Annotated in this window: 42 protein-coding genes and 1 tRNA gene (1 of these 43 cut by a window edge); 19 read left to right on the top strand and 24 right to left on the bottom strand. The window is 44.1% G+C overall.

What is annotated here, in order from left to right; translation table 11 throughout:
* Positions 1-345: 345 nt before the first annotated feature.
* Both DYD21_RS13330 and DYD21_RS13325 read right to left on the bottom strand, forming a co-directional pair.
* Positions 346-419, bottom strand: a tRNA-Pro gene (locus tag DYD21_RS13330).
* A gap of 198 nt (positions 420-617) precedes the next feature.
* Positions 618-1,574 carry a glycosyltransferase family 2 protein gene (locus DYD21_RS13325; RefSeq protein ID WP_116037483.1) on the bottom strand — a complete coding sequence of 319 codons (957 nt, stop codon included), beginning with the start codon at positions 1,572-1,574 and terminating at the stop codon, positions 618-620.
* Positions 1,575-1,642: 68 nt separating this feature from the next.
* Here DYD21_RS13325 and DYD21_RS13320 point away from each other — a divergent pair, with 68 nt between their 5' ends.
* Positions 1,643-2,761, top strand: coding sequence for a hypothetical protein (locus DYD21_RS13320; protein ID WP_116037482.1), 1,119 nt, complete (start codon positions 1,643-1,645; stop codon positions 2,759-2,761).
* A gap of 118 nt (positions 2,762-2,879) precedes the next feature.
* Here the strand turns inward: DYD21_RS13320 and DYD21_RS13315 are convergent, their stop codons facing one another.
* From DYD21_RS13315 to rpsT, 3 genes are all read right to left on the bottom strand, one after another.
* Positions 2,880-5,483 carry an ATP-dependent Clp protease ATP-binding subunit gene (locus DYD21_RS13315; RefSeq protein ID WP_116037481.1) on the bottom strand — a complete coding sequence of 868 codons (2,604 nt, stop codon included), beginning with the start codon at positions 5,481-5,483 and terminating at the stop codon, positions 2,880-2,882.
* 161 nt (positions 5,484-5,644) lie between these two features.
* Positions 5,645-7,168, bottom strand: a complete 1,524-nt coding sequence (gene gpmI / locus DYD21_RS13310) for a 2,3-bisphosphoglycerate-independent phosphoglycerate mutase (protein WP_116037480.1) — start codon at positions 7,166-7,168, stop codon at positions 5,645-5,647.
* 4 nt (positions 7,169-7,172) lie between these two features.
* Positions 7,173-7,424, bottom strand: coding sequence for a 30S ribosomal protein S20 (gene rpsT, locus DYD21_RS13305; protein WP_116037479.1), 252 nt, complete (start codon positions 7,422-7,424; stop codon positions 7,173-7,175).
* 125 nt (positions 7,425-7,549) lie between these two features.
* Here rpsT and cmk point away from each other — a divergent pair, with 125 nt between their 5' ends.
* Together cmk and rpsA are read left to right on the top strand one after the other, a co-directional pair.
* On the top strand, positions 7,550-8,215 hold the full coding sequence (gene cmk / locus DYD21_RS13300; RefSeq protein WP_116037478.1) for a (d)CMP kinase: 666 nt from the start codon (positions 7,550-7,552) through the stop codon (positions 8,213-8,215).
* Positions 8,216-8,268: 53 nt separating this feature from the next.
* Positions 8,269-10,206 carry a 30S ribosomal protein S1 gene (gene rpsA, locus DYD21_RS13295; RefSeq protein ID WP_116037477.1) on the top strand — a complete coding sequence of 646 codons (1,938 nt, stop codon included), beginning with the start codon at positions 8,269-8,271 and terminating at the stop codon, positions 10,204-10,206.
* A 161-nt stretch (positions 10,207-10,367) separates the two neighbouring features.
* Here the strand turns inward: rpsA and DYD21_RS13290 are convergent, their stop codons facing one another.
* The gene (locus tag DYD21_RS13290) at positions 10,368-10,619 is read right to left on the bottom strand and encodes a hypothetical protein (RefSeq protein WP_116037476.1); all 252 of its coding nucleotides are present in this window, start codon (positions 10,617-10,619) and stop codon (positions 10,368-10,370) included.
* A 254-nt stretch (positions 10,620-10,873) separates the two neighbouring features.
* Between DYD21_RS13290 and DYD21_RS13285 the strand changes: the two genes are divergently transcribed.
* On the top strand, positions 10,874-12,229 hold the full coding sequence (locus tag DYD21_RS13285) for a replication-associated recombination protein A (RefSeq protein WP_233505546.1): 1,356 nt from the start codon (positions 10,874-10,876) through the stop codon (positions 12,227-12,229).
* Between the two features lie 323 nt (positions 12,230-12,552).
* Positions 12,553-13,095 (top strand): NADPH-dependent FMN reductase, encoded by a 543-nt coding sequence (locus DYD21_RS13280; protein ID WP_116037475.1) that lies wholly within the window; start codon positions 12,553-12,555, stop codon positions 13,093-13,095.
* 3 nt (positions 13,096-13,098) lie between these two features.
* Here the strand turns inward: DYD21_RS13280 and DYD21_RS13275 are convergent, their stop codons facing one another.
* The 10 genes from DYD21_RS13275 to DYD21_RS13230 form a co-directional block, all read right to left on the bottom strand.
* On the bottom strand, positions 13,099-13,797 hold the full coding sequence (locus DYD21_RS13275) for a response regulator transcription factor (protein WP_116037474.1): 699 nt from the start codon (positions 13,795-13,797) through the stop codon (positions 13,099-13,101).
* On the bottom strand, positions 13,787-15,514 hold the full coding sequence (locus DYD21_RS13270) for a cell wall metabolism sensor histidine kinase WalK (RefSeq protein WP_116037473.1): 1,728 nt from the start codon (positions 15,512-15,514) through the stop codon (positions 13,787-13,789). Before DYD21_RS13270 ends, DYD21_RS13275 begins: the two co-directional genes overlap by 11 nt.
* 408 nt (positions 15,515-15,922) lie before the next feature.
* Positions 15,923-17,923 carry a M1 family metallopeptidase gene (locus DYD21_RS13265; RefSeq protein WP_116037472.1) on the bottom strand — a complete coding sequence of 667 codons (2,001 nt, stop codon included), beginning with the start codon at positions 17,921-17,923 and terminating at the stop codon, positions 15,923-15,925.
* Positions 17,924-17,971: 48 nt separating this feature from the next.
* Positions 17,972-18,346: a response regulator gene (locus tag DYD21_RS13260; protein ID WP_233505545.1), complete on the bottom strand. Its 375-nt coding sequence runs from the start codon at positions 18,344-18,346 to the stop codon at positions 17,972-17,974.
* Positions 18,347-18,468: 122 nt separating this feature from the next.
* Positions 18,469-19,068, bottom strand: a complete 600-nt coding sequence (locus tag DYD21_RS13255) for a hypothetical protein (RefSeq protein ID WP_116037471.1) — start codon at positions 19,066-19,068, stop codon at positions 18,469-18,471.
* Complete coding sequence (locus DYD21_RS13250; RefSeq protein WP_116037470.1) at positions 19,049-19,666, bottom strand: YceI family protein; 618 nt, start codon at positions 19,664-19,666, stop codon at positions 19,049-19,051. The genes DYD21_RS13255 and DYD21_RS13250 overlap by 20 nt, the downstream gene beginning before the upstream one ends.
* 19 nt (positions 19,667-19,685) lie before the next feature.
* Positions 19,686-20,288, bottom strand: coding sequence for a YceI family protein (locus DYD21_RS13245; protein WP_116037469.1), 603 nt, complete (start codon positions 20,286-20,288; stop codon positions 19,686-19,688).
* 82 nt (positions 20,289-20,370) lie between these two features.
* Positions 20,371-21,642, bottom strand: coding sequence for a hypothetical protein (locus DYD21_RS13240; protein WP_199535541.1), 1,272 nt, complete (start codon positions 21,640-21,642; stop codon positions 20,371-20,373).
* A gap of 218 nt (positions 21,643-21,860) precedes the next feature.
* On the bottom strand, positions 21,861-22,514 hold the full coding sequence (locus tag DYD21_RS13235) for a response regulator transcription factor (RefSeq protein WP_116037468.1): 654 nt from the start codon (positions 22,512-22,514) through the stop codon (positions 21,861-21,863).
* An 18-nt stretch (positions 22,515-22,532) separates the two neighbouring features.
* Positions 22,533-23,942, bottom strand: a complete 1,410-nt coding sequence (locus DYD21_RS13230) for a PAS domain S-box protein (protein WP_116037467.1) — start codon at positions 23,940-23,942, stop codon at positions 22,533-22,535.
* 208 nt (positions 23,943-24,150) lie between these two features.
* Between DYD21_RS13230 and argB the strand changes: the two genes are divergently transcribed.
* Genes argB through argJ form a run of 3 tightly spaced genes read left to right on the top strand, consistent with a single transcriptional unit; the run spans position 24,151 to position 27,433 of the window.
* Positions 24,151-25,104: an acetylglutamate kinase gene (gene argB, locus DYD21_RS13225; RefSeq protein WP_116037466.1), complete on the top strand. Its 954-nt coding sequence runs from the start codon at positions 24,151-24,153 to the stop codon at positions 25,102-25,104.
* Positions 25,101-26,180 carry an N-acetyl-gamma-glutamyl-phosphate reductase gene (argC, locus tag DYD21_RS13220; RefSeq protein ID WP_116037465.1) on the top strand — a complete coding sequence of 360 codons (1,080 nt, stop codon included), beginning with the start codon at positions 25,101-25,103 and terminating at the stop codon, positions 26,178-26,180. Before argB ends, argC begins: the two co-directional genes overlap by 4 nt.
* Before the next feature lie 47 nt (positions 26,181-26,227).
* Positions 26,228-27,433, top strand: coding sequence for a bifunctional glutamate N-acetyltransferase/amino-acid acetyltransferase ArgJ (gene argJ, locus DYD21_RS13215; RefSeq protein ID WP_116037464.1), 1,206 nt, complete (start codon positions 26,228-26,230; stop codon positions 27,431-27,433).
* Between the two features lie 103 nt (positions 27,434-27,536).
* Here the strand turns inward: argJ and ade are convergent, their stop codons facing one another.
* Positions 27,537-29,165: an adenine deaminase gene (gene ade, locus DYD21_RS13210; protein WP_116037463.1), complete on the bottom strand. Its 1,629-nt coding sequence runs from the start codon at positions 29,163-29,165 to the stop codon at positions 27,537-27,539.
* 707 nt (positions 29,166-29,872) lie between these two features.
* On the opposite strand from ade, the gene DYD21_RS13205 reads away from it, so the two are divergent.
* From DYD21_RS13205 to DYD21_RS13185, 4 genes are all read left to right on the top strand, one after another.
* Positions 29,873-30,373: a hypothetical protein gene (locus DYD21_RS13205; RefSeq protein WP_116037462.1), complete on the top strand. Its 501-nt coding sequence runs from the start codon at positions 29,873-29,875 to the stop codon at positions 30,371-30,373.
* Positions 30,374-30,456: 83 nt separating this feature from the next.
* Positions 30,457-30,999, top strand: a complete 543-nt coding sequence (locus DYD21_RS13200; protein ID WP_116037461.1) for a hypothetical protein — start codon at positions 30,457-30,459, stop codon at positions 30,997-30,999.
* 1,092 nt (positions 31,000-32,091) lie between these two features.
* A complete protein-coding gene (locus tag DYD21_RS13190) occupies positions 32,092-32,532 on the top strand; it encodes a hypothetical protein (protein WP_116037459.1) in 441 nt (146 codons plus the stop codon).
* Positions 32,533-32,732: 200 nt separating this feature from the next.
* On the top strand, positions 32,733-33,110 hold the full coding sequence (locus tag DYD21_RS13185; protein ID WP_116037458.1) for a GxxExxY protein: 378 nt from the start codon (positions 32,733-32,735) through the stop codon (positions 33,108-33,110).
* Between the two features lie 168 nt (positions 33,111-33,278).
* Here DYD21_RS13185 and DYD21_RS13180 read toward each other — a convergent pair whose 3' ends face one another.
* On the bottom strand, positions 33,279-34,700 hold the full coding sequence (locus DYD21_RS13180; protein WP_116037457.1) for a carboxypeptidase regulatory-like domain-containing protein: 1,422 nt from the start codon (positions 34,698-34,700) through the stop codon (positions 33,279-33,281).
* A 292-nt stretch (positions 34,701-34,992) separates the two neighbouring features.
* Positions 34,993-35,982, bottom strand: coding sequence for a tRNA dihydrouridine synthase DusB (gene dusB, locus DYD21_RS13175; RefSeq protein ID WP_116037456.1), 990 nt, complete (start codon positions 35,980-35,982; stop codon positions 34,993-34,995).
* A 364-nt stretch (positions 35,983-36,346) separates the two neighbouring features.
* Here dusB and DYD21_RS13170 point away from each other — a divergent pair, with 364 nt between their 5' ends.
* From DYD21_RS13170 to radA, 3 genes are all read left to right on the top strand, one after another.
* Entirely contained in the window at positions 36,347-37,423 is a 1,077-nt protein-coding gene (locus DYD21_RS13170) for a class I fructose-bisphosphate aldolase (RefSeq protein ID WP_116037455.1), read from the top strand.
* 229 nt (positions 37,424-37,652) lie between these two features.
* A complete protein-coding gene (locus tag DYD21_RS13165; RefSeq protein WP_233505544.1) occupies positions 37,653-38,732 on the top strand; it encodes a lysylphosphatidylglycerol synthase transmembrane domain-containing protein in 1,080 nt (359 codons plus the stop codon).
* The gene (gene radA / locus DYD21_RS13160; protein ID WP_116037454.1) at positions 38,733-40,079 is read left to right on the top strand and encodes a DNA repair protein RadA; all 1,347 of its coding nucleotides are present in this window, start codon (positions 38,733-38,735) and stop codon (positions 40,077-40,079) included.
* A 9-nt stretch (positions 40,080-40,088) separates the two neighbouring features.
* Here the strand turns inward: radA and rpsU are convergent, their stop codons facing one another.
* On the bottom strand, positions 40,089-40,283 hold the full coding sequence (gene rpsU / locus DYD21_RS13155) for a 30S ribosomal protein S21 (RefSeq protein WP_116037453.1): 195 nt from the start codon (positions 40,281-40,283) through the stop codon (positions 40,089-40,091).
* A gap of 184 nt (positions 40,284-40,467) precedes the next feature.
* On the opposite strand from rpsU, the gene DYD21_RS13150 reads away from it, so the two are divergent.
* Positions 40,468-41,136, top strand: a complete 669-nt coding sequence (locus DYD21_RS13150) for a DUF3667 domain-containing protein (protein ID WP_158607287.1) — start codon at positions 40,468-40,470, stop codon at positions 41,134-41,136.
* Between the two features lie 4 nt (positions 41,137-41,140).
* Here DYD21_RS13150 and DYD21_RS13145 read toward each other — a convergent pair whose 3' ends face one another.
* The 4 genes from DYD21_RS13145 to DYD21_RS13130 are packed head-to-tail and all read right to left on the bottom strand — an operon-like array spanning position 41,141 to position 45,625.
* On the bottom strand, positions 41,141-41,980 hold the full coding sequence (locus DYD21_RS13145; RefSeq protein WP_116037451.1) for a TIGR02757 family protein: 840 nt from the start codon (positions 41,978-41,980) through the stop codon (positions 41,141-41,143).
* Complete coding sequence (gene mutY, locus DYD21_RS13140) at positions 41,977-43,074, bottom strand: A/G-specific adenine glycosylase (protein WP_233505543.1); 1,098 nt, start codon at positions 43,072-43,074, stop codon at positions 41,977-41,979. Before mutY ends, DYD21_RS13145 begins: the two co-directional genes overlap by 4 nt.
* On the bottom strand, positions 43,071-44,648 hold the full coding sequence (locus DYD21_RS13135) for a putative Ig domain-containing protein (protein WP_116037450.1): 1,578 nt from the start codon (positions 44,646-44,648) through the stop codon (positions 43,071-43,073). Before DYD21_RS13135 ends, mutY begins: the two co-directional genes overlap by 4 nt.
* A 5-nt stretch (positions 44,649-44,653) precedes the next feature.
* Positions 44,654-45,625 carry an NAD(P)-dependent oxidoreductase gene (locus tag DYD21_RS13130; RefSeq protein ID WP_116037449.1) on the bottom strand — a complete coding sequence of 324 codons (972 nt, stop codon included), beginning with the start codon at positions 45,623-45,625 and terminating at the stop codon, positions 44,654-44,656.
* 85 nt (positions 45,626-45,710) lie between these two features.
* Here DYD21_RS13130 and DYD21_RS13125 point away from each other — a divergent pair, with 85 nt between their 5' ends.
* From DYD21_RS13125 to DYD21_RS13115, 3 genes are all read left to right on the top strand, one after another.
* Positions 45,711-46,862, top strand: a complete 1,152-nt coding sequence (locus tag DYD21_RS13125; protein ID WP_116037448.1) for a glycosyltransferase family 1 protein — start codon at positions 45,711-45,713, stop codon at positions 46,860-46,862.
* Positions 46,859-47,974, top strand: a complete 1,116-nt coding sequence (locus DYD21_RS13120) for a glycosyltransferase family 4 protein (protein WP_233505542.1) — start codon at positions 46,859-46,861, stop codon at positions 47,972-47,974. Before DYD21_RS13125 ends, DYD21_RS13120 begins: the two co-directional genes overlap by 4 nt.
* Positions 47,975-48,057: 83 nt before the next feature.
* Positions 48,058-48,904, top strand: partial view of an aminotransferase class I/II-fold pyridoxal phosphate-dependent enzyme gene (locus DYD21_RS13115; protein ID WP_116037447.1) — the 5' portion only. 401 nt of this gene lie beyond the right edge of the window; 847 of the gene's 1,248 nt are visible here — the first part of the coding sequence; it begins with the start codon at positions 48,058-48,060; its stop codon lies off the right edge, out of view.

Here is a 48,904-nt window from a genome sequence, read left to right as displayed (position 1 = left end):
TGTAACCTACTGCTTAGAAGGCAGTTGCTCTATCCAGTTGAGCTACGGGCGCTTAACTGGATTATTCATTTTTGAATTACTCACGGTTGATATGACAGAACATTATATGATCAAAAAACCGATTGAAAAAATTCAAAGACTGAATAACCACTGTCGGGCTTATCCACACAATGTATGAATACCCAAAAAGGGGACACGCACTGCGTGACATCCTTTAAAATTAATGTCGGGGAGACAGGATTTGAACCGCGGAAGCACTGCTTTCGCAACTCAACAGAAGTTTTTAAGCTTTTGCCTGTCTGATCCTTTGTAATAATTATTCACCCTGCACTAATATGTCAAATGTCGGGGAGACAGGATTTGAACCTGCGACCCTTCGCTCCCAAAGCGAATGCGCTACCGGACTGCGCTACTCCCCGCAAAGTGTATCATTTCAATACTTCAAATAAGAATACAAGTTCTGAATTTGCATTCGTTTTTGTACCTGATGCGTAATGTCACTGCATCAAATACATTCTGTAGAGATGAATTAATAATTCGTTTCTCAAACAGAATCCAAAGATAAAAGTTTTCGATTCTGAATGCAATCATTTCATCAGAAAATATTTTTTAATTTTCTATTTGCGGCTTTTGAATAACTCACCGGCAAAACCAAACCCATACCCGGTAAGCTGAATAAATCCGGCAATGACCGAATAGAGCGATATAACGGGATTCTTTTCCTCAATGTATGAATCGGCCGCCAGTAATAATGCATATAATAAATATCCGATAATAAGATATTTAAAAACCGGAATGGACAGCAGGACAGAGGTAAGCGCAACAATGAATCCAACTGTAAAAAGCAGAGGAAATGTATGCATAAGTTTAATCTGTTCTGGATGAAATCGCCCGATATTAACTCTTGCCCTGCCAAAAAAGTGTAGTTGTTTAAAAAATTGAATAAAGGTAGATCGTCGTTTATGGTACACATACGCATCTTTTATAAGCACAGTCCGAAACCCTGCCTTTGAAATCCGTATGCTTAATTCCAGATCTTCACCCATTCGTGTGATTTTATATCCGCCAGTCGCTTCGAAAACTTCCCTCGATATACCCATATTGAAACTTCTGGGATAAAATTGTTCAAATTTTTCACTTTTACCGCGGATGCCGCCGGTAGTGAATATTGACGTCATCGAATAGTTAATTGCTTTTTGCACAGGAGTGAATGAATCATGAGCACGATCCGGTCCCCCCCAGCAATCAATATTTTTTTCATTGATGACTTGGTTTACCGTCTCGAAGTAGTGTGAAGGAATCAGGCAGTCAGAATCAAATACTACGAAATATTCTCCGGCAGCTTTTTGGAAACCGAAATTTCGTGAAAAACCTTGCCCGCTGTTTTCTTTGTAGTAGTAGCGAATATTCAAAGATTCACTAAAATTTTCCGTAATTTCGCGGCATGTTATGTCTGAACCATCTTCTACAATAATTATCTCGAAACTTTTGAAGCTCTGTTCTGTTAAACTTTGCAGAAGTTCTCTAACCTCCCGGGGGCGGTTGTAGACAGGTACGATCACAGAAAATCTCATAGACGAATTTAATGGGCTTTTTTATTCCTTAAGGGTGACAAAAATAATAACACAATTTAATCATACAAATGAAGCTGCTTTTTTCTGCTTTCCTTTTTTTTGCTATTTCACTTTCCGCACAGTCTCAAAGCCTTCAACTCGGGTTTGCTGCCGATCATCAGAATCACTCAATATCTGAATTTCCGCTTACGCAGGGTGTGTTATCCGTTTCGCAGGGTATCTATTCATTCGGAGTGGACGGGAACAGGGTAGAATTAACAACTCCAATTGCTTTTAATCTCTCAGGAAATAAAAACAGAATATCAGCAGTCAGTTTTAATACAGAGCTTGTGAATTCTGTGTACCAGGCAAATGGAGTGAAGTTATCAGAGTCGTCGCTTGATTTTTTTGATCCATCAGATGAGACGATAGAAACGTATGCACTGAATGACGGGACGTCTATCTTGCGGGATAACGTAGCAAATTTCACTTTTTTTGATGCTGCCGGTAACAGAGGCTTCTCATTTTCCAATACCACACAAGCAGCCGGAGGGGAGCAGCCCTCAGGTGTTGCCTATTCAGAGTCAGGCGACTTAATTGTAACATACAATCCTGTAGTTCAATATAATGGAAGCAGAGGCTCCAGGGCGTCTGTAGTTTTAGGAGAAAGAGATTCGATCGAACTATTTAGTTCCAGGGAACGGGTGATTGAGAATGTAAAGATTAATAAGGGCGGGAGCTTTATTGCAATAACAACATCATCCGGTAATGGAAATACAAGACTCCATCTTTTTGACAGATATGGAAATAATTTGATTCAGCGTGATACAGAGATGGAACTGTCCGGTTTCGATATTACCGATGATGGCCGATACCTGACGCTTTATTCAGCCAACCGGGTGCAGGTATACCGAACGCATGACTGGGAACGGCTCGGCAGCTCAACATCACGATCAACGGTGATTCATGCAAGCTACGATCCGGCGGAAGATGTGATTATTTCTCTTGGTGGTCAGTTACAGAATAACAGAATTGGGAATATCGAAATTACTGCAATTGATCTGGCAGGCCGCCAGCTTGTAAGGGAACAGCTCAGCGGTTCCGTTTCGATATTGAATCGCGAAAAAATTGATATCCAGAAAGAGGACCGAAATTCATACAGCATCAGTGGAATAAACCGGCCGATTGATATTTCGGTACAATTTTAACTTGAGTTCATTCGACTAATTTTATTCAATTCTTCAGTCCGAACTCAGGGTTTTTTTAAATAAAAAAAGGCGATGCAGTTAGAACTGCACCGCCTTTCAAGACTCTTGCTATTCGAGTTTACCTCGCTTTCGCTTCTTCCTCCTCGGATTCGGATGCTGAATCTGAATCAGCAGAGGACCCAGAGCTATTGCTCTTTTTCTTTTCATCTTTTTCGGCTTCAGTCCAATCGAACTCAAGTCCGTCTCGGGATTTATTCATCTTAATTTTGATGACTGATCCCTCAGCATGTTCAACACCAAGGATCTCCTCAGCGAGTGGATCTTCAATGTATTTCTGGATTGCCCGTTTCAAAGGCCTTGCTCCGTATTTTTGATCGAAGCCCTGTTCGGTAATGAAATCTTTGGCTCCTTTAGTGATTTCAAGAACAAAACCGAGATTCTCAACCCGGTTGAAGAGATCTTCAGCCAGAATGTCGATTATCTTAAAGATATCTTCTTTCTCGAGTGGCTTGAACGTGAGAACGTCATCAATCCGATTCAGAAATTCGGGATTAAACACTTTCTTGAGTGCATCCTGAATGGTGGATTTCATCTTTGCGTAATCGAACGCGTCATCTGATGCAGAAAACCCAATTCCTTTACCCATATTGCGAATATCACGCGCACCAATATTGGATGTCATGATAATAATGGTGTTTCGGAAATCAACTTTTCGGCCGAGGCTGTCGGTTAAGATTCCATCATCCAGAACCTGGAGCAAAATATTAAACACATCCGGGTGAGCTTTCTCAATCTCATCCAGAAGAACAACACTGTACGGTTTGCGTCTTACTTTTTCAGTAAGAATTCCACCTTCCTCATATCCTACATAACCCGGAGGTGCACCTACCAGCCGTGATACACTGAATTTCTCCATGTATTCACTCATATCAATCCGGATTAGCGCTTCTTCCTTATCAAACAGATATTTTGCCAGAACCTTGGCCATTTCTGTTTTACCGACACCTGTAGGTCCAAGGAATATAAATGAACCGATGGGTCTCGCCGGATCTTTCAGGCCGGCACGGGTACGTTTAATCGCTTTGGTAAGCTTTGTGATCGCCTCATCCTGCCCAACAACTTTGCTTGCAAGAGCCTCTTTCATCTTCATGAGTTTTTGGCCCTCTCTCTGGCTGATCTTGTTGACCGGTACACCACTCATCATAGCGACAACAGAGGCAACATCATCTTCTTCAACATCGTAAAGGATGTGTTCTGATTCCTTCTCCCATTTTTTCTGGGCTTCATCCAGTTCTTCGATCAGCCTCTTTTCTGAGTCTCTGAGGCGGGCCGCTTCTTCAAATCGCTGTTTTTTAACCATCGCATTTTTCTCGCGGCTGGTGGTCTCAATCTCTTCTTCAAGATCAAGAATATGCTGCGGCACCGTGATATTTGAGAGGTGGACTCGTGCGCCAACCTCATCCAGTGCGTCAATAGCTTTATCCGGCAAAAAGTGGTCGGTTACATATCGGTCGGTAAGTTTCACGCATGCGTCGAGCGCATCTTCAGTATATTTTACACTGTGGTGTTTCTCATACTTGCCTTTAATCTGGTTAAGTATCTCCAGGGTTTCTTCCACACTGGTCGGATCCACCATAATCTTCTGGAAGCGTCTTTCCAACGCACCATCTTTTTCAATAAACTGGCGATATTCATTCAGTGTTGTTGCACCGATTGCCTGAACTTCCCCTCGGGCAAGTGCCGGTTTGAGCATGTTGGATGCATCCAGAGAACCGCTTGCTCCCCCGGCTCCTACGATAGTGTGCAGCTCGTCGATAAAGAGAATGACGTTTTCTGTTTTTTCGAGCTCAGTCATCACAGCTTTCATTCGCTCTTCAAACTGTCCGCGGTATTTGGTTCCGGCAACAAGTGAGGCGAGGTCGAGCGCAATTACACGTTTATTATAGAGAACCCTGGATACTTTTCTCTCAATAATTCTTGAGGCAAGACCCTCGGCTATTGCTGTTTTACCAACGCCGGGCTCTCCGATTAAAACCGGATTATTCTTTTTACGCCGGCTGAGAACCTGGGCTACACGTTCAATTTCTTTTTCCCGACCAATAATTGGATCGAGTTTACCGTCTTCGGCAAGTTGTGTTAAATCCCTGCCGAAATTGTCAAGTACAGGTGTTTTCGATTTTTCCATTTTCTTTTCCCGTGAACTTCCGGATGATTGTGAACCTTTAGAGGATGAAGGTACGCTCGCGCTTGTTGATCGTGCACCGCCCTGATCTGTATCGCGGGCATTACCCGAAATAATCATATCCAATTCCTCACGAACTGCGTCATAGGATACACTGAACTGCTGTAAAATTTGTGCGGCAATGTTCTCCTCGTCACGCAGAAGTGATAACAGGAGGTGCTCTGTTCCTATTGTATCACTTTTGTACAATTTCGCTTCGAGATACGTGATACGCAGAACTTTTTCTGCTTGCTTGGTCAGCGGAATATTTCCAACGGTAACCGTACCGCCGGTGCCGCGAACCGTATCTTCAATTGTTTTCTTTAGTTTGAATAGGTCGCAATCGAGATTTTTGAGTATCCGAATCGCCACACCGTCGCCAAGTCTGACGATGCCCAAAATCAGATGCTCTGTGCCAATATAATCGTGTCCCAGCCTTAGCGCTTCTTCACGACTAAACTGAATTACATCTCGAACTTTACTTGAAAAATTACCCTCCATATCGGGACCTGCTGATTTTACGTATTACGTATTAGTTTTTCTATGTAGCGTAACGAGTGAAGCTTTTCATTAGTTCATGCTTATCGAAAGTAGTACAGCATGCGCGCAAAAGCAAACCCGCCGGGTTCTGATAGTAAGTTGTAATATACGCAGAAATTTGCCTAAAAAAGAGGGCTGCCGGTCATCTCTTCGGGAGCGTTGAGATCCATAAGTTTCAGCAAAGTCGGGGCAACATCAGCTAAAATTCCATTATTCAGCTTTTTTATGGCCAGATCACTTATGAGAATTACGGGAACTTCAGCTGTTGTGTGTGCAGTATGAGCAGATCCGTCAGGTTGTTTCATGCGGTCTGCATTACCATGATCTGCGATAATTACAATGTTGTAATTATTTTTCTGAGCGGTTTCAACCACTTTTTTTAGCTGGCGATCTACAAATTCAATTGCCTGTATTGTGGCATCCATATCACCGGTATGGCCAACCATATCAGGGTTTGCAAAATTAACAACTGCAAGCTGATAAATGGATTTCTCTAACGCCACAGAAAGTTTATCTGCGACCTCTTCAGCGCTCATTTCCGGTTTAAGATCGTAAGTTGCCACTTTAGGGCTTGGAACAAGAATTCTCTCCTCGTTTTTATTCGGAGTCTCTTCACCGCCGTTGAAAAAATAGGTTACATGCGGATATTTTTCCGTCTCTGCGATTCGCAACTGGGCTGCTCCTGTAGAACCAATGTACTCCCCGATCGTATTGGGCAGGCGGGTGGGCGGAAAGGCTACATGTACATGATCGTTAAAAGTTTCATCGTATGCCGTAAATGTAACGTAGTGCAGGTTTTTCAGGCCGGACTGAACAGGTACGTTATCCAGGTTCAGAAGAGCTTTTGTAATTTGTCGTGCACGATCACCGCGGATGTTAAAAAATACAACAACATCATCGTCCTGGATTCTGCTGTTAGGTGCGGAAGCAATTGTGCAGGGTTCAATGAATTCATCGGTTGTGCCCCCGGCATAACTCGACTCAAATACTTCCTTATAAGACGGTGTATTCACACCTTCATTTTTAGTAAGAAGACTTACAGCTTTGTTGGTCCGCTCCCAGCGATTATCACGATCCATGGCAAAATAACGGCCAATAACGGATGCAATCTGGCCTTTTCCAATCTCGTTCATCTTATCCTGCAGCTCGCGGCAATACTCTTTTCCGCCGTGGGGGGAGGTATCCCGCCCATCTGTGAACGCGTGAACAAATGCATTCTCTACACCCGTTTGGGCCGCCATCTCAAGCAGCGCATAGAGGTGCTGATTATGGCTGTGAACTCCGCCATCAGAGAGCAGTCCTAAAAAATGGATTCTGCCTCTTTTTTTTGCTTTTTCAAAAGCATCTGTTAACACAGGGTTCGAAAAGAAGTCTCTCTCCCGGATCGATTTATTAACCCTTGTAAGTTCCTGCCATACGATTCTTCCGGCACCAATATTGAGGTGACCAACTTCCGAATTGCCAAACTGACCTTCAGGAAGCCCTACATCTTCACCGCTTGCTGATAGCCTTGCATTGGGATATTGTTGCAGAAGTGAATCGTAAAAGGGTTTATTGGCCTTGTCTACAGCGCTGACGGCCGGGTCGTCTGAAATCCCAAATCCGTCAAGAATAATCAGAAGAGCTTTCTTGTCTGGATTTGTCAATGGATCAAAGGTTATTTACGTAGGTGGTAAGCTTTGATTTTTTTCTGGCAGCAGTATTTTTGTGAAGAATACCTTTCGTGCTGAGTCTGTCAATCAGGCTAACAGCTTTCTTTAGTTCTTCCTGTGCCTTTTCTTTGTCACCGGCATCCATTACCTGTTTGATCTGTTTTCGGAGAACAGTTCGACGCCCTTTGTTATGCTGAGCGCGTTTTTTATCCTGACGCACACGTTTGATTGCTGATTTATGCTGTGGCATAATTAAATATATATTACGGTTAAATACTCATTATCTTTGAAGCTTTAGAAATTAAGGCTTCTAAAATTAAGGTACAAGAAAGGATTGAATCTTTGAAGTAAAAAATTTAATTTAACAGGTCTATAATGATTATAGTTATTGATGGTCCTGCGGGGTCTGGGAAAAGTTCCACAGCTAAAGCGTTATCGAATCGTCTGAATCTTCATTTTTTAGATTCCGGCGCCCTTTATCGCGCTGTAACCTATTTTTGGATCTCCGAGGGAAAGCCGTCAACCGAATCGTTCTTTAAAATGTTGCCCGGAGTGGATTTAAAAGCTGATGTCAGCGACGGATCATTTCTTGTCATGCTCAATGAAACCGATATTTCAAATGAGATCAGGAAATCTGAAGTGGCGGACAACGTAAGCAATATCGCTTCTTTGCCGGAAGTGAGGCAGTTTGTGAATTCCATAATGAGAGATCTTGTGTCGAATGGCGAATTTATTGCAGACGGCAGAGATCTTGGTACCGCTGTTTTTCCCGATGCAGACCTGAAATTTTATATGGATGCATCCATTGAAGAACGCGCAAGACGCAGATATAAAGAACTCAGCTCGAAACAGGACAATATTTCATTTGAAGATGTTGTAAATAACCTGAAGAGCAGAGATCAAAAAGATCGCAGCAGAAAAGCAGATCCGCTTAAAAAAGCAGATGATGCGATTGTGATTAATACCACCGGGAAAACGTTTGAGGAACAGGTTGACCTGATGGCAGCCATCATACACGAAAATCTAAAATTAAACCATTAACTCTAATCCCATTTCGAAAGTCGAAATGCGGTTAAACATTAACAGGATATTGAATGTCAGAAGAACAAAAAAACATAACAGAAAAAGAAGTTGAAGAAACTTCACCCGACGAGAACCAGGAAACTGTAGACGTCGCTGAAGCAACTGAAACGACAGAGAGCTCAGAATCAGCAGAAAAAAAATCAGAATCTGCTGTTGAAACCGAAACTGCAGTGCTTCCAGATTATTCAGGAGATGTGGAAGGCGAAACATTTACGTTTGATCAGCTTGAGGCCGCTTCAGAAGATTATTCTGATGAGGAATTTCATGAACTCGCCGGAATGTATGAAAATACACTCAGCGAAATTGAAGAGAAGGAAATTGTAACCGGTATAGTCGTCTCTGTTGACGAAAAATATGTAATTGTTGATATCGGTTTTAAATCGGAAGGTATTGTTCCGGTAAACGAATTTAGCAACAAAGTTCTTGAAAACCTTCAGCCGGGTGACGAAGTTGAAGTATTTTTAGACAGGGTTGAAGATCGTGAAGGCCAGCTTATTCTTTCCCGCCGAAAAGCAGATATTCTGCAGGCCTGGGAAAACCTCGAAGAAGCATACGAGACAGGCGAAGTTATCGAAGGTCATATTAAACGACGTATTAAAGGTGGTATGGTTGTGGATGTGTTTGGAATTGATGCATTCCTTCCCGGCTCACAAATTGATGTGCGTCCGGTTCGTGACTTTGATGCCTATGTTGACCGAACCATGGAATTCCAGGTTGTAAAACTCAACATGCAGGCTGAAAATGTTGTGATCTCGCACAGAGCTCTCATCGAGTCTGACCTCGAAGAGCAGCGTGAAGAAATTCTCGAAACCATCGAAGCCGGACAGGTACTTGAAGGTATTGTTAAAAATATCACCGACTTCGGGGTATTTATTGACCTTGGTGGTGTTGACGGACTTCTGCACATTACCGACCTCTCATGGGGCCGCGTAGATCATCCGGAAGAGATTGTAAGTCTCGACCAGAAGATGAACGTTGCAGTTATCGATTTTGATGAAGATTCCAAACGGGTATCTCTTGGACTGAAGCAGCTTCAGCCGCACCCATGGAACGATATCGACATTAAATATCCTGACAATCTCCGAGTTCAGGGCCGCGTGGTTTCTATTGCAGACTACGGTGCCTTTATTGAACTTGAGAAAGGTGTTGAAGGGCTGATCCACATTAGTGAAATGTCGTGGACACAGCACATCAAGCATCCGTCACAACTGGTTCAGAAAGACGATATCATCGAATGTGTGGTTCTGAATATCAACGAAGAAGAGAAGAAGATTTCTCTCGGTGTGAAGCAATTGGAACAGGATCCGTGGGAAGATCTTCTCGAAAGATATCCTGTTGGTTCAAAGCATACCGGCGAAGTGCGTAACCTCACAAACTTTGGTGTATTTGTTGAACTTGAGCCCGGAATCGACGGCCTTGTTCACGTATCGGACCTTAGCTGGACTGAGAACATCGAACATCCGAACCAGGCTGTAGACAAAGGAGAAGAGCTGGAAGTAGTTATTCTTGCTGTTGACTTTGACAACCGCCGCATTACACTCGGCCACAAGCAGGTTGAAGATAACCCTTGGGAAAAATATGCTGAGGAGTACGGTCTTGGATCTAAAGTTGAAGGCAAAGTTTCAAAAATCACCGATAAAGGTGTATTCGTAGAACTTCCGCTTGGTGCTGAGGCATTCCTTCCGGTTAAGAAAATGGAAGGCGATGTTGAAGATCTCGAAGAAGCATTCAGCGAAGGCGACTCCGTTGAAGCATTCGTTGTTGAGTTTGATGAGTCAAGCAAAAGTATTGAGCTAACACAGCTTGAAAACGAATCGAAAAAACAAGCGTCCAAACCTAAGAAGAGTAAACCGGCTGACGATAAAGTCGAAACCGGTACTCCAACTCTTGGTGAAGTTTCCGGGCTGGCAGAGAAGCTTGCAGGAAAAAAAGACGACGATAAAGAGTAGATCTCAGGTTAGATAAAGAGATAAAAAAAGGGCTGCCGGTTTAAAATCCGTGCAGCCCTTTTTAGTTTAAGTGCCATGTGACTTTTACACGAAATCAGGTTGTTAACCGGACCTTAATATCTCTCGCGTGTAATACAAAGAATAAAATATTTTACGATACTTTATTTCTCTACATAGAAGTAGATAATATTTTTCGACATATCAGCACTGCTTCTCACATTACTGTCTGTCTCTCTATTATAAGTATAGATCACGTTACGGAGTGAAATCAACTCCTTCTCATCAGCAAATTTCACCTGGATGGCATCGCCACCAGGTTTCAGGTCGGCTATAGCATCCTTTAGCGGACGGTATTTCGACTTACTTTTTCTTGATATTTTTATATCAGATCTGTCAACAAATCTTATTTTCATTTTATTTACCTAAAGCTTTGATTAAAAACGTAGTTTGATCAATGAAATATCTTGAGCATTAACATGCAAAATATTTTCATAAAAAGAATTTTATCTCAGGGTATATTAATCATAATTAAAAAAATTTAATTAAATGGTGATAAACCCAACACAATATATCATAAAAAATATAGCACGTTACATTATGTCTTTCTCATCCTAAGGGTTAATGTTTAGCTATGGATATCAATACAACGAAAATGTATAACTGATTAATGATGGATCTTTTTAACGATGACAAAGATGATCAGGCGGGAAGTATTAAAGGGCAGGATCAACCGCTTGCAACCCGTATGCGTCCGGAGTCGCTTGATGAGTTTGTCGGGCAGAGCGAACTGGTTGGTGAAGGAAAAATGATCCGCAGAATGATTGAAAGCGGAATGATTGGTTCACTGATATTTTACGGTCCTCCAAGTTCAGGAAAAACGACGCTCGCCCACGTTATTTCCAGGGAAATTGATGCCCATTTTGATATCATTAATGCCGTCCTTGATGGGATTAAAGATCTGCGAAAAGTGGTTGCACAAGCCAAACAGCGAAAAAAAGCCGGTGGCAGAAAAACTATACTTTTTGTAGACGAGATCCACCGCTGGAATAAAGCCCAGCAGGATGCACTTCTTCCACACCTGGAGTCGGGAGTGATAAAGCTGGTAGGAGCTACCACTGAAAATCCGTTTTACTCGCTGGTAAACCCGCTTTTGTCGCGCTGTCAGCTGTTCGAGCTAAAGCCTCTGCTGAAACAGGACGTTTTGGTTATGATCGACAGGGCATTGAAAGATGAAGAGCGAGGGCTGGGGTATATGCAGATAGAACTGACCGACGATGCGAGGGAATATTTTGCCGAGTATGCCGGCGGGGATATTCGAAATGCATTGAATGCACTTGAGATGGCCGCACTTACGACTCCGAAAAGAGAGGATGGAGTGGTGGAGATCAGTCACGAAATTGCTCGTGAATCAATCCAAAAAAGGAGTGTACGCTACGATCGCACCGGAGATGAGCACTACCATTACGCATCAGCACTCATCAAGTCTCTGAGGGGATCTGACGTGGACGCCTCTCTCTACTGGATGACTGCGATGCTTGAAGCCGGTGAAGATCCAAATTTTATCTTTCGAAGGTTTTTGATTTTTGCCTCCGAAGATGTGGGGATGGCTGATCCGTATGCGCTCACTGTGGTTAATGCAGCTCATGAATCGTTTCTGAAAACCGGAATGCCGGAAGGATTCTATTTCTTGTCGCATTGCGCAATATTTCTGGCTTTATCCGCGAAAAGCAATAGTACAAAAGCGGTTTTTAATGTTCATCAAAAAATTAAGAAAAGCGGAATTGGAGATGTACCCCCTCATTTAAAAGATAAAACTGCGAATTTACTAAGTGCTTCGTATCTGGGAGTAGAAAATTCATCAGACGACTATAAATATCCGCATCAATATCCCGGGAACTGGGTAGATCAACAGTATCTGCCGGATAAAAATCAAAATGAGTCATGGTACGAGCCTGGTGATGAAGGAAGGGAGAGGCGGCTGTGGGAACGCCTTGAGCAGATAAGAAAAAGCGGAAGGGAGTAAAAAGAATTCTCGCCTGAAAGTATCCGTTTCAGGCGAGATTATTGGAGCTATTTCTCGATGTCTACCATAACACGAGATCGTTCTATCGATTAAAAAAATATGTCATAATCGATTAATTACAAAATAAAATATGGTTAAAGACCTATAATCATTTAATAATATCTATTATTCAGAAAAGCGCTTTTATCTTGAAGTTTTATGTAACGGTTGTTTTATCATGGAATGTTTTATGGTTGAAATACCTTCAGTTTGTGCGACTTTACTTCTCCTGAATGTAAAGCTGCGAACTTGAATTATTAACTACGAGACCGAGATAACGAACAATGAATAAAATTCACTTGCTATCATCAACAGACAGACCCGATTCAAATGCCTTAAAAGTGACGAATTATGTAAACGGTTATTTGTCAGAAAAAACAGATACCAAGGTCTTTTCACTTGAGGATTATCCATTTGAAGATATAGTAGGAGGGAGGTATGGGGACGAAATTGAGAGCGTTAAGAAGTTTAACGATCGGTTTCTTGATACAGATGGAATTCTGTTCATTGTTCCGGAATATAATGGCGGATTTCCGGGAGTATTGAAATTTTTTATCGATTACCTGCCGTTTCCTGATGCGATGTATAAAATGCCTGTGAGTTTTATCGGGGAGGCTGCCGGTACTTTTGGTGCACTACGGCCAGTGGAACATCTGCAGCAAATACTCGCCTATCGAAAAGCGCTCATCTATACAGAACGGATGTTCATTAGCCGGGTGAATGATACCTTCGATACGGAAGATGGGCTGGAATCTGACTTTCTGCAGGGACTTCTCGAAGATCAGCTGGACGGATTCATTGAGTTTGTAGGACAAATCAAATCATAAAAATCAATTGATCTTGAGCATATACCCCACGCCGTGAAGTGTGACGAGGTGCCGCGGATCATCCGGAAATTCTTCGATTTTAGCACGTAATTTTGAGATGTGGACATCCACAGTACGTGTATTGGTGCTATACTCATAGCGCCAGACCTGTTCCAGAAGTTCATCTCTTGAAACCGGCTGGTTCGCTCTTTCTACAAGATAATTGATCATCTCAACTTCACGTGTAGAGAGTGGATGGGATACCCCGCCCGGCTTAATTACCTCCGATTCTTTCAAATCGATTTTTACGTTGCCCAGCTTGAGTACTTCGAGAGGGCCGGATTTAGAGTAAGAACTGGCTCTGCGTAATCTTGCCTGAATTCGTGCCAGCAGTTCTTTTACGCCGAACGGTTTGGTGATATAATCATCAGCCCCGATATTCAATCCGGCCACTTTATCCACTTCCTGATCTCTTGCCGTGAGCATAATGATCGGGAAAGTATACTTCAGGGAGCGTACCTGTTTACATATTTCATATCCACTCATTCCCGGGAGCATCAGGTCGAGAAGCATCAGGTCTGGTTTGAATTGTTTCGTTTTCTCAATTGCTTTTTCACCATCTGAGACTACCTCTACACTATAACCCTCACTTTCTAACGTATCCTGAAGAGTAAACACCAGGCTTGGTTCGTCTTCAACAATCAATATTTTTTTACTGGACATATGTGTCTGCTTTCTCTGTTTTTAAACGATCTGTTTTCGTCTGATTTGTTATGATATCATCATCACTATAATCTGATTTCATCAATGTCGGGAATTTTACGGTAAATACAGAACCTTTACCGTATTGACTTTTAACATCAATTGTTCCTCCATTGATCTCCACCATATTTTTTACGATGGAAAGCCCCAGACCGTGTCCTTTGGTTTTGGCGGTGAGCGTGTCTTCTACCCGATAGAACTTATCAAAAATATAACGGATTGAGCTTTTTGGGATGCCGGTTCCTTTATCAGCTACTTCAAGAGCCACAAAATTTCCTTTCTTTGTGACAGACAGATTGATTTTTTTTATCTCCCGGCTGTATTTCATTGCGTTTTCAACAAGGTTGTTGAGAATGGTTTCAATATGGTCTGAATCAACCATAACGAGAGGCAGATTTTTATCGTGATGAAAGAAAAAGTCGAAACCTTTACTCTCAATGTACTCCTTATTGGCTTCATAAAATTCAGCTGTCAGTTCATGGAGAAAGTGCGGAGCCTGTTCGGCAGATACCTGGCCGGAGTCAACTTTTGCGGCATCCAGCAGTTTTTCGATCATTTTTTTGAGCCGGACCGATTCATTGTAGATATGATCCCCATAGCTTTTCAGGCGTTTTCCATCGGTAACCCGTCCATCTGCGATATTTTCTCCTGCAGCCTGCATTACGGCCAGCGGGGTTTTTAATTCGTGTGTAATGTTTGCCAGGAATCCGGCCTGTCTCTGTGCCAGTTCGCGTTCCCGCTGTGCATTGATGAAAATGAAAAATAGTGCTCCGAGCAGAACAAAGACGGCAACTCCCATTACAATGAGATTTCGGTTCAGGGAGGCATCGGATGCAGCGATTGTGGGAGATGCAAGTATTGTGGCGTGGAGGGTCCAATCATCCAGCGAATCGGAAAAACGCTGCCTCAGATCGATTGGATATTCATCCCTGTCGTACACAAAACCATCGTCACTGCTTAATAGAATATCATCCTGTATCCAATCTCTCAGCCATACTACGATGCCGGACTCATCTGCATTGCCGAAATTCTTTTTCAGTTCTTTGGCGATGTAGTCGTTAACCAGGTAATCCCGGTTGATAGATAAGTTAAGGTGGCCGAATACCGAATTATCTTCCAGGTCGATGAGGGCAATGGTGAGTGATCTGTGTGAATCGAATGTAGATTTTGTATTAAACCTGTAATCATCGACGATAACCCGTGCACGGGATTTAGAGATTCCGAATCCGTCGCATACAATTTGAGGAATATCAGATGCTGAAACAAAGTAGCGTGATTGAGGATCGTATTTAAAGACCGGAGCACTATCATCCGTACATCCATCCTGGTCGCCGTAAATAAAGTGGATATCATCGTAAAGCGGATCCTGGCTTGCCTTGTTGAGAACGTCAACAAAATTATCGGGCAGTACATCACTATTGTACCAATAGCTTTCAACCACATTCATATCTACTTTCCGAAGGTCCCAGACTGAATTGAAAAATCGATACCGAACCTGGCTGTTAAAATCTTCAAGCTGTAGCTTTTTTACATCCGTAGCGGATTCTATCGAAGCGTTCCGGAGCTGATAAAGTGAGTAGACGTTTAATAGCGTTAAAGCCACAACCGCTATTGTAGCGATGCCGAAAAAGACGATACGGAGGGTATTGGCTTTTTTTATTCTGTTAAATAACTCCATATACAGTTGGTGTTAATCGTATGAGTTGTATCCGAGCTGTTCACATTTTGATCTGCGAAGATACTTATGTTCTAAGTAGTGTTTTGTCATCAAAAAAATATCTTGTAGAAACCGGATGAGATCTTCGAAAAAACCGAGTCAAACTGGATCTAAATACGACTCATTAGAAGAGATCAGGTGAATAAATACATCAATGACAAAACAGTAGCTTAAATCAGCTTATTGCTAAATAATCATAAAAATAAGTGTGACTTAAAAGCGCCGTTACTATTATAAATAGAATTTTACAACAAGGGCCACCACAAGTTCCCTTTATGGCCATAGCAGGAGCTTAAAATATTATTGCAATTCGATTTTTCAAATTTTTAAACCGCTAAATGTAATTGTCAGAGTGACGTTTAGGTGGTTCTATCTTTCCCAGACATTATTTTGCCTGTCAGCATCGGGGAAAAGCTCCTCCGGGTCGATAACTACTGCATCTACGGGTGAATCGGTTGTAATCGCGAACTCAACCATCCGCTTTCCCTCAAGCCAGTGGTCCACTTCAATCTCTTCGTTCATTACGGTACCATCGGCAAGTGTAATTCTGAGCAGAACCGGCATCGGCACATTCCCACGATCTTCAATCACGATAGTGGTTTGATCGCCATCACGCTGTACATCCGTTACGGCCTGGTCTAATACCCAGCTTTCGTAATACCAGCTTCTCCAGAACCAGGATAGATCCATATCTGTGACATCTTCAATGGTGTTGAAGAAATCCCACGGATAAGGGTGTTTATATTCCCACCTGTGCATAAATTCCCGGTGAGCTTCCAGGAAAAGCTCGTCGCCAATCAATCCGCGAAGTGCGGTTAATACGGATGCCGGCTTAGGGTAGGAGGCTATGCCATAGGCGGGGCCAGGGTAGTGAAAATCACTCCACCTCATCATTTCGCCCTCAAAATCGGTACCCGCAATTTGCAGGTACTGGCCAAAAAGCTGCCCCCGGCTGAACCGGTCTTTACCAAAACGATCTACATTTGCCTGTTGGGTATGAAAAGATGTATGGCCTTCATCGAGCCAGGTGTAGCGGCGTTCGTTGGTACTTACGATCATCGGCACCCACATGTGAGCAAATTCGTGTGCCGTAACTCCGTAGAGACTTACAGCTCCGGCGTTATTATAATCGCCCATCAGCGTAATCATGGGGAATTCCATGCCGCCGCCAATAATATCGGCTCCTTCAACGGATGTCATATGCGGCCAGGGATAAGGCATGGCCGTGTAATCAGAAAGGAACGAGATGGAGTGCTGCGCATAATCGGTAACCTCACTCCAGAGCGGTGCAGTTTCTCTGTAAAATGTATTGATTCGTGTATAGTTGGTTTCTCCATCGCCTGTAAGATCTCCAATCGGTGCGCGTGCCGCATCCCAGCGACTTTCGAGGGTTGCACTGAAGGCAACGTCTCGAACCCGCTCAGATTTAAATCGCCAGGTGAGCTTTCCGTCTTCACCGGTTGCGGTAGCATTGTCAAGTTCATCAAAATCTGCGATTACAATCACGTCATCACTCTCTCCGGCGCGACGATATCGATCAAGGACTTCCTCAGCTAATGTTTCTTCCGGATTCAGAAATTCGCCGGTTCCCATAACGATCCACTCACGCGGTGCAGTAACAGAGAGTTCATAATCCGAGAATTTGTGATAAAATTCTGCATTGCCCAGAAACGGATCATCCATCCAGCCGTAGACATCATCATATACCGCCACTTGTGGATACCAGTATGCAATCATGTAGAGATTATCGCGGCTGCGTCCCATTCTGCCGGATGCACCCTGCTGTGGAATCTCAAAATTCCATTCAAAACTCAGCTCAACAGATCCGCCTGATTCAATTGGATCATCGGGAAAAATGTAGAGACGCGTTCCATCTAATATATAACCTGAAGCACCCTGTGACCAGCGTGCCTGCATAGTGGTTTCGGAAAGGTCCGTATTATTAAGCGTAATTTTCGTGAGATCTTTTCCACCGGTTATTTCCGTGACCTCTTTTTTAGGAGTCCCTTCTTTATGGAGGTTCTGAGCCAGTTCAACTACGATAGCGTTCAGGTTATCCGGGGAATTATTGTAGTATACAATCTCTGCATTCCCGTAAAGCATGTGGTGCTCTGGATCAATTTCAGCGTGTAATGTGTAGCTGCCTTCGTTTTGCCAGTATTCTGTGCCTGGTTCACCGGATTCTGACCTTGTATTCTCATTAATAGCCCTGGAAAACGCATTGGGAATATCGAGAGGATAGGGGATAGGCCGTTCGATGTCTGCAACAGCAGCCTGGTCCGTCGGGGGCTCAGGCTCAGAAGTCGTTTGCTGTGGAGTAGCGCATGATGAAATGAATAACAGCAGGGTAATCAGGTAAAAATGTCGCATACAGTATCTGGCAGATCTAATGTTAGGAGGGAATATTCTCTAATCGATTCAGATTAGTCCAATTTTTAAAAGGGTCTGGTTTAAATCCTCAAGTTCCACGGGTTTGATCAGGTAGTGGCTGTTGGGAGTTTCCATCGCTTTCTCTTTGTGTTCCGGATCGGAATTTCCCGTAATAAAAATAACAGGTACATCAGAGAATTCGCGGATTTTCTGAGCGGCCTCAATTCCGTTCATGTCACCCTCAAGGGCAATGTCCATCAGTATGAGGTCGGGATGGATTTTGCGAGTCATATCAACAGCTGTTTTTCCATATACTAACTCACCATGCGTTTCAAACCCCATTTTTTCTAAAAAGCTTTCATATAACAGGTTTAATATCAGGTCATCTTCAACTATCAGAACGGTCTTGGTATCTTCACTCATAATCAATTATAAATTCTCGGGTCAGTAGCCATTAAGGTACGTTATCTTATGCAATTAGATTAATAACTAAAAATTTTTTATATGGCTTTAATAAAACGAGGAATATAACGATTTCTATACCGCTATGGTATATAGATAGCTAATTGGGTATAGAGGTCTGTTTTCTGTTTTTGACCCTCAGGTTCCAGGATTTCTATCAAATCTGCCAGATTCCCGATGGTGATACCTTTATCTGTTTCTGATAAGTGTTCGATGAACTGCCCCAGTTTAAGCCAGATAAACGGCTGATTGGAGGAAGAACAAACGACCCATTTATTCGAATTTACACCTTTGTCCTGATCAGTCTTTTTCAGTGTAAAACGATAGACTTTTGCGATGGATTGAATTTTTGATGGAGGGGGAAGGCATCCCGGTTGTTTTTTCGGCAGGGTAACAGCTCCGCCGCTTAACAGTTCCGGCCAGAAAACGGTAGCTGCCAGCTGATCTTCTGCCAAATTTGGAAAGAGTTGAATTTTGGGAGCAGCATTTTTTACACGAGCAAACTGTTCAATTCTCCGGATGATTTGACCAATCTGAATCACGCCCTGCCTGTAGTCGGCGGGGTTAATGTCGATGTGAGCCGTTACGGAAAATTCGAGAGTTTTGCCGGCTTTTGAGACGTTCCAGAAATCGGCCGGTATCACGTGGGTATTGAGGAGGAGTTTATTCTTCAGGCTGGTCATAACGCAGTGTTTCAGAATCTCGGGTGGATGCGAACAGTTCGAAGTGAACTGTGAAAAGATCATCAACTTTTACGATACCCAGCAGGGCAGTGGGAGGTTCCACATTATAGTCGGTCATTCGAAGTTCGGTTTTACCTGTTGCCCGTATTGTCCCGTCTTGCTGTACATACGCCTCCATTGGAAATTCTATTTGCCGGGTGTGTCCAGCAACAGTGAGATTACCCGCAACTAAAAGCCGGTATTGATCACTTGAATCACTAAAATCCATCGAACGGGTATCGGTATATTCAAAACTGATAAACGGGTGTTCCTCCGACATCAATGCGTCATTCAGATCGCGGTTCATCCGGCGTTTACCGCACTCAAAACCTGCTACGGCAATGTCCACTTCTACCTCTATGGTAGTGTCGGCGGCGGGAGGTTTGATGTTGCTGTTGTAGCGTTCCGCTCTGCAGCTAAATTGGTTGACGTTTGATCGCCCCTCAATCCAGAGTCTGCTGTTCTCCTGGTCGATGTTGATCTCTTGTGCAAACACACTTCCGCCGAAGAACAGAATCAGGGCTATGGAAGCAGCGATATGTTGACGGAAGTGGTGCACTTTTGATTTCCTTTATAATTTAGTTCGAAAAGGTTAACGAGTAGATAATCGTAATTTCATCCCGGGCTCTGATTGAACCGAGCATTGCAGTTGGCGGGTCGATTCCGAAGTCAGTCATCAGAAGATCCTGTGTTCCGGAAAAGGTTACTTTACCGTTGTTTACTGTGGCTGTAACATTCATCGAAGTTTCATGATCCACACCAGCAGCATTGATCACACCAGAAGCTACAATATCGGCACTATTGCCGTTTATTTCCACACTTTCAACCTCGTTCATCGTAAATGTTATGATGGGATGATCATCTTTTTTCAGGTAATCCTGAAGGTTTCGGGTCAGCCGGCCTGAGTCAGATTCAATGTCTTCTACGGGAATAGATAATTCCATTGTTTTGAAGTGATCTGCAGTAAGACTTGAAAGATCAGAAAGGTCAAACTGTGAAAGAACAAACGTTGCGTTAACTGTGTTGACATCTGCATCCCAGTCTCTGACATTGGATGTTCCGTCGATTTTCATTTCGTGGCCCTGCTCCAGTGAAAGCTCAATATCGGAATTTTGTGCTTCTGTGGTGTGCAGCGTGCCCATCAGGGCAAAGAGTGTGATTATTGATAGTATTCGTTTCATGGTATTGTAATTTTGGGTTGGAAATAAGAGTTGTGACCCCGGTCATAGGATCACAACTCGTTGTGTTCTGCATTGAAATTATTTAGAAGCTGATTACGGCTTCGAGCATAAATCCGCTGAATCCTGCACCTTCAAGCGGACCGGTGAATCCATCACGAGTTTGATTCACATATTCAACTTTGGTCAGTACGTTTTTGGTCAGAAACCATCCGCCGCCAACGTTAATCCGCTCAATTTCAATCTCATTACCGTTGGCAAGTTCACCATCAACAAGGTTGTATCGCCCGCCGATGTAGAAGTCTTCATTCGATCCAAACCTGTACAGAAGCTCAGCACCATACTGGTTGAAGGATCTGCTGTCGGTTTCGGTTGCCCGCTGGCCGCTTGTTCTTTCGAAAAGGCCGAAGAACTCCAGACCCTGGAACTTAATAAACGGATTGATCATGAATGAAGTTGCCTCGCCGCCAATGGGTCCGCCCGGTGCAAATCCTGAAACTGTAAAGTCTGGAGCAAACCTACCGGTAGTAGTTCCGGTGCCTTCAACATTGTAATAACGTGCTCCGGCAAGGTCACCGCCATAGAGTCTGACCGCTTCACTTCCAGGGTTATTATAAAAGGAACCTGTGAGCCGAACTCTGAGATCAGGATTTACCTGGGTGTCATATCCAATTTTACCGTACAGTGAAGGTTTCGTGGCAATGTCACCTTTAACGGTGCTTTGGTTTGTTTTACTGTTACTCAGGCCCAGCATTGCGAGGAATCCGCCGTCTTTATAGTAAACTTCACCACCCACCTCGTTTGTGAACGAATCCATGATATAGTTTCCTACAAAAGGATTGTATAAGGCCTGACCGTTGTCAGATCTTCTGAAGTGTGCGTCACCGTAGTTCAGCGTCATGTGTCCAACCTTGACGGTTACTTTGTCCATTAGGTTATCAAGAAATCCATCCTGAATAAAATCGAGACGATCTACCTGCAGATAACCACCCTTCACCCACGCTTCTGTGTGATTTCGTGATGAAAGATAGGTGCGTAGGTGCATGCGAAGGCCTCTGTGTAGCTGAACATCGATGTCCAGGTTTGAGGTCGCAAGGTTGAAGTTTGGCTCTAATTCCGGACCTGCTGCGTCATTTTCCAGAGCCTGAAACTGCAGGGTATTGGCACCGCCTATTCGAATCTTAAAACCGTCGTACACAACATCGGTTTCTTTCGGACTTTCAAATACATTTAACCCTGTTTTATCAGGTGCTCTAAAATATTGAAGGTCTCTGGTTTGTTGTGCAAAAACACCCGCAGTGGTTACGACGAATGCTAAAACTAAGGTTAGTATCGTACTGTTAATTGTTGTTTTCATAACTATATCTGTATGATTGTTTTGATAAAAATTTTTTCTGTGCCTGTTGTTTGTTTAGCACATGATTAAAATCAAAACATTTCGATACAGAAAATGAGAGCGAATACCTGAAGGTTTAATCAGGCGAGTCCCTACCGGGCTGTAGGGGTTTATATTACATGGCTCCCAAACACAGAGTATAATTACTTATCTGCAAAACCATCGATTCCGGTTTGAAGTTACACGGAACCGCCTTCAACCCACTGTACGGCTTTTCTCATAAGTTCGTTGGCCGTTTTGAGATGCATTTTCTCTTTGATGCGTGCGCGGTAGGTGTCCACCGTTTTTACAGATACGTGAAGGCGTCGGGCAATCTCTTTTGTGGATTCTCCTTTTCCGGTGAGTTCAAATACTTCCAGCTCACGATCACTCAACAATTCCAGGGGATTTTCTCCGGCAGATTGCCCCGATGCAATTTTCATGATGAGTTGTGAGCCGATTTTATCGCTCAGGTAAATACTACCGTTCATCACCTGGCGAACGGCGCTTACGAGCACTTCGCCGGCTTCCAGTTTCATCAGGTACCCTTTTGCCCCTGCGCGGATGGCGCGTTCGGCGTAGAGTTCTTCGTCGTGGCGGGAAACCATCAGGATTTTCAGGTCGGGCATTTGAGCAAGCAGGTTTTTTACAAGTTCAATACCGTTCATACCCGGCAGTGAGATGTCAATTACACATCCATCCGGTTTCAATCGGGGGATTTCACCCAGCGCCTCTTCCGCCGATTCACTTTGCCCGCACACTTCAAACTCCACACTGTTTTCAAGTGTCATCGCCATTCCCTTTCTCATCAGCGGGTGGTCGTCTACGATATATATTTTCTTTTTTGCGGGCATCTGTTAATTGGAATCTGTTTAAGGTTGTTTAATATTTGGCACAGTACACGTAATGGTAGCTCCTTTATCGGGGATGTCGCTTATTTCTAAACTTCCCCCGATCAGCCGTGCCCTGAAACGCATGATACGCACACCCAGACCTCCTTCCGAATCCCAATTTTCGGGGAACCCGGTTCCGTTGTCCACCACACGAAGGCGCAGATGCTGATCAGTGGAGGCGATATAAATAGACACCTTGTCGGCTGAACCATGTTTTACAGCATTGCTCACGCCTTCCTGCGCAATCCGGTAAAGATGGATCGCCTGTGTAACATCATCAAAATCAAGCTCTCCCAGGATCTCGAGCGTGCACTCAATCCCAAAAAGTTTTTCGGCATTGTTTTTCAGCCGTTCCAACGCAGCTTCCAGCCCTCGTTCATCAAATTCCACCGGCACGAGTCCGCGCGCAAGGGACCGGGCCTGTTCATCAGCCTGCTGGATCAATGTACTGATCTCTGCTGCATCTTCAGCAAGTTTATGTTCTTCCTGTTCAAGTTGCCGGGCGAGGTTTTTAGTGATCAGCCCGATACCGGTAAGCATCTGTCCGAGGCCGTCATGTAAATCCTGACCAATTCGCTGGCGTTCATGTTCACTAATCCGTAAAACTTCCTGCTCCAGACGCCGCTGTTCAGAAATATCGCGCACAATTCCGGTGAAAATATGCTGATCCGGCAACTTAACTTCACTCACCGCCAGGTACATCGGGAATGTGGACCCATCCTTGCGGCGGCCGGTAACCTCTCTCCCGATACCAATAATTTTACGCTTGCCCGTTTCCAGGTAGTGCTCCATATAATCATCATGTTCCGCTTTATATGGATTGGGCATCAGAATTTTCACATTTTTGCCGATAACTTCCGTAGAGTGATATCCGAAAAGTTTTTCAGCCGTTTTATTAAACGTGCGAATGTTACCTTTCGGAGTGATAGTGATAATGGCATCAACCGTGGTTTCGAGAATGCTGCGTGCACGGGCCTCACTTTCCCGAAGCTGCTGCTCGGTAATCTGCTGCTGCACTTTTTCGCTCGCCATCTTTTCAGCAAACGCGAGACGAATGTGGAGGCGTTTCTCATCATATATCGATTCAATAATACACTGGTCGGCTCCTGCATCCAGAATATCATCAAGTTGATCGGGATGATTGTGATCTACTACCATCACCAGCGCAAAATTCGACCCGTTTTTACTCAATCGAAGCTGCCTGCAGACCCCGAGGGTTTGATCCGTCACGGAAGAGACAATCACCAGCGAGAAATCATTTTGAATAGCATTTTCTATGTCAACAGTTGCCGGTTCCACAACGGTAACTTTGTGTTTTCTTTTGGCCAGGGTTTCGTATAAAGTCTGACGAATCTGGTCATTTTCTCCAATCAGCAGTGTGTGAATCATATTATGGTATACTTGTTAGATAGCTGTGGCTTAATGTATTGGGATCACGTGAAAAAAGACAGTCGCAATTTTAAAAGGATGCAGCTCCAGTTGGGACTGGTATGTTCCGCTGAAATAACCGGGATTTTTCCAACTCAATAGCTTCAACCGGCAGCAATGTCAGGAAATCTGCGACAGAAATTAAACTCAGACAGAGTTTCACTAAAAAATGGGTGATGAAAGCCTTACATTTAACCATTATAGTAACTCTACAAAAATATTGAAGATAAACTCCGTGAGCACAGCCCCGAATTCTAAAATGGCATCTGCAGATTTGAATTATGAAATCGTCAAGTCTTTCAACGGCAAAGTTGTTGTAATAAAATATGGTGGTAATGCCATGACTGATAGCCGCTCGCAGGAGCAGGTTCTAAATCAAGTCGCAGAAATGAAAACGCTGGGGATTTACCCGGTGGTTGTTCACGGCGGCGGGCCGGTGATTAAAGCGCTGTTTGAACAGTCGGGAATCGACTCAGAATTTGTTGACGGACACCGTATCACCCTGAAAAATTCTATGGAAGTGGTGGAGCAGGCTCTTTCGGGAAAAGTAAACGGCGAACTGGTAAACCGGCTGAATCGGCTTGGTGCCAATGCTGTAGGCCTTTCAGGAAAAGATGGGGGATTGGTTAAAGCCCGCAAACGAATTCACAATCGCCAGACTGAAAGCGGCCCGGAAGAAATCGATCTCGGTTTTGTTGGGGATGTGGATGTAGTAAACCCTGATCTTCTGCACCTTCTGATCAAAAACGGATATTTGCCGGTGATTTCCCCGGTTTCCGGTGGCGAAAATGGAGATGATTACAATATCAATGCCGATATGTTTGCCGGTCATATTGCCGGAGCGCTGCAAGCTGAAGCGTTCGTTGCTATTACCAATGTGGATGGGCTGATGGAGGATCCGGACCGACCCGAAACCAAAATTGTAGCGATCACATCAGGTGAAGTAAAAAAACTGTTTGGTTCGGTCATACAAGGCGGAATGATCCCGAAAATTGAAGCATGCAATATTGCGCTTGATAAAGGAGTGAAGGCGGCCCATATTGTGAATGGGGCAATGGATCAATCTATTCTGCTGCAGCTGTTTACTGAAAAAAAATCTGGAACTACGATAAAAAAAGAATGACCAAAGGAAGCACAAAGAAGAATATCGAAAGAAGAAAGAAGTCGAAGTTCAGAGTTGGAGTTGTTGGCGCAACAGGATATACCGGTGTGGAGCTGATCCGCCTGCTGATCCTTCATCCCGATGTCAGACTTGAAGTGATCACCTCCGAATCGAAAGCGGGTAAAAGCATCGCTGAAATTCATCCATCACTCGATGGAATCGTAAAACTGGAACTGCAGAAAATGGAAACGATCAGCGATCACGATCTTGATCTCGTTTTCCTGGCACTGCCACACCGTGTTTCGATGGATTTTGTAAAGGAATACGGACTTGATAAATTCAGAATCGTGGACCTTTCCGGGGATTTCAGGCTCAAATCGGCGAAACTGTATGAAAAGTGGTACGAAAAGAAACATGTGTGCCCCGATTACCTGAAAAAATCGGTGTACGGAATGCCCGAACTGAATCGTGATGATATCAGAAACAGCGACCTGGTTGCAAATCCCGGCTGTTACCCAACTTCTACGATCCTGGCACTGCTGCCGCTGGTTGCGCAAAAACTTATCGATACGAGCTCGGTCATTATCGATTCCAAATCGGGAGTGACCGGCGCGGGTGCATCACCAAAAACATTTACCCATTTCCCCAATCAGTTTGGGAATTTCTTCGCATACGGACTGAAATCTCACCGGCACACCCCGGAAATTGAAACAATTTTGGGCACCGTTACGGATGCTGAGCTGAAAGTTCAGTTCACGCCACATCTGCTGCCGATCGACCGGGGGATTTTAACCACAACCTACTCCACTCCGGTAAAGCCGGTCAATGAAGAGATTGTACGCGACGCTTACCTGAATCATTTTGAAAAAGAGCATTTTGTACGCGTGCTGGATCAGCCGCCATCTGTGAAAAATGTGCGGGGATCAAATTTTTGTGATGTCTACGCAACGTATGATGAACGTACGAACCGAATCATCACCATTTCGGCGATTGATAATCTGGTGAAAGGTGCGGCGGGTCAGGCTGTTCAGAATATGAACCTGATGTTTGGGCTGCTCGAAAATACCGGGCTGAAGTATCCGCCCCTGAATCCATAACAACCAAAAATTTTAGTTCAGAAATTTAATAACAACGACCAAATCTCATGATTCAAAATCTTACTGATGTTCGCGGAATTAAAGCGTGGGGCGCCCATATGGGGATTAAATCAAAACGGCGGGATCTTGCCCTGATCTATTCGGAGCGTCCCGCTTCGGCAGCAGCTGTGTTTACCCAAAACCTGGTTTGCGCCGAGCCGATCAAGCTGAGCCGGAAACATATCAAAGATGGCATCATCCAGGCGATTGTGATCAACTCCGGCAATGCCAACGCCTGTACAGGTAAAAAAGGGTGGGAAGGAGCTGTTGCGATGGCCGAAACCACGGCGGCAGAACTCGGAATTCCCGTTGAATCGGTTCTCGTGGCATCCACCGGTTTGATTGGCGAGCCGTTTCCCACGGAAAAAGTTCTGAAAGGAATCAAAGAGAGCGCGGCTAAATTATCGGACCGCCAGGTTGCCGGATCTCTTGCTGCCAACGCCATTTTAACAACCGACACTTTTGCAAAGGAAGGATTTGATTCGTTTGAAATTGACGGCGTTACCGTAAATATGGCGGGAATTGCGAAAGGATCCGGAATGATCCATCCCGACATGGCCACCATGCTTGGATTTATTATCTGCGATATTGCCATCACCCCAAAACTGCTGGATGAGGCGCTGCGAGAAGCGGTGAATAAAACTTTCAACATGATTACAGTGGATGGAGATACATCCACGAATGATATGGTCTCCATTATCTGCAACGGATTGGCGGAGAATGAAGAAATCACCGAAAAAAATGAAAATTACCGCATTTTTCTTGACCATCTCACAAAACTCTGCAAGCATCTTGCGATGATGATTGTATCCGATGGCGAAGGTTCAACAAAGCTTGTTGAGTACCGGGTAGAAGGAGCCAAAACCGAGGAGGGTGCACGTAAAATTGTCCGCACCATTTCCGACTCCAATCTTGTGAAAACTGCAATTTTTGGAACCGATCCGAACTGGGGACGTATCTTTGCGGCTGCCGGACGGGCGGGTGTTCCGTTTGATCCCGATAAAGTGGATCTCTTTTTCGGTTCAGGCCGGGCCGTGCAAATTCTTGATAAAGGCCAGCCCACCGATCACAGCCGGGAAGAGGTGAAAAAAGAGATGAAAACATCTACCATCACCGTCACGCTGGTGCTGAATGATGGGGATGCCGATGCGGTGGGATGGGGATCTGATCTCTCCTACGAATACGTGCGAATTAACGCTGAGTACACAACCTGAGCCTTATTGCGATTTAATCCTGAAGCGTCGCTTGGACCTTTAGGTGTTGCGGGTAAGATTTTTTGCAGGCATTCTTATTCAGATAACAAATTTTTAGAAATCATCAAATAAACTCAAATTTTTCGGCGTCAAACAAGCCCATGTCGCTCATTTTGAGTTTTGGAATGACGAGCAGTGCCATAAAAGAGATCGTCATAAACGGGGAATGAAGAGTGCTTCCAAGGTCTTTAGCCCGTTGAGTCAGTTTTTTGTAGTGCAGGCCTACTTCATCGCCCGGCCGGTCGGTCATGATACCGCCCACCGGCAGCGAAAGCAGGTCACTGCCTGAATCATCAGACACCGCAACTCCGCCTTTTGCATCCATCACCTGGTTGATAACGCTCGCAAGGTGCTCATCACTTGAACCCACCGCGATGATATTGTGAGAATCGTGCGCTACCGATGACGCGATAGCCCCGTTTTTTATTCCGAAGTTTTTGATAAAACCGACGGCCGGTTCTTCATTCCGGTATCGATTTACCACAGTAATTTTCAGGATATCACGTGAAGAATCCGCCAAAATTTCGCCACTGGATATCTTCAGCTTTTCCACGCTTTTTTCGGTGATCAGTTCGCCATCGCGGGCAACAATCACGGGAAAGTCAGCAGTTCCGTCGGGTTGATCCGTCCTCGCTTTGATCTCGGATTCAGAAATCTGTCGCGGTACAAAATGATTAATGATTCTGCTTTTCGGCCTGTCGAAAAGAACTTCACCATCTTTATAGACACACTTGCCGTCGATCCATGTTTCGGAGATGTGCATGGTATCGGGATCATCCATAATCACAAAATCGGCGGGATCGCCGGCCTGAAGCAGGCCAACATTCAGATTGTAGTGCTGAACGGCGTGAACGGAACAGGCCCGGAGTGTATCAAACAGAGGATATCCGAGACGGAGCGACCGCTCAGCAAGTATATTGATATGACCTTCCATGAGATCATCCGGGTGTTTATCATCTGAGCAGAACATGATATTGGCGGGCGATTCCTTCAGGAGAGGGTGGAGGGCGTTGTAATTTTTTGCAGCACTGCCTTCACGAATGGCTATCATCATCCCGGCTGCAATTTTATCACGTGCCTCCCCGATGGTGAAACATTCGTGATCGGTTGAAATTCCGGCCGATGCGTAAGCGTGTGCCTGATCGCCTGTGAGTCCGGGAGCGTGACCATCCACTGGTTTCTCCCGTTCCTGTGCTGCCTGGATTTTTTCCAGTACCTCGGGATCACCGTTCAGAACGCCGGGCCAGTTCATCATTTCGGCAAGATAGTGGATGTCATCCCGGTCTAATAGTTTGGCAACATCAGCAGGAGTGAGCTGGGCACCGGCCGTTTCAAACGGAGTAGCCGGAACACATGAAGGCGCGCCAAAGAAAAACTTAAGAGGCACTTTTTCCCCGTTTTCAATCATAAACTCCACACCATCCATGCCGCAGACATTGGCAATTTCATGCGGATCGGAAACGGTTGCAACCGTACCGTGACGCAGCGCCAGCCGTGCAAATTCGGAGGGGATCAGCATGGAGCTCTCGATGTGAATGTGGGAATCCACAAATCCGGGAGCGATGTAAGTGCCGTTTCCAGGAAGATCGGGCTTCTCATCAATCGATTGAATGAAACCTTCCTTTATATGTATGGTACCATGATAAGTACGGTTTTGAAGAGGGTCGAGAATAGTTCCTTGAATAGAGGTCATAAGATAAATCGTTGCGGATGTAAATTTTTGGCAATATATGTGATTCAGGTGAGCCCTGAAACCCGGCTTCAGTTGAGTTTTTTTGATTAGCCAACATAAAATATTGTTATGTATTCATTCTATTAGATTCATCCGATGCTTGTACCTGTTCAAGGGAAGTGCATCCTGTGCAGGGTTGAGGAGCTACAGAAACAAATGATATCCTGTTAAACAAATCTGACAAACAGGACTGATTAATGAATTAAAACTTTCATCCGATAATAAAAGAAGAGGCCTCGATTTGCGTTAATCTATTCCGATAAACCCACCAGGAAAAGGGAGATGAAACCCCGGATTATGACAAAGTGGGAATATTAGAATTACAAGTTTATTAAGAAAATTTAATAAATAGATTGCAACTGATCGGCGGGCTCATTAACATAATAAACGTTCATTTACATAGTGCGATATTTGATACAGATGCTTGTCAGTAAAGCAAAAGGCATTGTAAACATTATGTTTATATATGTATTTGAAATGTGACAGAGCCCCGGATGAAGCATCAGGACGGGAATATTTTTAATTCGATTATGGAATGTGAAAACATTAGAATTAAAAAATTTTAATAAAATCTGTAACAAATGAATCATCGTTCACTCTTGTAGACAGTAGCAATCTATATTGTTTTACAAACAACCAATACAAAATAATCATACTCGGAGTACACCATGGGACAACAACAACTCTTACTCGTAATCTTGGTAACAATCATCGTGGGAATCGCCACGGTAGTAGCAATTAACACCTTCGGCTCAGCAGCTGATCAGGCAAACATCGACGCTGTAAATAATGATATCGCAGCTCTTGCATCTGCAGCACAGGGTTATTACATGAGACCTGGTATGCTGGGTGGCGGTGGCCGCACATTTGATGGTACTGGAACACCTCAAAGTGGTGGTATTTCTTTTGATGGGATGGCATTTCCAGCTACTGAAGTCGGTGGTACAGAAAGTCGAACCGCAGTAAATGAGAATGGCAGATACGTAATTGAGGATGTCACTCCACAAAGTTTTACTATACGTGCTGATCCAGCAAGCTGCGAAGGTTTTACACCAGGAATTGATGGTTCGGGTTGTACAGATGCTAATGATCAAATAACAGCAGCAGTTGGTCCGAATAATTTCGAACTTGGTGCAACCGGGGAACCTGAAACTACAACTGCTGATTAATTAATTTCTCAGCTTAAGTAAAAAAAAGGCTCCTTCGGGAGCCTTTTTTGTTTGAAGTTTAGATGTGCTAAAAAATTTTTCAAATGGAATTCTCAATAATTCTTGTGGTAGTCATCACCTTTGTGTGGCTGCTATTTAAAAAGCTTCCTGATAGTCAAAGGACAATTTCAAATATTGTAATAACAGCTTTGGTTTTAGGGGGGGGTGTTGCCGGGCAGTTAATTTCGGATGATAAAAAAACCTATCCATTCGCCAATTGGTCAATGTATAGCTCTGCTAACCCGGGATTGAATTATGTTGAATTCATACTTGAAACGGATGAGGGTGAACGTTTTCATTACCCTTTTTCTATTATTTCCAAAACGAGTCCGAGAGCTTTTATGAAGAAAATTGCGGACCTCGAATCAGATCTGGCTGACAATTTAAGAGAGAAAAAGAGAGTAAAACCTGAACATTCAAATCATCCGTTTGAAAAATTAATTGCCAGCCTGGTAGACATCTACAGTGAAGAGAACCCAGAAGTTAAAATCGTATTTTTAAGGATCAATGGGGTATTATATGAAGAGAATTCACTGGACGATAAAAGCATCGTAAAGTATAACTATTATACCTACCACACGAACTAATGCTCGCCGCATATAAAAGCCAGGAAACTCTGGCATTCCTTCGGGTCACTGTATTTGGGTGCTGGTTGATTATAGCAATACTATTTTCTGCCTCAAATTATGCACAACTCCCGATAGAGATTTTTGAACCATGGGGTTTTCACGCGGTGATAAACTTCCTGCAGCCAGAAACCCTTCACATTATTCTATCAGCCCCGTTCTTGTTATTCCTGAAAATCGGCACAATCATTGGCTGCAGCTTACTTATAGCTGGTGTCCGTCCATTCAGAACCGTTGCCATTGTAACAGTGATCTTTATATTTCTCCTCGATTTCGTTATAAGAGGTTTCAATGGATATATAAATCATGGGCAGATTGTTATCTATTTTGCTGCAATTTTCCTGTGCTTTTCAGCAGCGTCAAACAGGTGGTCTCTTTTCGGTAAAGACGAAATGAATCAGAGTCCCAATAAATACTCATTTCCGATTATACTGACCGCAACCACTTTTTCATTTGTTTATGCATTTATTGGAATACGAAGGTTTGTGAGAGGTGGGATGGAGATTTTTACAAATGATGCGTTGCTAATCTATACAGTACGTAATAGCCTTAATTATTCTAATTATGGATTTGAACTAGGCCTGGTATTAATTGAGTTTGATTTAGTCATTGTTTTGTTAAAAACTGGTTTTTTTATAGTTACTATGATGGAGGTTTTAACGCCTTATATTCTGTTTAATCGATATTTGAGATATTCGTGGCTCGTAGTTATGATTCCGTTTCACTTTTCGACACTTTTTACAATGAATATTTTTTTCTGGGAAAATATCTTATTAATACTTGTACTCTACGTGAATTGGCAGGGTGTTCATTACCGGTTTTTGAAAGTCAATAAAACCATCACCACAAGAGTTATGACTGCTGCAAATAAATCGATCAGAGTCATTTCTAATGTAACATTTACGAGATGAAATTCTCTTTTAAATAGCGTAATTATTTAAAAATTCGTTAGTTTTAAAAAAGCATGCTTTCTTTTTAACTGCCCGCTATTCCAGCAGTTAGAGGGGGGGGATTTAACATTTTCATCAACCCTTTATCTCACCGGAGGCTGCCATGGGTCAGCAACAGTTACTTCTCGTTATATTGGTTACCATAATTGTGGGAATTGCCGCAGTTGTAGCTCTCAATACCTTTTCAGCCGCTGCAGATGCTGCCTCACGCGATGCCCTGCAGCTTGATCTTGCCCTTGTCGCGTCTTCTGCCCAGGGATATTATTTTCGTCCCGCTATGCTGGGTGGAGGCGGACGAACATTCCAGGATATAGATTTCACAAAATTCAATTTCAGCGGACGCGTGGTGGATGGCAATGTTTTGGAAGCTTCAAATGAGAATGGCGTTTATATTATATCGGCCATACAGCCGGGCGAGTTCATCGTTACCGGCTCTATTCAGGATAGCAGAAATACCATGGTATCGGCTCGGGTTTGTCCGAATGGGTTCAGGTTAGGGACAATCGGGTACGAAGCGGCACCTGAGCCTCCGGCTTGTATGTAAGAAAAGGTTCTCACGGAGGCGCAAAGGCGCAGAAGGTATACGGTGATTAATGATGATGGAAGGGCATAAATAAAAAGTTGCGCCGCCGCGCCGTCGCGAGCCCCCCACCCACTAAATTTAAAATTTTTCTGTAAGGTGTTACTCATTTAATGATCATACTGGAGGAATTGCAATTTCATAAATCCTCCAAATGAATCATCATGATCGAGAATGAACTTTCAAAACACGTACTTGATATCTGTTTTAATATACACCGTGGTTTGGGGCCTGGTTTGTTTGAGTCTGTTTATGAAGAAGTACTGTGTCACGAACTGGAGTGTTCCGGGTTTGAATATCAACGGCAAAATCCGATACCCGTATACTGGAAAGATAAAAAAATGGGTGTTGGGTTTGTTGCTGATGTAATTATTGAAAATAAATTGATAATCGAATTAAAATCAGTTCAGCTATTGGCACCCGTACACTACAAACAGTTGTTGACATATTTGAAGCTGACCAATCTGAAACTTGGTCTTTTAATTAACTTCAACGAAGAACTGTTAAAAACAGGAATCAAACGAATCGTTAACAGACTTTAAATGGAAGTTTCACTCGCAACGGCGCAAAGGCACTACGTTATTTCTTTGTTTAGGTTATGATAACATCAATAAATTTGAGTACTCACTTTTGTTAGCAGTTAAAATACCCTTCATTAAGTTAAAATGTGATAAAATACACTCCTTTGCGTCGTTCCGAGCATTTTCTGTTTAAGGCTGTATTTTTGCTTTACGGCCAGTGATTGTTTTTCGGGCAGATCCATTAGGACCGTCCACTTCAATTGTTATATAGACAGGAGTATCATTTATCTCATCCGGTTCTGCATCATCAATGATAAATGAGTATTCTGTTAGCTCAGATAGGTTACTGAAGATGGCGTTTGGTGTTCCTACTGAAATATCTACATCACCAAGTACATCGATTTCATTCCCCTCAACAGTTACAGAAATATTTGTTCCTGGTTCCATAGGATTGCCGTTTGAATCAGTTACTGAATAATCAAACTGCTGATCTTCAGCATTTGCGATGTTAAATGTTTCCGGGGTAACTGAAATATTGGGCGAACCGGAAAAAATCATATTTGTTGAAGCAGAAACCGACTGTTCATTTTCTCCTGTTGTTGATGCAGTAATTGTAGCTATTCCATTTAAAGGTATTGGATTACCAATCGTTAACGGCGATGCAGCACGACCACCGTTAGTAAAGGATGATCCGTATATGAAACCGCCATTTGTTGTGAAATATATGGCCGTTTCGTCAGCCACAGCATTTCCATATTTGTCTCCAACCAGAACTTCTACGGTAACTTCATCAGCTCTGTTGCTTGTTTTGTTTCGTTCATCTAATACAATTGTAAAATGATCCTGACTAGGTAGACCAGCGTGTATAACTATTCGAACCGGTTGGGAATCTCTAACTGTACCATCTTCTCTTTCGAATTCTGCAATAATCTGAACGGTGCCAGAAATTTTACCACTGGTTACAGTTACAGATGCTTGACCGTTCTCATTTGTTCTTACAGTTTCTGAACTTAAGTTTAAATCTTCATCAGGATGATCTCCCACCCTGAAGGAAACATCCACTGAATTGCTATTAACGAGTGGATTGCCAAATTCATCAACAACCTGAAATACAAGTTGAGCGTCTTCTCTTTGACCTGTCGACATAACACCTATATCAGTTGCTGATACAGATTCGAGAAAAATTGAAGCTGCTTCGCCTACAACTTCAGGAGGCGGATCGCCTTCTCCATCATTATCACCACCTTCATTGACAGTAGAAAGTCGAAAGGCTGGGAGTTCCACATTACGTTCAACAATAGCTATAAATTCATTATTTTCAATAATATAACCTTCCTTACGAACTTCAATAGTATAAGCCGTAGTGGAATCAACCTTCAATTCAAAAGAGTATTTCCCGAATTCGTTGGTGGTAGTTACCTTTTCAGGTGCGGGATTAATAATGCGTACAATAGCATCTTCGATAGGCTCATGCTGAGAATCAGATACAATTCCAGTCACAGTAATCGGTTCGTAATCTGATGATGATGAAGTAGTATCACATGATTGCAGCAGCACAAAAGATAAAAATACAACAAGTATTAAAAAGAGAATTTTTTTGAAAGGAATCATACTCTGTCTGTTTTAATATTAATAACACGGTTCCGCTTATTTTGCAAACCGGGTGTCCATAGCGCGGTATATGTATTTTCGACAGAGAATGAGCTTTTGTTAAACTATTTTAAAGTTAAATATCAGATAAAAGAGGTTTAGAGGGTGGTGGAAGGGAATAGCTCAAAACCTTTGCGCTGTAGTGAGATACAGGAATACACGTAGAGCCGTAAAAGCGTGGTGTGGATTTGGTAGTTTGTAAAATGAGATATCCCTAAAACGTTGCGCCGCGCCGTCGCGAGCCCTCCCTCCCCTAAGCTATCGCGTAAAGCTCTTCTTTACTAAAGTTGTAAAGCTTTTCAAGGATCGTTTGCATCTCTTTTTCATCCATGATCGCAGCGCGCAATTTTTTCCCGTTACGGATTCCCTTGAGGTATTTTCCGTAGTGTTTTTTCATGATAATTACGCCGTACTGTTCGCCGTGGTGGTCAACGGAGAGTCGGAGCTGATGAGCACACAACTCTATACGTTCATCAATTGTGGGTTCCGGCAGAAGTTCGCCAGTTGCGAGATAGTGTTTGCTCTGTTCAAAAATCCACGGATTTCCGATCGCACCGCGACCGATCATCACACCATCAACACCGGTTTCGTCCAGCATTCGTTTAACAGCCAGCGGGGAATCGGCATCTCCATTACCGATAATCGGAATATCGAGCCCTGGCGTATCTTTCAGATGTTTCAGGTATTCCCAGCGGGCATCACCTTTGTATTTCTGGCAGCGGGTTCGGGCGTGAACTGTAAGAGCTTTCACGCCAACACTTTGAAGCATCAGTCCGACTTCACGAATTCGAATCGTTGAATCGTCCCAGCCCAGGCGTGTTTTTACCGTAACCGGCGTATCTCCGGCAGCATCCACAACTGTACCGGCCATTCGCTCCATCATATCCAAATCTTTCAGACAGGCTGACCCGGCGCCTTTTTTTACGATCTTATAAACAGGACATCCGAAGTTTATGTCGATCAGGTCGGGCCCGTTAGCTTTTGCCACTTTTGTGGCGCCCTCCATCGCTTCTTCACGTCCGCCAAAAATCTGGATTCCAAACGGGCGTTCTGCCTCTTCGAACGACATTTTATGCATCGCAATATCTGAATCACGGATGATCGCTTCGGAGCTAATGAACTCCGTATACACCATATCCGCACCTTTCTCTTTGCAAATCTGCCGGAAGGGAGAATCGGTAACATCCTCCATAGGGGCCAGGAATAATGCGTTATCTGGTAGTATGATATCGTTGATCTTCATGCGATCGCTAAATTCGTATTTAATTGGGATAAAAAGTCTGGTATTATGATAAATTATATAAATCTAAGTCATAGCATCACATCAGTCATCCTGAAGTGGCATTCTTTCTAATGAGAAAAAGCTCAATTACGATAAAACTCATCTGATGATTCATACCATTACACCAGTTTCATAACAAGAGATTGATGAATGATGGTCTAAAAATAAGGTTTTTTTTTCACATCTAACCATCTTTTTTCACCTTTGCAGGCAGAATATAGAGTTGGAAGCGGTTCGATAACCTCATCCGATAGCCATTTGGTTTTTGAACACGTATATTCATAGTCTATTGATAAAATTCTAACTTAAGTACGGGAGCTAATTTATGGCACTTGCGATATCCGGAATTGAAGAACTTTTAGGAAAAGACGCTGACTCACTTCTGAGCCACGTTTGTAAAACCATTTCAAAAGATGACCTTCATCTTCCAACCGACTCATACGTAGACAGCGTGTGGTATCACTCCGACAGAAATAACCGTGTTCTGGGAAACCTTCAGCGATTGTTTAATCACGGAAGACTATCCGGTACAGGATATCTCTCCATTCTGCCCGTAGACCAGGGAATTGAACATAGTGCCGGCGCTTCGTTTGCCAAAAATCCCGCATACTTTGATCCCGAAAATATTGTGGAGCTGGCTATTGAGGGCGGTTGTAACGCTGTTGCTTCAACCTTTGGCGTTCTTGCATCCGTATCGAGAAAGTATGCTCATAAAATTCCATTTCTTGTAAAAATCAACCATAACGAACTGCTCACATTTCCGAATACTTACGATCAGATTATGTTCGGTTCGATTGATAAGGCGTACGATATGGGCGCTGCCGCTGTGGGAGCAACCATCTATTTCGGTTCTGAAGAGTCGAGCCGGCAGATTGTGGAAGTTGCCCGTGCATTTGAATATGCTCATGAACTGGGTATGGCAACCGTACTTTGGTGCTACACTCGAAACTCCGCATTTAAAGTGAACGGAACTGATTATCACTCATCTGCTGATCTTACGGGCCAGGCAAACCACATAGGAGCTACGATTGGCGCTGATATTGTGAAGCAGAAATTGCCAGCTAACAACGGCGGATTCAAAGCACTGAATACCGGCGACTCATCATACGGAAAGCTGGATGAGCGGATTTATTCTGAGCTTACATCCGATAACCTGATTGACCTCACCCGGTACCAGGTCGCAAATGGCTATATGGGCAGAGCAGGACTCATTAACTCGGGTGGAGCATCCGGTAAAGACGATTTTGCAGCTGCTGTAAAAACTGCCGTAATCAACAAACGTGCCGGCGGCATGGGGCTGATCAGTGGCCGTAAAGCTTTTCAGCGCCCAATGGATGAGGGTGTAAAACTTCTCAATTTCATTCAGGATGTATATCTCAATGATGAGATTACAATAGCCTGATAACCATTCTCTATCGAAGCACCTTTCGGAATATACCGGAAGGTGCTTTTTTATATCTAAGAACCACTGATCAGTCGTAAAATAATCTATTCAGATGTGGTACTCGTAGTAATTTAGCCATACCTTAAGGGTTGCTCTGCCTGACCTGCGATCTTTACATCTATAAATTTGAGGGCGGTTCATTCATATTCGGGTTTGAATAAAAGTTGTGAATCTACAATAAACGTATTTGTCAGCCACAGACACACATAACGAAGGAGCGTCAAGCGGCAGCCTGATATCTTTTAAATATCTTGCTATCTCCATTGCGCTGAGTGTCATCAGTATGGGGATTGTAATTTATATCACCTACACTCCAGGTGTTCTCAACCATCTTGCCCCGAAGCGCCTGCCGGGACTGTTTATCGCCATCGGCGTGATGCTTTTGAAAGTTTATTTCTCTGCCGCAAAGCTTCGCTATTTAGCGGATAAAGAGATCGGTTGGATGGCATGTTTTCGCGTTGCACTCACATGGGATTTTGCATCAGCCGTTACTCCGTCAACAATCGGCGGGGCGCCGGTTGCAACGTACGCTATGACCCGTGAGGGGATCAGGCTGGGAAAATCATCAGCGATTGTACTCTACGGGGTACTGCTTGATCAGTTCTGGTATGCACTTGCGGTTCCTATTTTGCTGCTTGCGGGTTTCTATTACCAGGTTTTACCGCCCGAAATCGGGTTTGTTGGAAATCTGACTATGGTTTTGATTTATACCGGCCTGCTTCTCTACGGCGGATTTCTAACATACGGTTTGATGGTCAATCCCTCGTCGATGAAAAAGGTCGTTAACTGGATTTTTAAATGGCCATTTCTGAACCGCTATTCAACCAGGATGAGTGCAGAGGCCGAGAACCTGGAGGGCTACTCCTACGAATTACGGAAGAAACCGCTGAAATTCTTTATGAAGGCGTTTTTCTTTTCAACCATGAGCTGGCTTTGCCGCGTTGCGCTGCCGGTAATTGTGATACTAAGCCTGCTGCCCGGTCCCGAGGTTTTACTGGTGCTCCGCAGCCTGGCGATGAACCTCGCCTTCCTCATCATTCCAACCCCCGGCGGTTCCGGCGGAGTTGAAGGATTGTTCGCAATTTTTCTCGGACCGCTGATCGACCGTACCTCCTTTGTGGGACTTGCTGTTTTTGCCTGGAGAATCATCACATATTATATAAGTATTGGTTTGGGAATTATTGCTACAGCCTGGTATGTAAATCATAAAGTGGCTGAGGCGAAAGGGGCGTCCAAAGAAATCAGCAATGAACGGGAGGCTCAATAGATGGCGAAGGCAAAAGTTACGTTCATTTGCAGCAATTGCGAGTATCGGTCTCCGAAATGGCTTGGTGTATGTCCATCCTGCAATGAATGGCATACGTTCGAAGAGAAAGTGGAAGAGAAAAAGACTCAACAGAAAAACAAAGCGGATATCAGCCGTGAAAGTGGAAGCGATGAAGCTGTACCGCTGACCTCCGTTGAGGAGAGTGAGCACAGCCGGCAGCCTACAGGTATCGAGGAACTCGACCGGGTGCTGGGCGGCGGAATTGTAGCCGGCTCGTTTATGCTGCTGGGCGGCGATCCCGGTATCGGGAAAAGTACATTGATGCTGCAGCTCGCAAAAGCACGTCCCGATTGGCCGATTTTATACGTAGCCGGAGAGGAGTCACCGTCACAAATTAAGCAGCGTGCTGAACGCCTCGGGGTAACAGGAGATAAACTCTACATCTACTCCAGTTCAAACATCGATTCCATCATCGCGCAAACGCGAAAATTAAAACCCGCGTTACTGGTCATCGATTCCATTCAAACCGTTTACAGTTCCAACCTGACATCCCTGCCGGGATCGGTGCAGCAGGTACGGGAATGTTCAGCAATGCTTCAGCAGCTGGCGAAACGCGAAGGATTTTCAACGATGATGATTGGCCACGTTACAAAAGATGGTGAGATAGCCGGACCGAAAATCCTGGAACACATGGTAGATACGGTTCTTTATTTTGAAGGAAACCAGAGCCAGTTTCACCGGCTGCTTCGAAGTGTGAAAAACCGGTTTGGCCCGGCGCAGGAAGTTGGTGTTTTTGAGATGAAACAGGATGGGCTGGCAGAAGTGCCGAATCCATCGGAGCTATTTCTTTCAGATTTGGATACAACGATCAGTGGAAATTGTATCACCTGCGTAATGGAGGGTTCACGGCCGATTTTGATTGAAGTACAGGCGCTGGTAACGGCCAGTAATTACAGCACACCGCAGCGAACCGCAAACGGATTTGACCAAAGACGGCTTTCACTTTTGATTGCTGTTCTGGAAAAAAGGGGAGGGATTTCATTTGCCGGGCAGGACGTATACCTGAATATTGCGGGCGGACTGAAAATCTCAGATCCCGCGGCTGACCTTGCCGTTATAGCAGCACTTTCTTCCAGTATTAAGGATCATCCAATCCGGAAGAATGCAGTATTTATCGGTGAGGTGGGACTCGGAGGAGAGATTCGAAGCGTGCGGTTCAGAGAGCAGAGAATACGGGAGGCTGAAAAAATGGGAATTAAATCAGTTGTTGCGCCTCCCGGTCAAGTGTCGGTTCAATCGAATATAGAGCTGGTGGAACGAGCCTATATCTCGCAGATCGACAAGTAAAAAAAGACCTTAGTAATTCTCTCTTTGACGGCGACGCTCTTCCCGTACACTCTTCTTAAGCGCTTCACGGCGCTCTTCGGAAGGTTTGGTGTACTGCTGGCGATCTTTATACTCGTTCAAAAGCCTTGAGCGTGTAACCATCTTTTTGAAGCGGTTAATTGCGCGGTCAATGCTTTCGTTATCTTTTACGTTAACTCCTATCATATCTTATATATAGTTTGTATTTATTGACAGATCCCAAATATAGAGAATATTTCAGCTTTATAACAGTCCTGAAGAATAAAAAATTCGGTATCTTTTGCATGCCGGATTTGCAATACCTCCCAACGCTTAGAATGCATCATTTAACGCGATTTTTTAAATTTCGAATTTAAATAAAAAAGCAGGCTTGAATACGCTTATCAGTACATTTCGATCTCTACTCACGGAACCACGACAGGTTATCGACTCTTTTCTGAATGATAACAGGGGCACGTTCATGCATCCGTTTCTTTTTTGTTTGATAGGTGGCGTGATTGTGGTACTGCTGAACACCATTTTTGTAGATTTCAGTGTTGATCCCCAGGTGGATGAATCGGTCGCGGATAATGAAAATTTGCTCCGCCTGACGGAGTGGACCCAGATTGCATCCGTTCGGGCAGCTACCCAGTTTTTGCCTGTTTCAATGATTTTTGTTCTGATTTTGTCACTTTCAGTAGGCGGACTTATTTTTCTTAAAGGTAAGACCGGTGGGTTTTATGATCATATCGTCATTAACAGCTATGCAGCTGGCGCTTCATTTTTTGTGTTACCTCTGCTGATTCCGGTCTGGATTTTCTCGGGTCAGTCTCTGCTCGATCCATTCCTGAACTCCACACTTCCCGCGATGGTGGCGGCCGGAATCATGCTCTGGATCTATCGCCATTATTTCAGCGTAGATTCATTTATGGACTGGATTCGAATTCTATCCGCCTATATCACCGGATATGTGATCTACGTGATATTGATTGGTTTTCTCTCCGCGGTTGTGGGCTACATGCTCTTTGCGGTTGAGCGCCTGACGGAAATCTCGGGTTAAACTATCACACACGGTTCAGATGATAGCGCAGCGGTATTTCATAATCCAGCGCGCCGATACCAAAAAGTGCGTAATCGTACCGGGCGGGATCATTTGGGTTTAAAACTGCGAGAGTTTCAGTGAGCTGGTTTACAGTTTGCCAATCGTTTGATCGGCGGGTTATCAAACCGAATTTTCTTGCCTGCCGGGCCACATGAACATCCAGTGGAATGAGCAGCTCAGATTCCGGCATAAATGACCAGATACCGGTATCCACCGGGCTGTTTTTTCTGATCGTCCATCTCAAAAACATATAAAGACGTTTACAGGGACTGCCTTTTTCCGGGTTTGAGATGTGTTTTCTCGTTCTCTCTGCAAAATCAGAGCTGAAACTGAAAAATCGTTCATTGAATATCGCGAGAAATGGACGGTTTTGTGATTTACCCGTTTCGTAACACTCTCTCCAAAACGATTCAAAGTCATCATACCGGCTGTAGATGGCACGGAGCGCCAGAACCAGTCCGTGGATATCGATCGGCTTAAACGTTCGATGTTTGAACGAGCTGAAGCTGCTGAAATCTTTTTGGCTGTAATGCATCACAAAATCGTACGGCTGATAGTCCATTCTCCGTAAAAGCTGATCCACTTTTGAGACGACGATATCACGCCTTCCCCAAGCCATTGTTGCCGCGAGAAACCCGGCAATTTCGCGGTCTTTTTTTTCCTCAAACGCATGCATAAACTGAACAGGATCGTGTGGAATGTAATCAGGTTGTTCTACTCGATCGTTGATTTCGTCCAGCAGCGGTTTAAGTTCAATCAGCGCCTTTCGTGAACGTTTTCGCAGGGGTGATTTGGGTTTCATCCTCTTGGGTTGCCTTCAGGAATGCCTTCTTCATCGGACTGCAGCTTTTCAATCAAAACGGTATTCGCTTTTGGAAACGGATATTTGCTGATTTCATCCGGTGATACCCACTTCAATTCAGTACTTGAATTGGGAGCCGGATCACCATCTTCTATTGTACACCAGTAGGCGTGCAAAGTAATTTTAAAATGAGAGTAGGCATGTTTGAGCTTCATCAGCTTCCGGTTGACCCGAACCTCAACCCCAAGTTCTTCTTTAAGTTCTCTTTGTACAGTTTTTTCGATGGATTCACCGTTTTTCTGTTTTCCTCCGGGAAACTCCCAGAGTCCGCCAAGCATGGCATCATCAGGGCGCAGGGCGATGAGCAGATTTTGATTTGAATCGGTGATAATGCCCACTCCAATTTGGTGATGCGGCACTTTCTTCGCCGGGGATTTATACGGTATGGATTCAGTTTGAGCAGAGTTGTATGCAACGCAGCCGGTTGAAAGCGGGCACGCATCACAAGCCGGATTTTTTGGTGTGCAAACCGTAGCACCAAGTTCCATCACCGCTTGATTAAAATCACCGGGCTGATTTTTCGGAATAATTTGATCGGCAAGTTCCTGGATCTCCTTTTTAACGGCAGATCGGCGTACATCGTCCCGGATTCCAAAATAGCGGCTCATCACGCGGATTACGTTCCCATCAACAACGGCTTGTTGTTCGTTAAACGCAATACTGCTGATAGCCGCCGCAGTATACGGGCCGATCCCTTTCAGTTTAAGCAGGTCGTTATAGTTGTCGGGAAAGTTTCCATCAAGCCGGTTAACTACATCTTTTGCAGCGTGATGCATATTTCGCGCACGGCTATAATAGCCCAGACCTTCCCATAGCTTCAAAACGGTTTGCTGATCTGCTGATGCGAGTTCGTAAACGGTTGGGAAGGCATCGGTAAATCGGCGGTAATAGGGAATCACCGTATCCACACGGGTCTGCTGCAGCATTATTTCCGAGATCCAGATCCGGTATGGATCGGATGTATTGCGCCACGGCATTTCGCGTTTGGCCAGAGAGTACCAGTCAAGCAGCTGATCGGCGGGAAATTCTGTCACTGAGAATCGATCACATTTTCGATTTCAACTTCATCGGTTTCTTCAACTTCAACCACACGCAGCTCGAATTCCTGTGATGCTGCAGCTCCAAACTGGTCGGTTGCAATCACGCGAAACGTATGTGATCCGACCTGCCGAATGTTGGGTGTCCAGCTGAAGAGGCCGGTTTGCTCGTCCAGTGATGCACCTGATGGAAGATCAACGCCAAGATAGCGGATCAGGTCGGGGTGGGTGCCGTCGGGGTCGAACGCCGAGATTTTCTGTTCGAACTGTTCATCAGCTGGCAGAGTTTGCGGACGTGTGGGGGTAAATCGCGGAGGTGAGTTAAACGGACGCACATCCACGGTGAATTCCATTTGGGTGCTTTGCCCCGCTGGTGTCGTTGCTGTAACCGTGAGCGGATGTCTGCCGGTATCAGAAGCTCCCGGCTGCCAATAGATAGAATTTCCGCGAACCCGGATATTGTTAAATCGGCTGTCTACGCTGAAGGTGATATCAGATACATTTCCGTCGTATCCTTCTACTTCAAGCGGCAGAAGCAGAGGTTTAGGGAATGGTATCGTTACGGTTTCGATCTGAGAAATCATAAATCGGTCAGCCTGAGTACCAGAGCTGGACTGCGCGGCGCGGCCGGTTTCTACAGCACGGATGACCGGAAACAGTGAACTGTATTCGGAAACATACAGGCGGTTTTTACTAATAGTAAAGTGATTTCCGGCACGTCCGGTCTCTTTCCAGCGCGTTAATTCACCCCCGAGTTCACCGATCCAGAGTTGATTGTTTTCATTCCGTACTACAACCTCATCATTCCAAAATCCAAGATTTGTAACTCCCGACTCCACATTATTTTGATGTCTTGTTCGGCCATCAGAATTGATCAGAAAAATATCACCGTCTTCTGAAGTTCCGATAAGTTCGTTATCTGTATAGAAAATTCGGTTTGCCCGGTTTGAAAGATCCACGCTTTGCTCGTGAATCAGGGATTCATCACTTGAACTGTGGCGGTATATATCCACCCGGGAGTTATCGCTCAAAACGTATAAAACTCTGTTTTCATCCGTTGCAAGATCGTTTACGCTGCGTCCTTCAAGTCTGTCCGGATCCACTCTTTCGGGATCAGTGTCGACAGATTCCGGAGTTTGAAGGCTTAATGTACCAAGTGTTCCGTTTGCCATCACAATATAAAGGTTGTTACCTACGCGGCGTGTTGTGACGGGGGTTTCCGGCAGTACAGTGGATGAGTAAACTCCCAGCACGGAAGTGGGTTCAATTACGGTTAGCCTGCGGCCATTGCCATGAAGGTAGGCAAAACGGATATCAGCATGGAGCTGATCACCCCGCCGCTGCATGCCGGTTGAAGAGTAAAGATATTGCAGGGAGTCTTCATACGTTCTGAAAACCACCAAGCCCTCATCTTCTGATAATACGTACAGATGAGTGGGTGAGCTTTCAATATCGAGAATACCAGGGATTTCAAGCTCGTTTGTTATATCGTGGTTCCATTGAGCATTTGAAAGACCGGGTATAAGGATCAGGGTAACAAGTAGAAACAGGACCGTGGATGTATATTTCATAAAAATCAGAGCCAGTTATTTTTTTTATACCAGTGGAGTGTGCGGGAAATCCCTTCTGCGAGAGATACATTTGGGGTATAGCCCAGTTCACGTTCCGCTTTCTCGTAGCTGCATGTCCACTCCAGGATCATTTCACGAGCTTTTTCACGGTTTACAACGGGGTATGAACCAAATAATGATGCAGTTGTTTCTATAAATCCGGCAACTTTTTTTACTATGCCCGGATTTAGCTTCAGGGACATGCTTTTTTTACCCATAACAGTATCACAAATTTCCTTGATCTCATTCCAGCAGGTGATTTGTCCGCTGATGAAATAAGTGGAGATTCCTTTTTCGTCACGTGCAGCGGCTTTTTCAATGCCCTGTACAATGTCCGATACATAAACCATGGAGAGTTCCGGTGATGTCCCGTCACCTACGATCGGGGCGACCCCATATTTCATGATTTTAAAAAGAGTATAAATCTGATCTTCTCGCGGGCCATACACTGCAGGCGGACGCAATACCTTTACCGACATGTCGGGGGTGATGCACTCTTTAATTAAACCCTCCATCTCTTTTTTTGATTTACCATACATGCTCACCGGAAGCATAGGGTCTGATTCGGTTCTTGGAGTACCGTTACTCGGACCGACTGCTGCAAGGGAAGAGAGAATTACGATGTTATGAACGCCTTCACGCGCAGCCAGGCGGATCAGATTTTCAGTAGCATCCACATTCGCATGAAAGAAATCTTTTTTAGTCGGCGCAGATACAACTCCTGCCAGGTGAAAAATCACATCAACGTCAGAAAGGGCATTGGAAATCGCCGGAATGGAGTGGAGGTCGCCTTTAACTTTTGTGAATGATTTGCCTTCCAGCCATTTATCAGACGAACGGACCAGGCATTTTACCTCGGAATATTCATCGGAGGCGATCAGGTGATCAGCCAGATGACTTCCAATAAATCCTGTGCCTCCGGTAACAAATGCTTTCATTTAATTGTATATTGTGTGGATATAGAAAATCTGTTTTTATCACAGATAAAGAAGATACGAAGTTGAACACTGCATAGAAAACTGCATGAGTAATTTGAAGGTTGCTCTTTTTACCGGCAATTACAACCACATCAGAGATGGGGTATCCCTCACATTAAATCGTTGGGTTGACTATCTGATACAGTCGGGAGTAGAGGTATTAATATTTGGCCCTACCATAGATGAGCCGGCGCTTGATCATGCCGGAACACTGGTGCCTGTCCCGTCAATTGAAGCCCCCGGCCGGCCGGAATACCGGGTAACTATTGGGTTTCCTTCGCTTGAGAAAAATCGTCTTGAGGAGTTTGATCCAGATATTGTTCATATCGCAACTCCGGATGTTTTAGGCTTTAAAGCACTGAAATGGGCGCGGGATCATAATAAAATTCTGGTTTCCTCTTATCATACCCATTTCACAAGTTATCTGAAGTATTATAACCTACAGTTTGCCGAGTCATTGGGCTGGTCCTATTTACGATGGTTTTACAGTCACTGCAGCCAGATCTATGTGCCCACCCCGTCAATGGCCGATGAACTGCAGCTGCAAAATATTGGTCAAAACGGAAATGAGCTAAAAATTTGGGCAAGGGGTGTTGATACCAATCAGTTTAACCCGGGCCGGAGAAGTGACGACTGGAGAAAAGCTCACGGATTCAGCGATGATGATGTTGTGATAACCTATGTATCACGACTGGTATGGGAAAAAAACCCGGCGCTGTTTGCTGAGGTTGTTCGCAGTCTTGAACTCGACAACAGTAACGTACGTTCTGTAGTTGTGGGTAACGGACCTGCATTTGAAGAGATGCAGCAGATGCTGCCTGATACCGTTTTTACAGGCTTTTTAACCGGTGATGAACTCGCTACGGCATATGCCAGCAGCGATATATTCTTTTTCCCATCTGATACGGAAACATTCGGTAATGTTACTCTTGAAGCGATGGCAAGCGGATTGCCTTGCCTGGTAGCCGATGCAGCCGGAAGCCGAACCCTCGTGCAGCATCAGGAAAACGGTTTTCTGGTACCGGTAGAAAACATTGATCTGTTTTTGGAGTATGCCGGAAAACTTGTGAATAGTGATGAACTGCGAAAACAGATGGGGGAGAGATCCCTGGAAAAATCACAGGAGTTTACCTGGGAGAAAATTAACAGCAGTCTTTTAGAAAATTATTACAGTTTAGCAGAAGAAGGTAATTCGTGAAAATTTTATACATCTCACATCTGCACCCGCCGGATGGCGACCCGATGGAAAGTATCGGCGGGATGCAAAATGTAAGCATTCAGCTGATGAACACTCTCATGGAGCGAGAAGATGTTGAACTTGAGACCATCTTGTTAAAAACATCATGGAGAGGAATCGGGTTGAAAACTTTTTTTTTCCTTGTGAGTTTATTGTGGAAGATTCCCGGTGTATCAAAAAAGTTCAAACCGGATGTAATTCTGTTTTCTTCTATGGTGACGGCCGGAGTGCTGCCGTTTATGCTAAAAAAACCTGAAGCACCTTGCGTCACCATTAATCACGGCCAGGATGTAACGCTCCCCATTTTACCGTATCAGATTTACCTGCCGCAAGTGTTCAAAAAACTTCAGGGGGTAATATCGGTCTCCTCTGCCACAAGACATGAGTGTATAAAAAGGGGAATGGATCCCGCTATTGGAGTCGTTCTGCCCAATGGTTTTATTAAGGAGTCTTCAGGCGATGAAATAGACAGGACAACAGCACGGCAAAAAATTGAGCAGGAGTTCGGAGTGGACCTTACAGACAGATTTCTGCTTCTGAATGTTGGGCGGCAGGTTAAACGAAAGGGGCACCAGTGGTTCATCGAAAATGTGCTGGATAAAATTAAAAGTGATGTTATACTGCTTTTAATTGGAGAGGGACCTGAAACAGCAGAAATTTTGAAGGCGAAAGAATTGAGCCGGCATAATGCTAAAATTGTGGTGGCCGGACGGCAACCTGATGAAATCTTAAACGCCGCATACGCAGCCGCTGATCTTTTCGTTATGCCAAACATTCCGGTTGAAGGTGATATGGAAGGTTTTGGAATTGTACTTCTTGAAGCCAACAGCTCGGGTGTACCGGCAGTTGCTTCAAACCTGGAAGGGATTAAAGATGTAATTGAGCAGGGCGTAAATGGGTACCGGGTGCCTGCCGAAGATCATGATCAGTTCGCCCTAAAGATCGATAAGGTTCTGAATGATGAACTTTCGGCTTTATCTGAACGATCTAAACAATATGTGACAGAAAAGTTTAGCTGGGATTTTGTTATTTCAAAATATTTAGATTTTTTAGATAGTGTAAGGAAGAGGTAATCATATTACTTCGTTGTTAATTTGATGGAACCTTAATAGTCGGTATATTTGTTGGTTACAAAAGTTTAATATAAGATTATGTAATGAGTCAATCTGGAGCCGATACAGAGCAGCACCAAAAAATATTTAAAAAAGCGTACGACTTTACCAAAGCCGACGAAATTAAAGAGATGGGTTTGTACCCTTATTTTAAGCCTTTACAGGCAACAGATGGTACAACAGTTCAAATTGAAGGCCGCGAAGTTATTATGGCCGGATCAAATAACTATCTCGGTCTGACCAACGATCCAAGAACGATTGAAGCAGCTAAGAAAGTACTTTCTGTTTATGGTACAGGATGCACAGGTTCCCGGTACCTGAATGGTACCCTCGATCTCCATCTTGAACTTGAGGAGAAGCTGGCTGAATTTATCGGCAAAGAGTCCTGCGTGCTTTTCAGTACGGGTTATCAAACAAATGAAGGATCTATTCAAACGATCGCCGGAAGAAATGACATCATTTTTTCAGACCGGGATAACCACGCCTGTATTGTTGTAGGTACACAGGCATCAAATGCCAAAACGGTACGATATCGTCACAATGATATGGATCATCTTCGGGCACAGCTCGAAAAAGCGGATCCCCAGGCAGGAAAAATTATTGTGACGGACGGTGTATTTTCGATGTCTGGAGTGATTGCTGATGTACCCGGACTTGTATCGCTTGCCAAGGAGTTTAATGCAGGGCTCTACCTCGATGATGCCCACGCCATCGGTGTAATCGGAGAAGGTGGAAGGGGTTCTGCCTCCGTATTTGGATTAATCGATGATGTAGATCTGATCAGCGGAACATTCTCAAAATCGTTTGCATCACTTGGCGGTTTTATTGTGGGCGATCGTGAAGTGATTGAGTATATACGTCACCACTCTCCTGCACACATTTTCAGCGCAA

The organism is Rhodohalobacter sp. SW132 (assembly GCF_003390325.1).
Classification (GTDB): Bacteria; Bacteroidota; Rhodothermia; order Balneolales; family Balneolaceae; genus SW132.
This window is presented reverse-complemented; position numbering and strand designations above follow the sequence as displayed.

Coding starts and splice junctions, on each gene's coding strand:
- DYD21_RS13320 (WP_116037482.1), top strand. CDS start 1,643: ATGAAGCTGCTTTTTTCTGCTTTCCTTTTTTTTGCTATTTCACTTTCC.
- DYD21_RS13125 (WP_116037448.1), top strand. CDS start 45,711: ATGAGTAATTTGAAGGTTGCTCTTTTTACCGGCAATTACAACCACATC.
- DYD21_RS13190 (WP_116037459.1), top strand. CDS start 32,092: ATGGGTCAGCAACAGTTACTTCTCGTTATATTGGTTACCATAATTGTG.
- argJ (WP_116037464.1), top strand. CDS start 26,228: ATGATTCAAAATCTTACTGATGTTCGCGGAATTAAAGCGTGGGGCGCC.
- rpsT (WP_116037479.1), bottom strand. CDS start 7,424: ATGCCACAGCATAAATCAGCAATCAAACGTGTGCGTCAGGATAAAAAA.
- dusB (WP_116037456.1), bottom strand. CDS start 35,982: ATGAAGATCAACGATATCATACTACCAGATAACGCATTATTCCTGGCC.
- DYD21_RS13290 (WP_116037476.1), bottom strand. CDS start 10,619: ATGAAAATAAGATTTGTTGACAGATCTGATATAAAAATATCAAGAAAA.
- DYD21_RS13255 (WP_116037471.1), bottom strand. CDS start 19,068: ATGACCAGCCTGAAGAATAAACTCCTCCTCAATACCCACGTGATACCG.
- DYD21_RS13170 (WP_116037455.1), top strand. CDS start 36,347: ATGGCACTTGCGATATCCGGAATTGAAGAACTTTTAGGAAAAGACGCT.
- ade (WP_116037463.1), bottom strand. CDS start 29,165: ATGACCTCTATTCAAGGAACTATTCTCGACCCTCTTCAAAACCGTACT.
- DYD21_RS13265 (WP_116037472.1), bottom strand. CDS start 17,923: ATGCGACATTTTTACCTGATTACCCTGCTGTTATTCATTTCATCATGC.
- DYD21_RS13230 (WP_116037467.1), bottom strand. CDS start 23,942: ATGATTCACACACTGCTGATTGGAGAAAATGACCAGATTCGTCAGACT.
- DYD21_RS13145 (WP_116037451.1), bottom strand. CDS start 41,980: ATGAAACCCAAATCACCCCTGCGAAAACGTTCACGAAAGGCGCTGATT.
- DYD21_RS13240 (WP_199535541.1), bottom strand. CDS start 21,642: ATGAAAACAACAATTAACAGTACGATACTAACCTTAGTTTTAGCATTC.
- rpsA (WP_116037477.1), top strand. CDS start 8,269: ATGTCAGAAGAACAAAAAAACATAACAGAAAAAGAAGTTGAAGAAACT.
- DYD21_RS13200 (WP_116037461.1), top strand. CDS start 30,457: ATGGAATTCTCAATAATTCTTGTGGTAGTCATCACCTTTGTGTGGCTG.
- DYD21_RS13235 (WP_116037468.1), bottom strand. CDS start 22,514: ATGCCCGCAAAAAAGAAAATATATATCGTAGACGACCACCCGCTGATG.
- DYD21_RS13135 (WP_116037450.1), bottom strand. CDS start 44,648: ATGAAATATACATCCACGGTCCTGTTTCTACTTGTTACCCTGATCCTT.
- argC (WP_116037465.1), top strand. CDS start 25,101: ATGACCAAAGGAAGCACAAAGAAGAATATCGAAAGAAGAAAGAAGTCG.
- cmk (WP_116037478.1), top strand. CDS start 7,550: ATGATTATAGTTATTGATGGTCCTGCGGGGTCTGGGAAAAGTTCCACA.
- DYD21_RS13180 (WP_116037457.1), bottom strand. CDS start 34,700: ATGATTCCTTTCAAAAAAATTCTCTTTTTAATACTTGTTGTATTTTTA.
- argB (WP_116037466.1), top strand. CDS start 24,151: ATGGGTGATGAAAGCCTTACATTTAACCATTATAGTAACTCTACAAAA.
- DYD21_RS13245 (WP_116037469.1), bottom strand. CDS start 20,288: ATGAAACGAATACTATCAATAATCACACTCTTTGCCCTGATGGGCACG.
- DYD21_RS13130 (WP_116037449.1), bottom strand. CDS start 45,625: ATGAAAGCATTTGTTACCGGAGGCACAGGATTTATTGGAAGTCATCTG.
- DYD21_RS13185 (WP_116037458.1), top strand. CDS start 32,733: ATGATCGAGAATGAACTTTCAAAACACGTACTTGATATCTGTTTTAAT.
- DYD21_RS13275 (WP_116037474.1), bottom strand. CDS start 13,797: ATGTCCAGTAAAAAAATATTGATTGTTGAAGACGAACCAAGCCTGGTG.
- DYD21_RS13280 (WP_116037475.1), top strand. CDS start 12,553: ATGAATAAAATTCACTTGCTATCATCAACAGACAGACCCGATTCAAAT.
- radA (WP_116037454.1), top strand. CDS start 38,733: ATGGCGAAGGCAAAAGTTACGTTCATTTGCAGCAATTGCGAGTATCGG.
- DYD21_RS13205 (WP_116037462.1), top strand. CDS start 29,873: ATGGGACAACAACAACTCTTACTCGTAATCTTGGTAACAATCATCGTG.
- DYD21_RS13270 (WP_116037473.1), bottom strand. CDS start 15,514: ATGGAGTTATTTAACAGAATAAAAAAAGCCAATACCCTCCGTATCGTC.
- DYD21_RS13260 (WP_233505545.1), bottom strand. CDS start 18,346: ATGAGTGAAGATACCAAGACCGTTCTGATAGTTGAAGATGACCTGATA.
- DYD21_RS13285 (WP_233505546.1), top strand. CDS start 10,874: ATGATGGATCTTTTTAACGATGACAAAGATGATCAGGCGGGAAGTATT.
- DYD21_RS13315 (WP_116037481.1), bottom strand. CDS start 5,483: ATGGAGGGTAATTTTTCAAGTAAAGTTCGAGATGTAATTCAGTTTAGT.
- rpsU (WP_116037453.1), bottom strand. CDS start 40,283: ATGATAGGAGTTAACGTAAAAGATAACGAAAGCATTGACCGCGCAATT.
- DYD21_RS13325 (WP_116037483.1), bottom strand. CDS start 1,574: ATGAGATTTTCTGTGATCGTACCTGTCTACAACCGCCCCCGGGAGGTT.